The organism is Megasphaera paucivorans (assembly GCF_900103535.1).
In the GTDB taxonomy this organism is placed as follows: Bacteria; Bacillota; Negativicutes; order Veillonellales; family Megasphaeraceae; genus Megasphaera_A; species Megasphaera_A paucivorans.
Genome location: NZ_FNHQ01000002.1, coordinates 57,672 through 115,342 on the forward strand (window position 1 = coordinate 57,672; position 57,671 = coordinate 115,342).

At 39.3% G+C, this 57,671-nt stretch carries 56 protein-coding genes (2 of these 56 cut by a window edge); 41 read left to right on the forward strand and 15 right to left on the reverse strand.

Going from position 1 to position 57,671, the window contains the following annotated elements:
• The 4 genes from BLR11_RS01560 to BLR11_RS01575 all read left to right on the forward strand — a co-directional run.
• Positions 1–290 carry the 3' portion of a sensor histidine kinase gene (locus BLR11_RS01560; protein WP_091647588.1) on the forward strand. 1,483 nt of this gene lie to the left of the window's left edge, so the window shows 290 of its 1,773 coding nt (coding positions 1,484–1,773); the start codon falls outside the window, past its left edge; the stop codon is at positions 288–290.
• Positions 287–1,087: a response regulator gene (locus BLR11_RS01565; RefSeq protein WP_091647590.1), complete on the forward strand. Its 801-nt coding sequence runs from the start codon at positions 287–289 to the stop codon at positions 1,085–1,087. The genes BLR11_RS01560 and BLR11_RS01565 overlap by 4 nt, the downstream gene beginning before the upstream one ends.
• A gap of 226 nt (positions 1,088–1,313) precedes the next feature.
• Positions 1,314–2,567 (forward strand): aminotransferase class I/II-fold pyridoxal phosphate-dependent enzyme, encoded by a 1,254-nt coding sequence (locus BLR11_RS01570; RefSeq protein ID WP_218118686.1) that lies wholly within the window; start codon positions 1,314–1,316, stop codon positions 2,565–2,567.
• Positions 2,568–2,850: 283 nt separating this feature from the next.
• Entirely contained in the window at positions 2,851–3,126 is a 276-nt protein-coding gene (locus BLR11_RS01575) for a hypothetical protein (protein WP_143006387.1), read from the forward strand.
• Between the two features lie 308 nt (positions 3,127–3,434).
• Here the strand turns inward: BLR11_RS01575 and ald are convergent, their stop codons facing one another.
• Complete coding sequence (gene ald, locus BLR11_RS01580) at positions 3,435–4,550, reverse strand: alanine dehydrogenase (protein WP_091647594.1); 1,116 nt, start codon at positions 4,548–4,550, stop codon at positions 3,435–3,437.
• 488 nt (positions 4,551–5,038) lie between these two features.
• Between ald and gnd the strand changes: the two genes are divergently transcribed.
• Positions 5,039–6,451 carry a decarboxylating NADP(+)-dependent phosphogluconate dehydrogenase gene (gnd, locus tag BLR11_RS01585; protein ID WP_091647595.1) on the forward strand — a complete coding sequence of 471 codons (1,413 nt, stop codon included), beginning with the start codon at positions 5,039–5,041 and terminating at the stop codon, positions 6,449–6,451.
• 69 nt (positions 6,452–6,520) lie between these two features.
• Here the strand turns inward: gnd and BLR11_RS01590 are convergent, their stop codons facing one another.
• Positions 6,521–7,384 (reverse strand): MurR/RpiR family transcriptional regulator, encoded by an 864-nt coding sequence (locus BLR11_RS01590; protein ID WP_091647597.1) that lies wholly within the window; start codon positions 7,382–7,384, stop codon positions 6,521–6,523.
• Positions 7,385–7,400: 16 nt separating this feature from the next.
• Positions 7,401–9,041 (reverse strand): dihydroxy-acid dehydratase, encoded by a 1,641-nt coding sequence (gene ilvD / locus BLR11_RS01595; RefSeq protein WP_091647599.1) that lies wholly within the window; start codon positions 9,039–9,041, stop codon positions 7,401–7,403.
• Positions 9,042–9,579: 538 nt separating this feature from the next.
• Here ilvD and BLR11_RS01600 point away from each other — a divergent pair.
• From BLR11_RS01600 to BLR11_RS01620, 5 genes are all read left to right on the forward strand, one after another.
• Positions 9,580–11,130 carry a gluconokinase gene (locus BLR11_RS01600; protein ID WP_091647739.1) on the forward strand — a complete coding sequence of 517 codons (1,551 nt, stop codon included), beginning with the start codon at positions 9,580–9,582 and terminating at the stop codon, positions 11,128–11,130.
• Between the two features lie 53 nt (positions 11,131–11,183).
• The gene (locus tag BLR11_RS01605; protein WP_091647600.1) at positions 11,184–12,500 is read left to right on the forward strand and encodes a gluconate:H+ symporter; all 1,317 of its coding nucleotides are present in this window, start codon (positions 11,184–11,186) and stop codon (positions 12,498–12,500) included.
• Positions 12,501–12,657: 157 nt separating this feature from the next.
• Entirely contained in the window at positions 12,658–14,184 is a 1,527-nt protein-coding gene (locus BLR11_RS01610; RefSeq protein WP_091647740.1) for an FGGY-family carbohydrate kinase, read from the forward strand.
• Between the two features lie 40 nt (positions 14,185–14,224).
• Positions 14,225–15,292, forward strand: coding sequence for a 2-hydroxyacid dehydrogenase (locus BLR11_RS01615; RefSeq protein ID WP_091647602.1), 1,068 nt, complete (start codon positions 14,225–14,227; stop codon positions 15,290–15,292).
• 34 nt (positions 15,293–15,326) lie between these two features.
• Positions 15,327–16,424 (forward strand): zinc-dependent dehydrogenase, encoded by a 1,098-nt coding sequence (locus tag BLR11_RS01620; RefSeq protein ID WP_091647604.1) that lies wholly within the window; start codon positions 15,327–15,329, stop codon positions 16,422–16,424.
• A 115-nt stretch (positions 16,425–16,539) separates the two neighbouring features.
• On the opposite strand, the gene BLR11_RS01625 is transcribed toward BLR11_RS01620, so the two are convergent.
• The gene (locus BLR11_RS01625) at positions 16,540–17,364 is read right to left on the reverse strand and encodes a sugar phosphate isomerase/epimerase family protein (RefSeq protein WP_091647605.1); all 825 of its coding nucleotides are present in this window, start codon (positions 17,362–17,364) and stop codon (positions 16,540–16,542) included.
• Positions 17,365–17,680: 316 nt separating this feature from the next.
• On the opposite strand from BLR11_RS01625, the gene BLR11_RS01630 reads away from it, so the two are divergent.
• Complete coding sequence (locus BLR11_RS01630) at positions 17,681–18,742, forward strand: FAD:protein FMN transferase (protein ID WP_245675047.1); 1,062 nt, start codon at positions 17,681–17,683, stop codon at positions 18,740–18,742.
• Between the two features lie 139 nt (positions 18,743–18,881).
• Here the strand turns inward: BLR11_RS01630 and BLR11_RS01635 are convergent, their stop codons facing one another.
• Positions 18,882–19,385, reverse strand: a complete 504-nt coding sequence (locus BLR11_RS01635) for a hypothetical protein (RefSeq protein ID WP_245675048.1) — start codon at positions 19,383–19,385, stop codon at positions 18,882–18,884.
• A gap of 211 nt (positions 19,386–19,596) precedes the next feature.
• On the opposite strand from BLR11_RS01635, the gene BLR11_RS01640 reads away from it, so the two are divergent.
• The 8 genes from BLR11_RS01640 to BLR11_RS01670 all read left to right on the forward strand — a co-directional run bounded on the left by BLR11_RS01640 (position 19,597) and on the right by BLR11_RS01670 (position 26,079).
• A complete protein-coding gene (locus BLR11_RS01640) occupies positions 19,597–20,010 on the forward strand; it encodes a hypothetical protein (RefSeq protein ID WP_091647607.1) in 414 nt (137 codons plus the stop codon).
• A gap of 36 nt (positions 20,011–20,046) precedes the next feature.
• A complete protein-coding gene (locus tag BLR11_RS01645) occupies positions 20,047–20,715 on the forward strand; it encodes a GntR family transcriptional regulator (protein WP_091647609.1) in 669 nt (222 codons plus the stop codon).
• A 272-nt stretch (positions 20,716–20,987) separates the two neighbouring features.
• Positions 20,988–21,143: a hypothetical protein gene (locus BLR11_RS14075; RefSeq protein WP_176762832.1), complete on the forward strand. Its 156-nt coding sequence runs from the start codon at positions 20,988–20,990 to the stop codon at positions 21,141–21,143.
• Between the two features lie 208 nt (positions 21,144–21,351).
• Complete coding sequence (queC, locus tag BLR11_RS01650) at positions 21,352–22,035, forward strand: 7-cyano-7-deazaguanine synthase QueC (RefSeq protein ID WP_091647611.1); 684 nt, start codon at positions 21,352–21,354, stop codon at positions 22,033–22,035.
• 148 nt (positions 22,036–22,183) lie between these two features.
• A complete protein-coding gene (locus BLR11_RS01655) occupies positions 22,184–23,518 on the forward strand; it encodes an acetyl-CoA hydrolase/transferase family protein (RefSeq protein ID WP_091647613.1) in 1,335 nt (444 codons plus the stop codon).
• 129 nt (positions 23,519–23,647) lie between these two features.
• Entirely contained in the window at positions 23,648–23,890 is a 243-nt protein-coding gene (locus BLR11_RS01660) for a hypothetical protein (protein ID WP_091647615.1), read from the forward strand.
• 138 nt (positions 23,891–24,028) lie between these two features.
• On the forward strand, positions 24,029–24,775 hold the full coding sequence (locus tag BLR11_RS01665; protein ID WP_091647617.1) for a sulfite exporter TauE/SafE family protein: 747 nt from the start codon (positions 24,029–24,031) through the stop codon (positions 24,773–24,775).
• 65 nt (positions 24,776–24,840) lie between these two features.
• Positions 24,841–26,079 (forward strand): [Fe-Fe] hydrogenase large subunit C-terminal domain-containing protein, encoded by a 1,239-nt coding sequence (locus BLR11_RS01670; protein WP_091647619.1) that lies wholly within the window; start codon positions 24,841–24,843, stop codon positions 26,077–26,079.
• A 125-nt stretch (positions 26,080–26,204) separates the two neighbouring features.
• Here BLR11_RS01670 and BLR11_RS01675 read toward each other — a convergent pair whose 3' ends face one another.
• A complete protein-coding gene (locus BLR11_RS01675) occupies positions 26,205–26,543 on the reverse strand; it encodes a winged helix-turn-helix transcriptional regulator (RefSeq protein WP_091647620.1) in 339 nt (112 codons plus the stop codon).
• Positions 26,544–26,664: 121 nt separating this feature from the next.
• On the opposite strand from BLR11_RS01675, the gene BLR11_RS01680 reads away from it, so the two are divergent.
• Entirely contained in the window at positions 26,665–27,639 is a 975-nt protein-coding gene (locus BLR11_RS01680; protein WP_091647622.1) for a DUF2156 domain-containing protein, read from the forward strand.
• Between the two features lie 55 nt (positions 27,640–27,694).
• On the opposite strand, the gene BLR11_RS01685 is transcribed toward BLR11_RS01680, so the two are convergent.
• The 3 genes from BLR11_RS01685 to BLR11_RS01695 all read right to left on the reverse strand — a co-directional run bounded on the left by BLR11_RS01685 (position 27,695) and on the right by BLR11_RS01695 (position 30,726).
• Positions 27,695–28,774 (reverse strand): hypothetical protein, encoded by a 1,080-nt coding sequence (locus BLR11_RS01685; protein ID WP_091647624.1) that lies wholly within the window; start codon positions 28,772–28,774, stop codon positions 27,695–27,697.
• Between the two features lie 109 nt (positions 28,775–28,883).
• Entirely contained in the window at positions 28,884–29,756 is an 873-nt protein-coding gene (locus BLR11_RS01690) for an NYN domain-containing protein (RefSeq protein WP_091647626.1), read from the reverse strand.
• A gap of 103 nt (positions 29,757–29,859) precedes the next feature.
• Positions 29,860–30,726 carry a LysR family transcriptional regulator gene (locus BLR11_RS01695; protein ID WP_091647628.1) on the reverse strand — a complete coding sequence of 289 codons (867 nt, stop codon included), beginning with the start codon at positions 30,724–30,726 and terminating at the stop codon, positions 29,860–29,862.
• A 223-nt stretch (positions 30,727–30,949) separates the two neighbouring features.
• Between BLR11_RS01695 and BLR11_RS14080 the strand changes: the two genes are divergently transcribed.
• From BLR11_RS14080 to BLR11_RS01745, 11 genes are all read left to right on the forward strand, one after another.
• On the forward strand, positions 30,950–31,105 hold the full coding sequence (locus tag BLR11_RS14080) for a hypothetical protein (protein WP_176762833.1): 156 nt from the start codon (positions 30,950–30,952) through the stop codon (positions 31,103–31,105).
• Positions 31,106–31,140: 35 nt separating this feature from the next.
• Entirely contained in the window at positions 31,141–31,899 is a 759-nt protein-coding gene (locus tag BLR11_RS01700; RefSeq protein WP_091647630.1) for a sulfite exporter TauE/SafE family protein, read from the forward strand.
• 152 nt (positions 31,900–32,051) lie between these two features.
• On the forward strand, positions 32,052–32,555 hold the full coding sequence (locus BLR11_RS01705) for a flavin reductase family protein (protein WP_091647632.1): 504 nt from the start codon (positions 32,052–32,054) through the stop codon (positions 32,553–32,555).
• Between the two features lie 103 nt (positions 32,556–32,658).
• Positions 32,659–33,384 carry a FadR/GntR family transcriptional regulator gene (locus BLR11_RS01710; protein WP_091647634.1) on the forward strand — a complete coding sequence of 242 codons (726 nt, stop codon included), beginning with the start codon at positions 32,659–32,661 and terminating at the stop codon, positions 33,382–33,384.
• Positions 33,385–33,611: 227 nt separating this feature from the next.
• Positions 33,612–34,445, forward strand: a complete 834-nt coding sequence (locus tag BLR11_RS01715) for a transketolase (protein ID WP_091647635.1) — start codon at positions 33,612–33,614, stop codon at positions 34,443–34,445.
• Positions 34,445–35,377: a transketolase family protein gene (locus BLR11_RS01720; RefSeq protein WP_091647637.1), complete on the forward strand. Its 933-nt coding sequence runs from the start codon at positions 34,445–34,447 to the stop codon at positions 35,375–35,377. The genes BLR11_RS01715 and BLR11_RS01720 overlap by 1 nt, the downstream gene beginning before the upstream one ends.
• A 28-nt stretch (positions 35,378–35,405) precedes the next feature.
• Positions 35,406–36,743, forward strand: a complete 1,338-nt coding sequence (locus tag BLR11_RS01725) for an MFS transporter (RefSeq protein WP_091647639.1) — start codon at positions 35,406–35,408, stop codon at positions 36,741–36,743.
• Positions 36,744–36,816: 73 nt separating this feature from the next.
• Positions 36,817–37,575 (forward strand): SDR family NAD(P)-dependent oxidoreductase, encoded by a 759-nt coding sequence (locus BLR11_RS01730; protein ID WP_091647641.1) that lies wholly within the window; start codon positions 36,817–36,819, stop codon positions 37,573–37,575.
• Between the two features lie 118 nt (positions 37,576–37,693).
• The gene (locus BLR11_RS01735) at positions 37,694–38,722 is read left to right on the forward strand and encodes a zinc-dependent alcohol dehydrogenase (RefSeq protein WP_091647746.1); all 1,029 of its coding nucleotides are present in this window, start codon (positions 37,694–37,696) and stop codon (positions 38,720–38,722) included.
• A 42-nt stretch (positions 38,723–38,764) separates the two neighbouring features.
• Positions 38,765–39,697, forward strand: a complete 933-nt coding sequence (gene fba / locus BLR11_RS01740; protein ID WP_091647643.1) for a class II fructose-1,6-bisphosphate aldolase — start codon at positions 38,765–38,767, stop codon at positions 39,695–39,697.
• Between the two features lie 20 nt (positions 39,698–39,717).
• A complete protein-coding gene (locus tag BLR11_RS01745) occupies positions 39,718–40,683 on the forward strand; it encodes an ATP-dependent 6-phosphofructokinase (protein ID WP_091647645.1) in 966 nt (321 codons plus the stop codon).
• A gap of 143 nt (positions 40,684–40,826) precedes the next feature.
• Here the strand turns inward: BLR11_RS01745 and BLR11_RS01750 are convergent, their stop codons facing one another.
• Positions 40,827–42,158, reverse strand: coding sequence for an MFS transporter (locus BLR11_RS01750; RefSeq protein WP_091647646.1), 1,332 nt, complete (start codon positions 42,156–42,158; stop codon positions 40,827–40,829).
• 281 nt (positions 42,159–42,439) lie between these two features.
• Between BLR11_RS01750 and BLR11_RS01755 the strand changes: the two genes are divergently transcribed.
• The 5 genes from BLR11_RS01755 to BLR11_RS01775 all read left to right on the forward strand — a co-directional run bounded on the left by BLR11_RS01755 (position 42,440) and on the right by BLR11_RS01775 (position 47,172).
• A complete protein-coding gene (locus tag BLR11_RS01755; RefSeq protein WP_091647648.1) occupies positions 42,440–43,399 on the forward strand; it encodes an L-lactate dehydrogenase in 960 nt (319 codons plus the stop codon).
• A gap of 149 nt (positions 43,400–43,548) precedes the next feature.
• Positions 43,549–44,163: a TetR/AcrR family transcriptional regulator gene (locus BLR11_RS01760; RefSeq protein WP_091647650.1), complete on the forward strand. Its 615-nt coding sequence runs from the start codon at positions 43,549–43,551 to the stop codon at positions 44,161–44,163.
• Entirely contained in the window at positions 44,144–45,127 is a 984-nt protein-coding gene (locus tag BLR11_RS01765) for an HlyD family secretion protein (RefSeq protein ID WP_091647652.1), read from the forward strand. The genes BLR11_RS01760 and BLR11_RS01765 overlap by 20 nt, the downstream gene beginning before the upstream one ends.
• An 18-nt stretch (positions 45,128–45,145) precedes the next feature.
• A complete protein-coding gene (locus BLR11_RS01770) occupies positions 45,146–46,051 on the forward strand; it encodes an ABC transporter ATP-binding protein (protein ID WP_091647654.1) in 906 nt (301 codons plus the stop codon).
• The gene (locus BLR11_RS01775; RefSeq protein ID WP_091647656.1) at positions 46,048–47,172 is read left to right on the forward strand and encodes an ABC transporter permease; all 1,125 of its coding nucleotides are present in this window, start codon (positions 46,048–46,050) and stop codon (positions 47,170–47,172) included. Before BLR11_RS01770 ends, BLR11_RS01775 begins: the two co-directional genes overlap by 4 nt.
• 50 nt (positions 47,173–47,222) lie before the next feature.
• Here the strand turns inward: BLR11_RS01775 and BLR11_RS01780 are convergent, their stop codons facing one another.
• The 3 genes from BLR11_RS01780 to murQ are packed head-to-tail and all read right to left on the reverse strand — an operon-like array spanning position 47,223 to position 50,598.
• Entirely contained in the window at positions 47,223–48,299 is a 1,077-nt protein-coding gene (locus BLR11_RS01780; RefSeq protein WP_091647658.1) for a DUF871 domain-containing protein, read from the reverse strand.
• Between the two features lie 9 nt (positions 48,300–48,308).
• Complete coding sequence (locus BLR11_RS01785; RefSeq protein WP_091647660.1) at positions 48,309–49,688, reverse strand: PTS transporter subunit EIIC; 1,380 nt, start codon at positions 49,686–49,688, stop codon at positions 48,309–48,311.
• A complete protein-coding gene (murQ, locus tag BLR11_RS01790; protein ID WP_091647662.1) occupies positions 49,681–50,598 on the reverse strand; it encodes an N-acetylmuramic acid 6-phosphate etherase in 918 nt (305 codons plus the stop codon). Before murQ ends, BLR11_RS01785 begins: the two co-directional genes overlap by 8 nt.
• A gap of 169 nt (positions 50,599–50,767) precedes the next feature.
• Between murQ and nagA the strand changes: the two genes are divergently transcribed.
• Positions 50,768–51,916: an N-acetylglucosamine-6-phosphate deacetylase gene (gene nagA / locus BLR11_RS01795; protein WP_091647664.1), complete on the forward strand. Its 1,149-nt coding sequence runs from the start codon at positions 50,768–50,770 to the stop codon at positions 51,914–51,916.
• A 124-nt stretch (positions 51,917–52,040) separates the two neighbouring features.
• Here the strand turns inward: nagA and BLR11_RS01800 are convergent, their stop codons facing one another.
• Positions 52,041–52,694, reverse strand: coding sequence for a Crp/Fnr family transcriptional regulator (locus tag BLR11_RS01800; RefSeq protein ID WP_176762834.1), 654 nt, complete (start codon positions 52,692–52,694; stop codon positions 52,041–52,043).
• A 456-nt stretch (positions 52,695–53,150) separates the two neighbouring features.
• Here BLR11_RS01800 and BLR11_RS01805 point away from each other — a divergent pair, with 456 nt between their 5' ends.
• The 4 genes from BLR11_RS01805 to BLR11_RS01820 all read left to right on the forward strand — a co-directional run bounded on the left by BLR11_RS01805 (position 53,151) and on the right by BLR11_RS01820 (position 57,407).
• Positions 53,151–54,035: an NAD(P)-dependent oxidoreductase gene (locus BLR11_RS01805; protein ID WP_091647668.1), complete on the forward strand. Its 885-nt coding sequence runs from the start codon at positions 53,151–53,153 to the stop codon at positions 54,033–54,035.
• Positions 54,036–54,150: 115 nt separating this feature from the next.
• A complete protein-coding gene (locus BLR11_RS01810) occupies positions 54,151–55,284 on the forward strand; it encodes a glycoside hydrolase family 3 protein (RefSeq protein WP_091647669.1) in 1,134 nt (377 codons plus the stop codon).
• Between the two features lie 41 nt (positions 55,285–55,325).
• Positions 55,326–56,096, forward strand: coding sequence for an MBL fold metallo-hydrolase (locus tag BLR11_RS01815; RefSeq protein ID WP_091647670.1), 771 nt, complete (start codon positions 55,326–55,328; stop codon positions 56,094–56,096).
• Between the two features lie 75 nt (positions 56,097–56,171).
• Positions 56,172–57,407, forward strand: coding sequence for an HD-GYP domain-containing protein (locus tag BLR11_RS01820; RefSeq protein WP_091647671.1), 1,236 nt, complete (start codon positions 56,172–56,174; stop codon positions 57,405–57,407).
• Positions 57,408–57,465: 58 nt separating this feature from the next.
• On the opposite strand, the gene BLR11_RS01825 is transcribed toward BLR11_RS01820, so the two are convergent.
• On the reverse strand, positions 57,466–57,671 hold the 3' portion of the coding sequence (locus BLR11_RS01825) for a NifB/NifX family molybdenum-iron cluster-binding protein (RefSeq protein WP_091647672.1). It continues 178 nt past the right edge of the window; the window shows 206 of its 384 coding nt (coding positions 179–384); the start codon falls outside the window, past its right edge — the gene reads right to left on this strand; its stop codon occupies positions 57,466–57,468.

The window sequence follows — 57,671 nt, forward strand, 5'->3', positions numbered from 1 at the left end:
CACTTGTTGAAAATGCTGTTAAGCATGGACTGCGGATTAAATCTCAAGGTGGCACAGTTACGCTGAAAACAGCAGAAAATATGAAAGAAATATGCATCATAATTGAAGATGACGGAGTGGGTTTTGATTGGGAGTCGCTGCAGAAGGATAGTCATGCATCTATTGGGATTATGAATGTCCGCAGCCGCTTGGAATACATGTTAAAAGCTAAAATGACGATTATAAGCGTAATTGGAAAAGGGACAAAGGTTATGATACAAATACCGAAGAAGGGGGATAGTCGGGTATGAACATTATATATGTAGATGATGAAGTTGCTGCTGTTGAAAAATTTGAATATATCATTCATACACTGGATCATGTTACCACCTTGAAAACGTTTACAGAGGCGGCTCCGGCACAAGAATATGCAGAACAGCATACGATAGATATTGCTTTTCTTGATATTGAGATGCCGGGAATACGGGGACTGGAATTGGCGAAAATATTGCGGAAAATCAACAGCAACACAAAAATTGTATTTTTGACGGCATATGATACATTTGCATTAGACGCATTTGATGCGGAAGCGGTTAGCTATATACTCAAGCCATATAATAAAGAATGCATCTGCCAAGCGATAGAAAAAGCGGAACAAATTATATATACACCGACGAAACAGGTATTTATACGAACATTGCCTTTTTTTGATGTATATGTGAATCATAAACTTCTCTATTTTAACAGTGAAAAAGCGAAAGAACTTTTGGCAGTGCTTGTTGATGCGGCTGGCGGCAGTGTAACGACAGAGCAAATTATAGGGCATCTTTGGGCTGATCGTCCATATGATGCGGGAGCACAGGCACTCTGCCGTGTGACATACAAACGATTGAGAGAAATATTGAATATAGCCGGGATTGGCTTTATTTTGGCTTCAGGTACTGCGCAGCGCTTTGTTCATTCTGAATTTTATGAAAGTGATTATAAACGTTTGTTAACGGGGGACGAAGAAGTGATCGCTATCTATGATGGGCGATATATGGCACATTATTATTGGGCAGAAGAAACGAATGCACGCATACAATCATATATTAACAGCTTGAAATAAATAGGAATGACTGGCATAAGTAATGTGGTGCCAGTCATTTTTGTTAGGTATGTTGAAAAAAGAATATATTTTTTTGAAAATATTTGTCTGGAAGTAAAAAGTTACGGAAAAGTTACGGCCTCTATAGTATACTAGTTACACATTACATAAATGTATATTTTAAGATTGCCGTTTTTACTGATGTAATTAAAGCAAATAAACGACTTTGTCATGGGTGGAGGAATCAATGGTAATGAAGCAGCAACCGGATCAATCAAGTAGTTTACAGGATATATGGGGATTTTCTTGTTTTTTGGAGACGCTTTGTAAAGATGGTTTTTATCATGAAGTAACCACAACAACAAAGCCAGTAGGTCCTACAGTTACATATCATGATAAAGAATACATTAATTTTGCTAGTATTAATGTGTTAAATACGCATCAAGAACCTGATGTAATGAAACATTTTTTACAAGCAGCGAAACAATATGGATTGGTTACTGGCGGTTCACGGGTTACTCAAGGAGTCAGCAGTGCGCATAAAGAGATGGAAGAAGAATTAACTCGTATTACGGGAAAAGAACGTTCTATATCCTTTGCCAGCGGGTTATTGGCTAATATTGGCTTTATTAATGCAATGACTTGCAAATTTGATTTTAGTTCTACTTGCGGCATTAACAACAGTGATGCTGTATTCGTTCTTGATAGAGATTGTCACTGGAGTCTATGGAAAGCAGCATCACATTTGGAGTTTGGCAAACAGTTGTTTCCTTTTCGGCATAATGATCCCAAACATTTGGAAATTTTATTAAAACGTTTGTCTAAAACACATAAAAAGATTGTCGTTGTCTTTGAAAGCATTTATTCTGCTGATGGATCCATTGCACCGATGAAAGAACTTTTAGATGCTTGTGAAAAGTATGGAGCGATCAGCTATGTGGATAATGCAAATGGCTTTATGTTTTATGGTCCGGAGCAGCGGTTATTTTCAGAAGAATTCAAACAAATGAACAGAGCTACCTTTGTCATGGTGTCATTTTCTAAAGCAGTAGGTATGGAAGGTGGGGCAATTTCCGGTCCTAAAGATATGATTACCATGTTTGAACTATTATCGGGAACTTCTCTGTTTACCGCAGCTATTCAGCCACCGACTGCCAGTACCATTACCTATATTTTGCATAAACTGGAGAAACATCCGGAAATTATGGATCAATATTTGGAACGTTCGTTGAAACTACGTCAAGTTTTGGAAGAAAAGCATTTTCGTCTCAACGATACACCATCTTACATTATTTCTGTCATTATAGGAAATGACAAAAAAGCAGTTAAGGTATATGAGGCTTGTCTGGAAAATAATATTATGGTCGGTATGTTTCGGTATCCGGCTGTTAAACCGGGACATGCACTGATCCGCATTATGATGAATGCAGGACAGACAGATGAACAGCTTCAATGCCTTATTGCTTTTCTTGAAAAAATGAAAGATACGTATAAATTTTAGGTAGTTCGGCGGACTGCATTTTTACTTTTTTTTTTGTTGCATCTGCTTTTACTATATGATACGGCGCAATCTTTGAGCATCCTCGCTAACAATGATTGTGCCGTATTTTTTACTCACATATAAAAAATACAATGGGTGACTGTACATAACACAAAAGGCTCTCGAATTTCCGAGGGCCTTTTGGTTTCGGTTGTACGCCCGGCATAGGCGCAGTATAATGGGTGAGAGTCGCGAGTGCCGGTTTAATAGTGCCACGCACATAACCTAAGGCAAGGGGGCCATTGTGAGGTGGAATCTGAAGGAAGCCAGTACGAGGAGCACAGAAAACCGAATGGGCTGCCCACAAACGGATAGCGTGGAACGGGAAAGATATGCGGGAGTGCCGAGTACCGGCTCTCCGGATGACAGAGAAAGAAACGGTGCTGGCGATTTTGATGGAACGCATACGGGACAAGGACAACCTAAACCACGCGAACAAACAGGTCAAACGAAACTATGGCGCGCTGGGCATAAACGGAATGACAGTCGAAGCGGCTCAGCCATAGCGGAAGGAACATAAAGAGGAACTCCTGCAACAGTTGCGGAAAGGATGAACCCAGTCCGGTACGACGCAAGAAAATCCCTAAACCAGAAGGCGGCGTACGACAACTGGGTATTCCCATGATCATAGACCGGGTCACAGCAAGCACGTTCCATTACAAAGGAAACGCTCGCATTGGCCGGATAGTATGACTTCTCGAGCCAATACGAGCGATTACGAAAACAGCACTTAAATAATTGAAACGCCGTATACCGAACGGTGTATATGGTGTTGTGAGAGGCCGGCCACCTCAACTAATAGATGCCATCCTGCTCGATTAATTACAATTAATCGAGTATTTCAGATAAAGAGGTGTATGGTAAATTTCGAGCTTGGGCGACTGCTTTGCATGTGATTTTTCCATCGACGGTATTTAAGCCCTGAGCAAGTCCTGAATCCTCCTGCAGTGCTTGTTTCCAGCCTTTGTTGGCAATTTTCAAAGCATAAGGAAGTGTAGAGTTCGCTAAAGCGATAGTCGAAGTCATGGGAACAGCACCTGGGATATTTGCTACTGCATAGTGAATTACGCCATATTTTATATAAACAGGATCTGTATGGGTTGTTACGTGATCAATGGTTTCTACGCCGCCGCCTTGATCAATGGCAACATCAACAATAACGGAACCTTTTTTCATTTCCTTGACCATATATTCTTTTATCACTTTAGGAGCCATTGCTCCCGGAATTAGTACACAACTGATGAGCAAATCTGCTTTTTTTGCCCATACGGCGGCTTCAAAGGAATTAGAAACAATAGTTTCTACACGACCGTTAAACAGATCGTCAATATAAGACAGCCGTTCAGGGTTCATGTCGAGGACCGCGACCTTGGCTCCGAGTCCTACTGCCATTTTTGCGGCATTTAAGCCGACAGTACCGCCACCGATAATAACTACTTGAGCAGGTTCTACACCGGGAACTCCGCCTAAAACCATTCCTTTCCCGCCATATTGTTTTTCTAAATATTGTGCACCGATTTGTACACTCATGCGGCCGGCTACGCGGCTCATAGGAGATAAAAGCGGCAAAGAGTTATTTGCATCCCGTACCGTTTCAAATGCGATTCCTATAACTTGATTGCGAAGCAGTGCAGCCGTTAATTCTGGTTCCGGAGCTAAGTGCAGATATGTAAAGAGAATTTGTCCTTTATGAAACATATCATATTCGGGGAATAACGGTTCTTTTACTTTAATGATCATATCAGCGTTGTCGAAAACTTCTTTTTTAGTTAGTATTTGAGCACCTACCGCATTGTATTCCTCATCACTGAAATTACTTCCTTTACCCGCACCGCTTTCTACTAACACGGTGTGTCCTGCTTCTTTTAAAGCATGACAGCCTGCTGGTGTCAAACCTACTCGAAATTCATGATCTTTGATTTCTTTTACGGTTCCGATAATCATAATACATACCTCCTTAAAATAACTGAGAATACTGAATAATGTATACATTAGTGCATTAAAAATTATCATAATTACATAATTAATAAATAAATTCTAAAATGTAATCTCATGAATTACTTTGGGTAATTTATTAATTTCATTATACTAAGACAACAGATAATTTGCAATATGGGTGTGAATTAAATTTTTAATATAAATATTAAAAAAAATATGTATATATTATTATATTCAATAAAAATTAAATATCAGGGTAAAAAATATAAGACGCGTTCTTGTTTGTATGCTACCGGATGACTTCTGAATTTATAAAAACAAAACTGTTTAATAAATGATACTATGTATCCATGAGTGATAAGTAGATATATACTTGCTTACAGAAAAGTGAATAAGAGAAAAATATATATTCTGCTTGTTTTGCTGTCAAATAGAAATGAATATGGTATGATAAAAGAGTAAAGTTAGTATTTTATAACGTAGGGAGCGTATATATGGAAAGCATAGATATCGGCATTATTGGATTATCAGTTATGGGAAGCAATTTAGCGCTGAATATGGCAGATCATGGATTTTCTGTCGCAGGGTATGATTTTGAATCGTCATTTACGACGCAATTTATTACGGACAAGCCGCATTCAGGAGTGCAGGGATTTTATGATTTGCAGGAGTTTTTACATTCGTTAACGAAACCGCGCCGTGTGTTTCTGATGATCAAAGCAGGAAAACCGGTGGATACAGTCATTGAACAAATCCTTCCTTTTTTGAGTGACGGCGATATTATTATGGATGGCGGCAATTCGTTTTTTAAAGATACACAGCGGCGGTTCACGTATTTATCTGAAAAGGGAATCCATTATTTTGGCATTGGTGTTTCCGGCGGTGAAAAAGGAGCACGCAGTGGACCGGCACTGATGCCTGGCGGTAACATAGATATCTATGAAAATATTCGACCTGTTTTTGAAGCAATTGCCGCTAAAATAGAGGGACAGCCGTGCTGTTTTTTTATTGGAAGCGATGGAGCCGGCCATTACGTAAAAATGGTTCATAACGGTATTGAATATGCGGATATGCAATTGATATCAGAAGCGTATCGCTTGTTGAAATATATAGGCGGATATACAGACCTGGAAATTTCAAAAATTTTTTGCCAGTGGAATCAAGGAGAACTAAATAGTTATTTAGTGGGAATTACTGCAGATATTCTGGCCGAGTGTGATGCTGATGGGACTCCTTTGGTAGAACGAATAGTTGATTGCGCAGGGCAAAAGGGAACCGGCCGTTGGACGAGCATCGAAGCATTAAAGCAAGGCGTCGATGTTTCAATTATTACTACCGCTTGCAATGTACGCGTCTTATCAAATCTGATGATAGATCGCAGCAAAGCGGCTGAACTGATTGGGCATCCAATCCGGGAACATTGTGCAGATACGAATTTTGTGGAACAAGTCCGGAGAAGTTTATATACTGCAAAGATTGTGGCTTATGCACAAGGGTTCTCATTGTATCGTTCGGCATCCATTCATTATGGATGGCATTTGGATTTTTGCAAAATTGCCGCTATTTTTCGTGGCGGGTGTATTATTCGAGCACAATTTCTAAATAGAATCATGACGGCATATGAAAGACATCCCGAGTTGAGCAATCTTTTGTTTGATGAGTTCTTTTATGGAAAAATAAACGAAAATCAAGCAAGTTTGCGTGATATTATCTGTTTAGCAGTACAAAATGGGGTAGCTGTACCTGCTTTTTCCAGTGCATTACAATATGTTGATGGATATTGCGGGGGAACGATAGGTGCTAATCTTATACAAGCTCAAAGAGATTATTTTGGGGCACATACATATCAGCGGGTAGATAAAGAAGGCTCGTTTCATCATGAATGGAAAGAGCATTATAAAAAATAAAATAAAACAGCAGCGGCACGAATGAAGTGCCGCTGCTGTTTTTTATATAAGTGAATAAGGAGATTCTTATTATACGCGCCGCTTTGCTATTTCCAGACGCATTTTGTTCATGTTTTTCGTGAATTTATCGGGATCCTTCATCATTAAGCCGGTATAAATAATATCCATCAGGGCTAAATGAACCAACCGGGAAGCTGTAGCTTCAGAACGATAAGTAACCTCTCTGCCGGCACCGCAGAGAATAATGTCGGCCAATTTGCAAAGCGGGCTTGTCTTATAACTTGTCAGAACAATAATTTTAGCATGATTAGCTTTTGCTAACTTTGCGGCGGTAATGAGATCGAGATTAGAACCGGAATGGGATACGATAATTACCACATCTTCAGGGGTTAACAACGTAGCTGAAGTTACTTGCATATGAAGATCGGAAAAAGCATGGACCGGTTTAGAATAACGCAGGAGATGATTTTCGATATCCTTGGCGACACCTGAAGATACGCCATATCCATATACGTCAATCTTATGTGCGTTATAAATCAAATCAATAGCTTTATTGACCGCTTCAGAATCGAGATCTTTCAAGGTGTCTTGCAAGCTGTTGATCGTATTATAAAATACTTTAGAGGCAATTTCCTGCACTGTATCATAGGTGTTGATATCTTGGCAAACTGATTCCAAAGGTGTAAAAATTTCTGAAGCTAAAGCAATTTTTAAATCCTGCAGGCCATTGAAGCCGGCTTTATGACAAAAACGAGAAACTGTGATTTCTGAACTGGCGGTACTTTCAGCAATTTCTGAAATGCTTTGACGGATAGCTTCATGGGGATTTTCAGAAATATAATCCGCTATTTTTTGCTGAGATTTTGTGAAATAAGGATAGTTGGACAACAGGAGAAGTAAGCAGTTTGCTGGTGGCTGCTTGGAATTTGCCATATGATTACGTCCTTTCTTAGAATTTTTTACGTACAGCGCCTTTTGAAGCGTCTTCTGATATTTCTCTGTACAAATGCAGGAAATTACTATTTACATCTTTGACTACCGGTTGAAATGTCGTACGGCGTTTTGCTGCGGTGTCTTCAGAAACGCACCATTCTAATTTTCGTTTGGGAATATTGATTTTAATGATATCGCCATTTTGAACAAGCCCAATGGGACCGCCTGCATACGCTTCCGGAGATAGATATCCTACAGATATTCCGGCAGAAGCTCCGGAAAAGCGGCCATCTGTAATAATAGCAACGCCGGGAATACCAGCTAAGATTTCTGTGGCGCGGTGCATTTCTCTCATTCCAGGGCCGCCGGAAGGTCCTTCATATCGAATAATAACAGCAGTTCCATCTGGAATTTTATGTGCATAAGCGGCATCAGTACAATCTTCTTCAGAATCAAATACCATGGCGGGTCCTTCAAATATCCATTGATCTTCTGGGATTGCAGAACATTTTACAACACTGCCCTTTGGTGCCAAGTTACCATACAGCACGGCAATACCGCCTTCTCTTTCAAAAGGATTGGTTATAGGCCGTATGATTTCACCATCTGCTGGTTTTGCATCGGCAATATTTTCTCCGATTGTATGGCCATTTACGGTCAAGCAATCTGTATGAAGAATGGACCGCAGCTCATTCATGACCGTTTTTAAACCGCCGACAGTGTCTAAATCACCGGTTGCATATATCTTGCTGTTTGGACAAATTCGTGTATTTAAAGGTGTATTACGGCTGATGCGATCAAAATCGTCAAGAGAAATAGGGATACCGCATTCGGCGGCAATGGCCGGGATATGAAGCGTGCTATTTAGAGAGCCGCCCATAGCTAATGTGACGGTAATAGCGTTTTCAAATGCTTCTTTGGTAAGAATGTCGAGTGGTTTTATATCTTTTTTTACAAGATTTACAATAGTGCGGCCAGCCTCTGTTGTTAATTTCTTTTGTTCGTCACTTAAGGCAAGTACGGTGGAGACATTAGGGAGTGTAAGACCTAATGTCTCAGCTATTTCACACATGGTATTCGCTGTTCCAAAAAATGGGCAGACACCGGCCCCTGTATAATATTCAGCACTCACGTCCAACAGTTTTTGCTCATCAATTTTACCGTGAATAAACTCCTGACGAGCGGCTTTGTTTTCTTTCGGTGTAATGTGATGTTTCATGGGGCCGCCGGTAATCATGATAGTTGGAATGTTTATCCGGGCGGCAGCCATAAGCATGCCGGGGACAATTTTGTCACAAGAGCCTAACATGACCATCCCATCGAAGATGCCATGTCCTTTTACCATGGCTTCAACTGAATCTGCAATAAGTTCGCGACTAGCCAGCGAATACTTCATTCCGGCATGACCTTGAGCGATGCCATCACAAATGGCAATCGTATTGAATTCTAATGGTACGGCGCCGGCGTCGGTGATGGATTGTTTGACTTGGTCAGCGAGAACACGCAGATGTACATGCCCTGTAACAATTTCATTCCAAGAGTTGACGACGGCAATGATCGGTTTGTCGAGTTTTTTTTGATCGACACCGCAAGAACCTAAATGAACTTTAGCAATAGCTTTTTGATAGGTTGGAAATGTACTGAAACGATTTGACATAAAGAAACCTCCTGTTTATGTTAAAAAAATAATAGATACGGCAATTACCGTTTGCGTATCTGAAATGAGTAAACAGAATGATTCATTTTTGCATGGGCTGGATACATTACGATGATTTATTGCTATTATATGATACAAAACTATCTTTTTCAAGAGCTGTATATATTTTTTTGATGTAAAACTATCATTTATATAAAATAGATATTTTAACTAAGAATGTCCATATATGTATACTTTATTTGTGTAGTAAACACATTAAAAATGGCTTTAACTAGCTATTTGCGAAAGATGCAATAAATGGCTGGTTTTTGAATTTACTATGTACAAAAAGAATAGGCATTATTTTTAAATGTTATTTACATATCAAAAAAATGAATGTATAATACGAATAAATGATAAGTAGATATCATTTTTTTACTGCGAAACGGATAGAAGATTCGTCGGCTGGGTGAATCTGGGTAAAAGATGATGATGTATATAATGTTGGGAGAAATAAATTATGGATTTCGGATACAATCCGGAGAAAGAGAGGATTAGAATGGTACAAGACGCCTTATTGCAAGAAGTCTGGATTGGTGTCGATGTGGGAACGACGGGAGTACGTGCTATCGCGTATACTGCAGAGGGAATAAACGTAGCTTCTTCAGAAGCGTTCTATCCGCTGTTGACGCCGCATCCCAATTGGGCAGAAGAAAGTCCTTTGCAAATTTATGAAGCCATAGAAGCTGTTATACGTAAAACAGTGGACGCACTTCATTATAAAAACTGCAAGCTTATTGGTGTGGCATTAAGTACCGTTATGCATAGTTTCGCTGGCTTGGATAAGAATCATGAACCACTTATGGATATGCAGACTTGGGCTGATAGCCGCAGTGCAGATATTGTACGGGAATTAAAAAAAGATGCTGTACGTTGCCGAAAATTTTATGAACGAACCGGCTGTCCGATTCATGCCTGCTATCCTTTGGCAAAAATAGTGTGGCTGAAGCGTAACCAACCGGAAATATTTAAGCGAATGAAATACGTAGGTTCCTTGAAAGATTATATTTTTGAAAAACTGACGGGGCAATGGGTTATCGATCATTCTGCTGCCAGTACCAGCGGCATGTATAATGAGAAAGAAATGGATTGGGATGATGAAATACTGCAATTTGCCGGCGTTTCAAGAGACGCAATGCCGCCGGTTGTTTCTACGACGTATTCATATGCAGTAACCAATGCGGCAGCAAAACGAATGCATCTTCCCCAAGGACTGCCCATTGTTATTGGTGCAACTGACGGAGTTCTTGTAAACGTTGGCATCGGGGCTGTGGAACCAGGACAGCTCAGTGCCACTATTGGTACCAGCGGTGCGCTGCGTATGCTTACGGGTAAGCCGATGATAGACAGTAAGGGAATGCGTACGTGGTGTTATAATTTGGTGGATGATGTCTGGGTTTCCGGAGGTGCCATTAACAATGGCGGAATGATTCTGCGCTGGGTCCGTGACAAAATTTGTCATTACAGCGGCGCACAAATGGAAAATCTTGACGTGGATCCGTATGATTTGATGACAATGAAGGCTTCCCATGTAGCTCCTGGTTCAGATGGACTTATTATGATGCCTGCTTTTACCGGAGAGCGTGCACCATATTGGAATTCCGAATTGCGGGGGATGCTTTTTGGGCTATCTTTAAACCATGGCCGTTCACATATTATTCGTGCCACGATGGAAGGTATTTGTTATAGCCTGAACAGTGTGATGGATGCCTTAAAAGATTTTGGAGATGTTAGAGATATCCGTGTCAGCGGAAGTTTTACAAAGTCAGATTTATGGCTTCAAATCCTTTCTGATATTTTAAATGAACAGCTTATTTTGCCGGATAACAGTGAGGGAGCGGCATTCGGTGCAGCTGTTTTAGGTTTTATTTCCAGCGGCAGGATGAAGAGTATTCGAGATACCAAAGATCTTGTTCATACAAAAAAACTATATGTGCCCAATCCGGAAAATCGGAAAACGTATGAGGAATTGTATGCAATTTTTGGACGATTATATAAGAATCTTCAGCAGGAATTTTCTGATATTACAGCATATCAAAATAACATATAATTAAGGGTTTCCTTATTATTTATTTAATTTTTATTTAAAAGGAGGTTTTTATTATGCCACTAGTCATCTTAGCGGTAGGTATTCTGGTTTTATTTTTCCTCATAGTTAAAGTAAAATTGAACAGTTTTTTGTCTTTGCTTCTCGTAGCCGGTCTTGTTGGATTTGCTGAAGGCTTGCCGATTGGACAAATTGTTCCGGTCATTGAAAAAGGCTTAGGCGGCACACTTGGCGGTCTGGCAATTGTTGTTTCTTTTGGAGCAATACTGGGTAAGCTTATGGCTGAAAGCGGTGGAGCACAACGTATTGCGACGACGCTTATCAAGGTATTTGGCCGCAAAAATATTAAGTGGGCCGTTTGCCTGACTGGATTTATTGTTGGGATTGCTTTGTTCTATGAAATTGGTTTTGTTCTTTTGATCCCCCTTGTTTTTACTATTGCCGCAGCTGCAAAAATCCCCTTGTTGGAAGCAGGTATTCCAATGGCAGCAGCTCTTTCTGTTACACACGGATTTCTTCCGCCCCATCCGGGCCCGACAGCTATTTCTATTATCTATAATGCGGATATTGGATTGACGCTTGTGTATGGTGCAATTATTGCTATTCCGACGGCGATTGTAGCTGGCCCGTTGTTCTATGGTACTGTTAAACATATTAAAACGGAAATTCCGGAAGGGTTATTTGAACCTAAGGTATTTACAGATGAAGAAATGCCTGGTTTCGGTATTAGTGTATTTACCGCATTGGTGCCTGTATTTTTAATGGCAGCAGCCGCTATTGCAAAAATGGAACTTGCAAAAGGAACGCCTGTTTTTGATGTACTTACCTTTTTGGGAACGCCGGACATTGCACTGACGATTTCTATTCTTATTGCATTCTATACATTTGGTATCGGACGCGGAAAATCAGTTGTTGACATCATGAAAGTTGCACAGGATGGCATTGTGGCTATTGCTATGATTCTACTGATTGTCGGCGGCGGCGGTGCCTTGAAGCAAATTTTGATTGATAGCGGTGTTGGCAGCTATATTGGGACATTGGCAGCAGGATCCAATCTTTCTCCGTTATTGTTGGCATGGACTGTTGCTGCTGTTATTCGTGTTGCTTGTGGTTCTGCAACTGTTGCGGCACTTACAGCAGGCGGGATTGCGGCTCCGGTCGTTGCGGTTACCGGGGTTAGTCCGGAATTGATGGTTTTAGCTACAGGAGCAGGTAGTCTTATTATCAGTCCACCGAATGATCCGGGATTTTGGCTTTTTAAAGAATTCTTTGGGCTTACTGTTAAAAATACGGTACGTACTTGGTGTGTATTGGAAACGATTATTTCCGTTATGGGTTTAGCCGGAGTTCTTATTATATCTATGTTTATATAGTGTATTTATGATGCCCGGTGCAGCGCATTTTTTAGAATGCACTGCACCGGAAAATAAATCACTATTATTTTTTTGTGTTTCATGATTGATTTCACAAGAGAAACTTATAGTGAAATTTAATTTTATATCTGAAATGAGAAAGGAGGAATACATGTTTATGGGATATTTATTAGGTATAGATGTAGGTTCTACAAATTATAAGGCAGTAGCCTGCGATTATAACGGACATTTTTTGGCAACAGCTAAACGTCCAGCGGATACGACTTATTTGGAACATGGCTGGGCTCAACTAGATCCACAAAAAATGTGGGAAGGTGTAGCGGCATGTATAAAAGAAGTCAGCCAAGCGCTTCCGGGAGAGATTTGTGACGGAATCGGCATAGCAACTAATGGGGAGGATATGTTCCTGGATGCTAGCGGAGAAGCTGTACATCCGACGATCCGCTGGTTTGATACAAGGACGGATAAAATTGCGAAGGCCTGGAAAAATTTTGGTGTAGAACAAGTATATAAAATTACCGGAATTAATCCTAATCCGGTGGCCGGTATTACTCGTATACAGTGGATAAAAAAACATCATCCTGAGTTATTTGCTAAAATCCACTGCTGGATACAGACACAAGGATTTGTTAGTTTAAAATTAACCGGTATAGCCCGGACAAGCTGGAATAATGCATGCCGGACGATGGCTTTTGATTTGCGTACACGTAATTGGTCTAAGGAAATTTTGGAGGAAGCCGGCATTCCGGAAGATATTCTGGCAGAACCTATACGTCCTGGCGAATTAGTTGGGATGACTACGGAGGATGTTGCTGCTATGATTGGGCTTCCGGCAGGTACTCCGGTATATGCCGGAGGCATTGATTATGCTTGCGGAACCTTTGCTACAGGTATTATAAAATCCGGACAGATGCTGGACTCTACCGGAACTAGTGAGCAATTGGTGTTTATTTCTGATGAACCGCAAAGCAGTCCCAAATATATCAATAAAAATTTTACATCTGTGTCGTATGTTGTTAATGATAAATATTATATGATGGGACAAATTATTTCTTCCGGTGGAATTCTTGAATGGTTTAAGCGGGAATTTGAAGGGGCATCTTTTGATGAACTTGTTGCAGAAGCTTCTCTGCGACCTATAGGTGCTAATGGGTGTATGATGCTGCCGTATTTTTCTGGGAGATACACGTTGGGCAGCGATGCTGCAGCGCGAGGTGCTTTTTTGGGTATTACAACGGCGACGACGCGCGGGGATTTCGTACGTGCGATTTTGGAAGGACTATGCTTTGAAATGTATAGCATTGTTCGCAATGTGCAACGTATTTCTGATAAGGAAATTCAATCTATATATGCAATTGGAGGAGCAGCCAAAAGTGATTTTTGGATGCAATTAAAAGCAGATATTACAGGGATTCGAGTTAAAAGTAAAAGTGTTCCCGAGGCAGCGGCATTGGGAGCAGCTATGTTAGCTGGTATTGGCGCTGGAGTCTACGACAGTCCCGAAGATGCTGTAGAAAAAGTTTCATTTCCTGAAAAAGTATATGAGCCGAATAAAAAACGGCATAAAAAATATATGGATATTTATGAAAGATTGAATCAACAAATGTATCCGGCATTAAAATATTTTAATGATACAGTTACTGAAATGCAGTCTTCTCTTATAGAGTGGGATGATGAAGAATAAAAGACTGCAGTAAGTATTTACAATAAAAGGAGGAATATAAATGAAAACGTTAGTAATTGGGGATCCTTTATTATCTTCAGAAAAATTAAAAATTGCTGTTCATGAAATTATGGGTGAAGAAGTCGAGGTCTGCTGTGTTGACTGGAAACCGGCAAATGATGAAGAATTTTGGTATTTACGCAGTATTGTTGAAAAAAATGGTCCGTCTGTGGGAAAGCCGCCGCAGGAAATTTTTGATTATGTCGGAGAAGTTGATATGATTATTACACAACATACGCCTATCAATGAACAAATTATTGAAGCGGCAAAAAAATGTAAAGTCATTGGAGTATGCCGCGCGGGCGTAGAAAACATTGACGTGACCGCGGCAACAAAACATGGCATTCCCGTTTGCCGTACAATGGGACGTAATGCGAATGCTGTATCTGATTACACCGTGGCTCTTATGATTACGGAAATGCGCAATATAGGACGCGGTCATGCCGCTTTAAAACAGGGCGAGTGGAAAAAGCAGTATTCCAATTATGAATTTGTTGGAGATATGTACGGAAAAACTGTTGGACTAGTCGGTTTTGGATACATTGGGCATTGTGTAGCGAAAAAACTTAAAGGATTCGATGTAAATATTCTTGTTTATGATCCTTTTGTAAAGGCAGAAGAAATTGAAGCACAAGGCTGTAAACTTGTATCTTTGGAAGAACTTTGTGAAAAATCGGATTTTATTAGCATGCACGCTCGTCTTTCTGATGAAACCCGTGGTCTTATTGGGACGGCACAATTTGAGTTGATGAAACCTACGGCGTATATTATCAATACAGCTCGGGCAGGATTGATTGACGAACAAGCATTGATTGCCGCGCTGCAAGATAAAAAAATTGGGGGTGCCGCTATTGATGTATGGTGGGTAGAACCACCGGCTAAAAACCATCCGTTCATGACACTGGATAATGTGACGATTACACCGCATTTGGCGGGTTCAACTAAAGATGCATTTAATCGAACACCCTATCTGCTGTTAGAAGAAATTAAGCGGACGGCTCAAGAAGGTAAGCCACGCTGGATTGTGAATGCTAAAGACGTATCAGTGGAATTAAATACATTGCAATAAAAGTTTATTCAACGTGTAAAAGGAGGATGTTGGGATGAAAGCAGCAGTATATAAAGGAATAGGCAACATGGTAGTTGAAGAGATAGCTAAACCATCTGCCGGTAAAGGCGAATTACTCGTACAAGTTAAGGCGTGTGCTATTTGCGGGGGCGATATCCGAACATTCCGTCATGGACATAATGCAATTAAGCCGCCTATTGTGCTGGGACATGAAATTGCAGGCGTTGTTGTAGAAGCCGGGGAAGATGTAGATCGTTATAAAGTGGGAGATCGGGTCATTGTTGCACCGGGAATTGGCTGCGGCCATTGTGCATTTTGTCTTTCCGGCCGCCAGCATCTTTGTTATACGAGAAAAACAATTGCTCATCATTATAATGGCGGCTTTGCTGAGTATGTTTTAGTTCCGGCTAATGCTGTAGCGGCAGGGAATGTTAATTTTATTCCCAGCGAAGTCGATTATCTTAGTGCATCGTTAGCGGAACCTTTGGCATGTGTCATTAATGGGCAAGAGGCAATACATATACAGCTAGGGGATACCGTAGCGGTTATCGGTGCCGGCCCGATTGGAATTATGCATGCAGAATTAGCAAAGGCACAAGGAGCGGGAAAAATTTTTCTTATTAACCGCAGCAGCAAGCGACTGGAAGCGGCAAGAGAACTTCTTTATGATGCCTATATAGATTCCAGCAAAGACGATGCAGTACAGGTTGTAAAGGACTTAACGGAAGGTATGGGCGCTAATGTCGTTATCGTTACTGCAGGTAGTGCCGCAGCACAAAATATGGGAATCCCAATGGCTAGCAAAGAGGGCAAAGTTTGCCTGTTCGCCGGATTGCCTAAAGACAATCCTATGTTAAATTTTGATGTGAATTTTATTCATTATCGCCAGATTGCTTTGTATGGTACTTTTTCTTCAGCACCACGGCATAATGCGTTGGCCATTGAGATGATACGCAGTGGAAAAATCAATGTGGATCAAGTATTGACACATGTTGTAGCGTTAGAAGATATTTGCTGCGGCATGGAATTGGTTGAAAATCGTGCTGGTTTGCGTGTAGCAGTAGCGCCGAACTTGACGGATATACAAGATGATCTTGCTCGTCATGACAAAATTATTATTGCTAAACCTTAATCGTTACTATAAAAGACAAGGCGCTGTTATGAGAATAACAGCGCCTTGTTTGTATGTGTTAGAACTATAGAATGACAGATAGAGAGTGCGGCATTCAATAGAGGCTGAGATTTGTTTATGTGTCCCAATGTTGTTTAATTATTTTTTGAGCAGCAGTATAACTTGTTTTTGCTGTATATAACAAACCTTTTGACATTATGCGGTCAGAAAGCATTTCAGTAGAAATGACGCGGGGTTGTACTCCTAGCGTTTTTAAGGCATGCAGCATAACTATTGTTTCGTTGCTGCCGCTTCCTGCAGGCAGACGGTCATGGCGGGATTCTTGACGAAGATTTTTATAGGGAAGACGATGAGCATCATCAACTTGGATAGCAACAATGCGATCTGCAGGAATGTTTTCTAAGTTTTCTGGTGACTGATGAGCTCGGGTCCAATGCCAGGCATCGCAAATAATTTTTGCATTTTGACACTCCGATTGCTGAATAACACGCCAAACTGTTTGAAGTGTTGGGAAACTGCTGTAAGGCATGAATTCGATAGCAATATCCAATTCTTCTGCACGTATACATAAATTTTTTAAAGCAGAAATCATTTGTTTTTCAGAAAAAGATTGAAATAAAGTGGCATTAATATGTTTTACTTTAAAAAGACGAGCCATATGAAATAAGAGTTGCTCTTTTTTTTGCTGGTCCGGTGTGCGATCAGAATTGGCTCCCCAGTCAGTCAGTAGTTCAATTTCAGTGACTTTGAGATGATATTTTTTTAACAAAGCAAGTATGTGAGCATCGGTGAAGCCAGCGGCCAAGGCTTCCATATAGTTTTCGACCCGCAGGCCGATTCCTGTAAAGCCGGATTCGGCAGCAATATGAATACGGTCATATAATGAAACCGTAGTTCCTAATGTGTATGAACTGATTGTTAAATTATTTGCAAATTTCATGAAAATCACCTTTTTGATTATTGATGCAAAAATAAAATCAATTATATCATAATACCATTATAATTGTTATTAATAAAAAGACAATGTAATTAAGATTCAATTATTGTTTTTTTATATAGGATCTGTTTATAAAAAACACTATAAAAATTTTATCGGAATTTGATAGTTTTTATATAGACTGTAAGTTGACTTTAATATTATACTAATGGTACCATAAACCAAGATATTTTCTAAATGTAACAGCAATGAATATAGTTTTTATAAAAAGATAAAATTATATTTTGCCTATCATAATCAAAGAAAAGAAGGTACTGTAATGAATCGAAAAATAGTAATATTACCCATTATTATGTGTATATGCGGCGCATTGCTTTTAACAGGATGCAGTGTGTTACCGCAGCAGGAGGAAAAAAAAAGCGGCATAGCTATGGATACCACGGTTTCTTTGTACGCTTCTGGATCAGAGGCTAAAGCGGCTGTAGAGGAAGGATTTCAAAAAATTCACGAGATAGATTTGCTGGCAAATATGATGAATCCTGACAGTGATGTTTCGAAAATTAATAATGCCGCCGGTAAAAGTTTTGTGCAAGTCGATCCCCAAGTTTATGAAATGATAAAATATTCTGTTTTATATTCTCAAAAAACAAATGGTAAATTTGATATTTCTGTTGGACCGATTAGTAATCTTTGGCAGATTGGAACGCCCAATCAGCATATTCCTTCGCCGGAGGATATCAAGAATACATTGCCTAAAGTGAATTATAAAAATATAAAATTGCGCCCTGAAGATCATAGTGTTATGTTGATGCAGCCAGGAATGGCAATTGATTTGGGCAGCGTTGCTAAAGGGTATTGTGTAGATCAGATTGTAAAAATTTATCAAAAGCATCATATAAAAAGTGGATTAATTAATATGGGGTCCAGTTCTATGTATGCCATTGGAATGAATAGCAAAGGAAATCCATGGTCTATTGGCATAAAACATCCTCGGTCTGATACAGAGGGGGAATATTTGGGGATTGAGAAAATTACAGATAAGGCGTTATCAACTGCAGGAGATTATGAAAGATATTTCATACAAGATGGCAAACGCTATCATCTTATCTTTGATCCTCAAACCGGAGTGCCTGCAGAAACGGGTATTATGAGTGATACCATTGTTATTGATGGTTCTGTTGAGCATTGTGGAATGATAACGGATATACTATCTACGGCTATTTTTGTATTAGGACCTAAAGATGGCATAGCGTTTATTAATAGTATTAAAGGGGCTGATTGTGAAATTACAGGAAAGGATGGTTCTATTTATACAACAAAAGGGTTTAAAAATAATTTTTCTGATTTAAATCCGCAATTTCATTTTGCGGAAACAGAGTGAAACTAAAAAATGATTGAAATGACATGCGGATGAACGCATAAGTGATTATACATTAAACGGACCGGGATATATACTTAAGAAATTGTTTCTTAAGTATATATCCCGGTCAATTGTATACGAGTGAATAGTAATAGTATATTTAGAATTTAAAAGTTACTCCGGCTCCCAGGCCATGTTCGGTACTGCCGTTATCAGGAACATAATTGTGGTAATTTACGTTAACGCCGACCCCCATGGCAATACTGAAATTAACGCCGATCTGAGCTTCACCAAAGTTAGAGCCTTTCACATAAGAGGCATAGGGCTGAAATCCCAGAATACTAGGTGCAGATACGGCTAATCCGCCGTACAAGGAATCGGATTGATTATGCATGTGATTGCGATAACCGCCTATGGCTTGAATATTAGATCCGGCGAGATTATATTTAGCATAAAAGTCATTTTGATGACCATTGGTATCGCGATCTAAATATTCATAGCCGATAGTTGTCTTAGGATTGATTTTTCCTTCTATATAGGTTTCCTTTGTTCCGACACTGACCGCAATTCCTCGGTCAGAAGATAATGTTGTTACTGGCGCGGCAAATGCTGTGACTGCGATAAACATAGTAAACATACTACATAATATAATTGATTTTTTCATAATACGCCCTCCTAGTTATTGATTCGGCGATACGTATTGCTTATACTGTCGAATACTAAACTAATATTAGTGTACCTTGTTTCACTGTATTATGCAAGAGTGACAGGTTTCATTGCATTTTTTACGAAATTTAGGTATGATTGTAATTAAAGAGTATGATTATAATTTAAGTTCGAGTTTATATAATATATTATTTTAGGAGGATATGGGCATGGCGATTTTAAGTATTGAACTGGTATCGAAAATTCCAATAACTGTGGATCAAATGCCGGAAGATGAAGTAGAGCAGCATTTAATTATTACGCATAAAGGCGAAGTATCTTTTGATTCTTATACAGCAGATAATAAAAAAGAACCATGCCGGCATTTTATGGTACACATGGATCAGCATGCCATAACGATGGCATTGGTTTATTTGGATTTGTACTTTGAAGAAGAATCGGTGATTTGTCATACGCAAGGAGAAAGAAAGTGGCAGCTTACTATTCGTGAGGATGATGAGTCCTTGAAAACGTTTACAGGATCACTAGGTGAAGATATTTTATTTAATGGACGCAGTATTTCCTATGGCTTGAGAAAATTTATTCCTATTACTGATTTATGGCTTTTTGACGGTAAAAAATGATGAAATATTTTAATGTTTGCAAAGGAGGGATATGAATTGGATTTTGAATTTTCCCCTATTAAGTTTGACAATACCTACAATATCAGAGACTCCGTATATTCCATATTGCGTGGGGCAATTTTAGATGGCAGGCTAAAGGCGGGACAGCATTTAGTAGAACGTGATATAGCAGGGCAGTTGAAAGTAAGCAGAACACCTGTGCGCGAAGCCATTCAAAAACTGGAAAACGAAAAGTTAGTTACCCATGTTCAACGCAAGGGTGTTTTTGTGGCTGGATTTACGAAAGCAGATGCAGAAGAGATTGGTGTTATTCGTATTGCACTAGAGTCATTATGCTGCAGTATTGCTGCTTCTAAAATAACAGAAAAAGAATTAGTGAATTTAGAAAATATTAATCAAAAGATGTTGGAAGAACATTTACAAGGCAACCTTACTAAGGCAGTTCTTCTGAATAAAAAATTTCATGAAAGTATTTATAAGTCCGCCAGAAGTCCTCATCTATATTATTTTGTTAGTACGTTGAGGGATTATATCAGCCCGTTTACTAAATTATCTTATACGAAAGAAGGACGTATTCAAGAAGTTTTTGAAGAACATGCGGATATTATTCAAAAACTTAGACTTCATGATGAACAAGGTGCACATGATGCGGCGAAAAATCATATTGAAAAATCAGGGAAAACCTTTGTAAGAATGGCATATTAAAAAGAAGCATGTAAAATTTTGTGTATACGAAATTTTACATGCTTCTTTTTTTGTTGACATTTGTATTAATATGTGATAAAATTCTATTAAACAAAAGGCTATTATACGATTTCTTGGTATACCAAATACATTTAAAAATATATTATAATATAAGAATATTACTGATGTTTATTGACATATTTTATATATATAAAATACCTATAAATACAATGTCGACGTGATTATAATTAGAAAATAAGTATGTATATTTTATGAGAAAGGTGGACTGAGTTATGATAACGACACAAAAGCAATGCAATGTAACGGAATCATCTAAGAAGCAAGATAGGATGAAACAAGAGTATCCTAAACAATCTGTATGGAAACGTTTAATTCATGATATCTTCCATGCCGAACCTCATAGAAATAATAACGATTCAGATAAATAATGAATTTATTATCTAAAATTAACGAAAGTATATTGTAGAAATAACCTTTCATACCTTTAAAACACTCCAACAGAAACGGGATGCGGGCATATTAGCCTGCATCCCGTTTCTGTCGGAGTGCAGGGAGAAATTGTTCATTGCTGGTAGCTGCATAATAAAAAATGAAGTATAATTCTTAATAGGATATTTTTTACTAGGAGGGACAAAAATGAAAGCAGTTGTACTGTTAAGCGGAGGAATTGATTCGACGACGTGTTTAGCGCTGGCGGTAGAAAAGTATACGAAGAATGAAGTGTTGGCCTTGACTATGCATTATAATCAAAAACATGTTAAGGAAATAGAAGCATCCCATAAAGTGGCATATTATTACGATGTACAACTTCAGGAGAGCGATTTGTCACAAGCGTTTTCTTTAAGTGATTGTCCGTTGTTGCAGCAAAGTCATAAGAAAATTAAACATGAATCGTATGCAGAACAGCTTGAAGAATTGGGTGGGACTGGTACGGTAGATACATATGTTCCTTTTCGCAACGGATTATTTTTATCTTATGCGGCAGCGGCAGCTATTAGTGTTGGTGCGAATGTTATTTATTATGGCGCACATGCGGATGATGCGGCAGGACGAGCGTATCCGGATTGTACTCCTGCGTTTGAAACAGCGATGAATACTGCTATTTATGAAGGATCGGGGCATACTTGTTGTTTAGAGGCACCGCTGCTTAATTTTACAAAAACAGAAGTTGTCCGGATGGGGCTGCGTCTTCATGCACCCTACGAATTGACATGGAGCTGTTATGAAGGAGGTACTCGTCCTTGCGGTGTATGTGGTACTTGTATTGACCGAGCAAAGGCTTTTGCTGAGAATGGGATACCGGATCCGGCATTAAAGTAAAATGTGAAATAGAGTGTGTTAATTGACATCGGTTCGTATTCAACACTGATGAATGTAAATGGGGCTTTTATGAATGTTTTTGTAATTATTTAGTATGCGCCTCAGGTGTCAGTGGAATAACGGGATTCATTTGTTAGGAGGAATCAACGTGAATGTTTTGAAGGAATATCAACAAAAACTTCAGACACCAGAAGACGCAGTGAAAATCGTAAAAAATGGCGATTGGGTTGATTATAGCCAAACTTGTTCTTTTCCGACGGCCCTAGATGCAGCGCTCGCTGCCCGTCATACTGAATTAAGAGACGTGAAAATTCGTAATGCCATCAGTATGCGGCCGGTACAGACCGTTGAACAGGATCCTCAGGGGGCAGCGTTTACTTACAATGCATGGCATTGTTCGGGAATTGATAGAAAATATATTGACGAAGGACGGGCATACCATATTCCGATGCTTTTCCGGGATTGCGGATCATATTATCAAAAAGGATTTGCTCCGGTCAATGTGGCAATGATATCTGTAACTCCTATGGATAGGCAGGGAAATTTTAATTTTGGATTAACGAATTGCTGCCAGCAAGCTATTTTGGAAGCGGCAGATCGGATTATTCTTGAAGTGAATTCCCAGATGCCGTATATCTGTGGCATGGAGGCAGATCATATCCATATTTCTGATGTGGACGCAGTAGTGGAAGGCCATGCAGAAATTCCTACGGTCAGCAGTCCCAGTGCAACGGTTATAGATAAACAAATTGCCAATCTGATTTTTCCATATTTACATGACGGAATCACGCTGCAATTGGGAATTGGCGGGATGCCCAATGCTTTGGGAACGCTCATTGCCGCATCAGATTTAAAAGATATAGGAATGCATACGGAATTGATGAGCGATGGATATCTTACTTTATATAAGTCTGGAAAAATTACTAATAGGAAAAAAGAACTGCAGAGAAGAAAGGGGGTATTTTCTATTTGCAATGGCTCGCGGGAATTGTATGACTTTCTGGATCATAATCAAGATATTATTTCTGCACCTATGAGTTATGTCAATAACCCCTATACTATTTCACAGTTTTCTGATTTTGTGTCGATTAATAGCTGTATAGCAATGGACTTATACGGCCAGGTTTGTTCGGAATCAGCAGGTACACGGCAAATTAGTGGCACTGGCGGACAGCTGGATTTTGTTACAGGAGCATATCGAGCAGAACACGGAATGGCTTTTTTAGCGATGGCATCTACTTTTACAGATAAAAAAGGAATTAAACATTCTCGTATTTTGCCTAAATTTACGCAAGGTGATATCATTACAACGCCCAGAACGCAGGCACCCTATATGGTTACTGAATATGGCGCGGCCAACCTTTCAGGATTAACAACATGGCAGCGCGCAGAAGCGATTATTAATATAGCGCATCCTGATTTTCGTGAAGACTTGATCAAAGCAGCGGAACAGCAAAAAATTTGGCGTCGATCTAATACATAGTATTAATTCTATATAGAATATAAAATTTTTTAACCTTTGCTTGGAATCTGAGCAAAGGTTAATTTTAAATTTTATTATAATGTGTGTTAAAATATAGAAAAATACAAAAATATCGTGGGAGGCACTATAATGGATGAAAAACAAGTATGTGAATTTTGCGGTAAAAAAATTCCTAAAAATCAAAAACCGTTATATCAAAAAAATAAAAAAACGGGAGAACAAAAGATTATGTGTCAACATTGTTTTGCCAGTGTTAATAATATGGAATATAGTGAATTTCAAAAACGTAAAAAACGCTTTACTATGGGAATATATGGATTAATAATTTGTCTTGTCGCCATGTTGATTTTGTTATATCACGTAATGGTCTGATGAAACTATCAGCGGCAATCAAAGAAGATAAAGTTGCTATTTGTTCTGAATTTTCCTATATTACTTAATAGACATAGTTGTTATGTTATTATATACTGAAAACATAATATATTAGAATGACATAAGGATGGAATTTGAATGGAATATGTATCTGCTTTACTGCAGCCGGAAAATCTACAGCCGTTATTTGTCGTTTTTTTTGCAGCTTTTGTGCAGGCTATTACCGGCTTTGGATTGGTTATACTGGCGGCGCCGATGCTGATGCTTTTTTTTGCAGCCAAAGAAACTATACTTATTACGCTTCTTGTTGCTATATGTTCTAATACACTGCAAACGGGATTAGTATACAAAGATGCGGATGTTAGACTTGTACGACATCTGGTCATGGGGGCTGTGGCAGGATTACCGGTAGGGTTGTTTTTTTATCATGGGGTTTCCAACGCTATGCTGAAAATCTTGATCAGTTTAGCTATCTTGGCATTTCTGGTTATTTCTCATTTTTTACGATTGCATTTTCAGAAAACGAAAAAAAAATCACTTATGACAGGTGTATTATCCGGATTTTTTTATACAACGACAGGGATGGGGGGAATACCTCTCATATTGTATACGACACATATGAATATGACTCCTAAAATGATGAGGGGAACATCTATATTATATTTTTTCTTTGGGAATATATTTTCATTTTTAGCTTTTTATTTGAGTGGAACTGATTTTTTTTATGCGGGACAACATGTATTGTATCTTTTGCCGGGGTTATTTATGGGACTGGGATTGGGGCATATTATTTTTCCGCATGTTCCCGTTGTTATTTTTCGCAGACTGGTATTTGTTTTATTGTATATTGCCTGTTTTTACTCTATTTATGCAGCATTATCATGATAGGTGGATAATGTTTTGAAGGTCTGGAGTTCGCGGATCGTGTACAATGGAAAGGAAGGGATTATATGAGTTCGCTAGATGAGTTATACAAAAAAATGCTGCAAAATGCTGTAACTGGTGAAGACTATACTGTTCCAGAAGATGCTGATGAGGATCAGTTAGATTGCCTTCTTCATCCGGAGGCCCATCCTTTAGTATGGAGGACGGAATCTTGTGACTGTGCCAAAAATGGAAAAAGTTCATGCATGTCAGTTTGTGAGTTTGGAGCTATTACATCTGATCCCGAAAAGGGAATTTCTATTGATGATAAACAATGCGTAGGCTGCCAGGCGTGTATTGATGAATGTAAGCTTCATAATCTTACTCCCAGCAAGGATATTATGCCGGTAGTGGAAACGCTGCATACATATCAAGGTCCGGTGTATGCATTGATAGCACCGGCGTTTTCAGGACAGTTTGGTGATGATATTACTTCAGGGAAACTGCGTACCGCCTTGAAACAGTTGGGATTTGCAGGCATGATTGAAGTGGCCATCTTTGCAGATATATTGACGTTAAAAGAGGCGTTGGAGTTTGATAAAAATATTAATAGTGAAGCAGACTTTCAGCTTACAAGTTGCTGCTGTCCTATGTGGATTGCTATGATAAAAAAACTCTATCATCAATTACTTCCTAATGTTCCCGGAGCCGTATCGCCGATGATTGCCGGCGGACGAACCATAAAGGCGCTTCATCCTCAGGCTAAGACTGTTTTTATCGGACCTTGTCTGGCAAAAAAGGCTGAACGGCGTGAGCCGGATATTGCTGATGCAATTGATTATGTTCTGACATATCAAGAGTTAAGGGATTTGCTGGAAGCTTCTGATATTGATCTTGCATCTTTGGCAGAAGATGATCGCCAGCATGCTTCTCGTGCGGGCATTAGTTATGCATATGCCGGTGGTGTTAGTGAGGCAGTGCAAAAAACGGTGGAAAAATTGAATCCCAATCGGCCTATTTCGATTCATACGCGAAAAGCAGATGGGGTTCCTGGATGTAAAGCGTTAATAAATGATATATTGGAAGGGCACCGCGAAGGGAATTTTTTTGAAGGGATGGGGTGCGTTGGTGGTTGTGTTGGCGGACCCCGGGCAATTATCGATAAAGAAAAAGGGAAAAGTCATGTACAATCATATGGTGCAGCTGCCAAGTATGATACGCCTATGGAAAATCCTTATGTTATTGAATTATTAAAACGGTTAGGGTTTGATACAATTGAAGATTTTTTAGAAAAAAGTGATATGTATAATCGGGAATTTAAATGATATAGAAAAATCGATCGGAAGCGGCACATAATTACTGGTATAGTATCATGTTGCTGCCGGCTGCAGAAAAATAATAAAAAGCTGTTCAAAAGGTAAAGAGATACGTTCTTTTGAACAGCTTTTTATTATTTGGGTAATTTATTTTTTGTGCCCCATTCACAAAGTGTTTCTAAAATAGGAATCAATGTTTTACCTCGTTCAGTAAGTGAATATTCAACTTTTGGCGGGATTTGAGGATATTCTTTGCGGTTTACTAGTTTGTCAGCTTCTAAATCTTTGAGCGTAGAACTGAGAGTTTTATAAGAAATGACGCCAATATACTTTTTCATTTCATTGAAGCGGACAACGCCAAATTCCGCTAATGTATATAAAATAGACATTTTATACTTGCCGCTGATTAATGATAAAGTATAACTAAATCCTGTATTGCCCCAATTTTCTTGGGATATGCAATTTTTATTCATTTTACACTTTCCTCCTGGTAAGTATCATACTTAAATGTGCGTACTTGAATTATTTATTATTCTAGATACAATAATAATGTACAAAATAAGGAAAGTCAAGAGATTGATAGGAGGAGTTATTATGTTTTCAAATGCTTTGCGTCAGCAGCGTACAGCAGACTACGATACAGCGTTTACGTGTGATCCGAAATTGCAATTGCATTTTCGTAAGCTTCAATTATTTGATAAAGAATGGATAGATACTTTATTAAAGGCAGAAGACAGTCTGAGTTCTGTTGGTTGTTTTGGAACGTTGTATTTATGGGGGAATTTTTATGGATTAGAAATTGCTAAAATGGGCAGTCGTCTCATTTCCAGATATACGTCAGAAAAGGAAATTACATTTGGCTATCCGATGGGAAGCGGCAATTTGCAGGGAGCCATTTTAGCGATGTGGCAATCTGCAAAAAAAACAGAAATTTCTTTTGTCATGCGGGGGGTTACAGAACAACAAGTTGAACAATTGAAGCAGATATTTCCCGACCGGTTTTCTATTGCCGAGACAAGAGATACAGCAGATTATATTTATGAAGCACAAGCGCTGGCTCAATTAGCAGGTAATAAACTTCACGGCAAACGCAATCATTGTAATCAATTTATGAAGCGATATCCGGATTGGAGATTTGAAATATTGACGGCCGACCATGTTCAGGATTGTTTATCCTTGCTGGAACAGTGGGAAACAACTCGGCAGACAGTAACGACGAGCGAACAGACTGCTGAACCGGAAGCTATTAAGAAATCTTTTGCAGCTTATGATGAATTAAATCTGGACGGAGGTATTTTATTTGTTGGGAATCAGCCGGTAGCTTTTACCATGGGCGAAAAAGTAGGACGACAGGGATTTGATGTGCGTTTTGAAAAAGCAGAAACAGCATATGATGGCAGCTACACGATGATTAACCGGGAATTTGTACGATTTTTGTTAGAAAAATACAAGGATTTGGTATATATCAACAGAGAAGAAGATTTGGGGCTGGAAAATTTGCGTAAAGCAAAACTTTCATATAAGCCGGCATTACTGCTTAAAAAGTATGATGTATATTGGAAAGAATAAATGAGTATTAAAATAAGAGGGGGTCATGGTGCCTCCTCTTATTTTAATACTCATTTTATTTTTTTTCGATCATTTGGAATGGGGCATAACCGCTGGCTGTTGTACTGCTCCCGTCGGCAATGGTAACAGGGACAAATCCGTTGTCTAATGGTTTCCCGGTAACCTTAACGGCAGTCCGGGACGAAAAGATGATAACTTTTCCTTCTTTTACCATTGTGCGCAGTGTATCCTGCATTTTTTCTTTTGATGTAATATGTATGCTGTTTAAGTCTTTTGCATCAAGAATGATATATGTCCCGCTTTCCATATAGTATGTTTGGTTGGTGTCATATACAGGGGGCGCAGCTTGTTCAACGATACTTGATGCAGGCGCATTGATTAATTCATTTTGCATGAACATATAATATCCCATGCTGATAGCAGAAACGATTAGAAAAACACCAAGACCTATATACGGATTACGGAAAATATACGGATTGCGGGGTGTTTGAGCTGAATTTTTTTCCAGATAAAAGCCACGATGGGGTTTCTTGGCAGGCATATCTGATACTAAACCCAGTATGATGGCTAAGGGGATGCCGTAATCATTGACAGGATATGCTGACTGAATCCAGTCCACTGCACATACACAGGCCATGGCCCGGCTTAGGCAGCTGTCTAAATCTACATTAATATCCATTTTATGTGTAATTGATAATAAAGAATCATTTCCCAGATTTGGCAAATAAGTACGTGCTAAAATGGATAAGTCACGAACGAAGAAGTCATTGTCGGCAAAAGTTTTTCCGGATTGTTCATAACTGGCTTTTATGGACAGGAATAAAGGTTCTGATTTATATGCCGATAAGGTAGGATGTCTAAGTAAAGGGCGAATATCACGATCCCATACGACATCAAAGGTATCACTGTCCTGAACCATTACTGCCGTTACTTTGCGGGAAGCGCTGAAATCGTCTGTGGGAGGCTTAGCATAATAATAAATGCCTCGGACATTACCGCCGCTGATCCATGCAACAGCGATACAGCAAATGCTGTTGAGATTTTCGTTAGCTAAGTCAACCGACAAAGCGATGGTTGTATTGGGTTTTAAATTATTCAAGGTGTCTAAGGTTTCTCTGACCGCATTATTGACCATAATGGTATATTTCCTTTCGTGAGATTAATATTTAATTATATTTTACAATAAGAATGACAGATATGCAAAACCGGATAGGGAAAAGCCTATCCGGTATGTAACTATAGTGTTATTTATTTCGGTTATTGCGGCGGTGTATCATGTGAGAGCGCTGTCGCGGCAAGGGCTTTAATCTAAAATAATTGTGTTTGACAGTTTCGTTTTTAGTGTCAGTAATTGTATTGACTTCAAACATTTTTAACGATTCGATAAAAGGAACAAATTTTTTATAACCAAAATTACGGACATCAAAATCGGAAAACTGTTTATTCAGCAAATTTCCTAAAGTTCCGGAAAAAATCCACCCATTATCATCAGAGTTTTCTTCTGTTAATTTAATTAATGCTTGTTTTATGGTTTTGATATCTTTTCCGGAGGTCGTGTCTGGGGAAAACTCGTTTATAATATCGTCAGTATGGGAGGGAACGCTTTTATCCATATGGGATATACAAGTTTTAGGGGCAAGTGCGGTGTGTTCTTCTTCCTCCACCGTCGTTTCTTGGGTTTGTGTAAGCAATACATCCAGATAAAGAAATTTATTGCATGCAGAAATAAAAGAACGAGGAGTTTTGCTTTCTCCCATGCCGATTACGTATTTTTGCGATTCCCTTAACCGAGATGCCAGACGGGTAAAATCACTGTCTGAGGAGACGATGCAAAATCCATCCAAGTTGTTTTGATACAATAAATCCATGGCATCAATAATTAATGCCGAATCGGAAGAGTTTTTCTTTGTCGTATTACTGTATTGCTGGATAGGTTGAATGGCATTATCCAAAATTGTATTTTTCCATGAAGCCATCTGTGATGTGGTCCAATTGCCGTAGATTCGTTTGTAAATTACGTCGCCAATACCGTTAGCTTCTGATAAAATTATATCAATGTAAGCTCCAGATATGTTTTCTGCATCAATTAGTACGGCTAGTTTCATTTCATTATCCATATTAAAAATCCTCCCGAATATCTTTATTTTATCATTACCTATAGGATAAAGCAAAAAATGCTGATTATACGTAATCAAATATATAAAAATACAAAGAAAACAGTTATATGTTTTCTTTTTTTTCTCTATCAAGCAGATAGCTGCAAAATGTTTTTACAACGTTGTTATCTTTACATTGTTCATTGAGATACAGCCAAGTATGCCGTATGAGCGGCTGGTTATTTCTATCACATAGATTTTTGCTCCAAAGCGTTGGGATTGCTCCGGAAGGAGCTAGCAGAGTATAGCCTAATCCACTGCAGACCATTTGCATACATAAATCAAGGCTATTGACCTCGATACGAGTATGGGGCAATTGATTAAAGTTGCTGGTCCACCAATCATGAAGCGACGATTGCAGCGGTCGGTCTGCCTGGCGGTAAATCATAGGAATTTGCGGGAGTTTTTTCAAATCAATAGGAGTAGCATTAATGATACAGTAGGGATCTCTGCGCAATAAAAATTTAGGTCCAGACCAAGGATAGTCTCCGCGGATAATTCCCATTTGAATGGTACCGCCGCAAAGTTTATCATAAATATTTTGGCTTAGATCGGTGTGCAGACGGACATTGACAACAGAGTGATCGTGACAAAAATCGTTTAGTATATCACCTAGTTTATACTTTGCATAAATACTAGCACAACCGATATTTAATGTTCCCATAATATCCGTTGTTTTTGGCTGAATAGCATGTTTTATTTGACGAAAGTCCTGTAAATAACGCCTGGAAAATTGGCATAAAAGCTCTCCTTCCGGTGTAAAACTAATGCCGCGTACACTGCGAATGACAATGTTACAGCCCATTTCTTTTTCTATTTGTTTGATTTTTGCACTTATTGTAGGTTGAGTAAAAAATAATCGTTTGGCTGTTTTTGTAATGCTTCGTTCTTCGTGAAGCATGTTGAGTAATTCCCAATCTTTTTCGTTCATAAAATAATACCCTTCTGTGCGAGATAATTACTTTTATTATAACATATAAATAGTTCTAACACTTAAATTTAAAGCATATAGGTATCCTCTATGGCTAAAAATAAAAAAATTTAGTTTTTCAATGATAAGCAAGAAGTCTATAATAAAAGAAAAGAAGAATTTTAAAAGAAAGACTCTTGTGTAACTTAAACATATATAGGGAATCAGAGAGGAGGCAGATAGTATGATGAGTAAGTGGATGCGCATGCAAAAAAAAACAGGAAATAAACAAAATACGGATACGTCCTTATTTTGTTTATTAATTCGAGATACGTATGAAATTCTATGTAATTTACAGAGGCAGATGGCAGCAGAAGGAAATACGTGGATGCTTGGCTGATAATTTACCATTACTGTATGAAAGGAAGTTTTGTCATGGAAATATTATTGATCTTATTTATTATGGGATGTTTTTTGGGATTTGTCGGCGCCGGAGGAGCCGGGGTGGTTATTGCGATTCTTACTGTAGTTTTTGGTATACCTATTCATGTGTCTTTAGGCACCTCTCTCAGTGCCATGGCATTTACTACATTGTCTGGTGCCTATAGTCATTACAGAGAAGGCAATGTGGTATTAAAAAGTGGAATAGCCGTCGGTTTTTTTGGAGCATTTGGTGCTTTTGCCGGAGCTAAAATATCAGCGGCAATTCCAGGGGCGCAGATGCATTTTCTAACAGGAGCAATATTATACATTACTGCTGTTTTAGTATATTTAAAAGTATTTTATCCCCATAGTGGTATTTTTTCCCTTATTAGTCCGCATACACTGACCCGGGGGAAAAAGTTTTGGTTGATGGCAGGTATTGCCGGGATTTTTAACGGTGTTTTGTCAGGAACATTTGGTATTGGAGCAACTCCTTTTATTCAATTGACATTGATGATTTTTTTTGGACTATCTATGATTGAAGCGGTGGGAACGACTATGTTGGTCATTTTGCCTATTGCGGTTATGGGAGGATTTGGATATATGACTTCTGGATTATTGGATTTTAATTTATTTGTTAAAGTAGTAATCGGTCTTATGGCTGGCGCCTATATTGGAGCAAAATTTACCAGACGGGCCAATCCTATGCTGCTTAAAATAGCGATGGTCGCAGTTCCCATATTTGGGGGTACTATGTTGATATTTGGTTAAGATATAAGCGGTTTTGACAATATCATACAAATTATTACTATACTTTTCATAAAATTTTATTTGTGAAAATTCACACATTGTCTAAACAGGGAAAAATATAGTATAATAATATAAACGAATAATTGAAGATACATAGGGAGGAGAGATTTTTCATGGCCTTACAAAAAGTGGATTTGAATGTGCTTACACCAGAAGTATTTTCTGTATTTGGTACACAAAATGCACTTCTTACGGCAGGGGACAAGAGTAACAGCAATACGATGACCATTGGCTGGTGCGGATTAGGACGCATGTGGAACTTGCCATCATGCAATGTTTATGTGCGACAGTCTCGTTATACCTTTAACTTTATAGAAAAATATCAGTATTTTACAATTAGTGTATTACCCAGAGAACTGCATGATAAGGTGACGTACTGTGGTATTCATAGCGGACGCGACGTGGATAAGTTTCAACAATGCGGATTAACACTTCAATATGGAATCGAAAATGCACCATTCATTGCTGAAGCAGAATGGGGAATTGTATGCAAAAAATTATATGCTCAAGATTTAAAACCTGAATCTGTCATAGATGAACGAGTTTTTAAGTCGTATGCAGCAGAAGGCTGGCATCGTATGTATATTGGAGAAGTTCTGGAATTATATATGAAATAATATCAGGTACATATGTTAAGCGAAAAGTGTATCATATGGTATTGTTTTTATGTATACAATACACTGTAAAATTAAAGCGGCATTGCCTAAGGAGATTATCATTATGGGGGAACTAACACAGAAATATTTGAAGCCTATAAAAACTAAATCGGTCGTACAGCAGGTGGTTGATCGTTTGACGCAGGCATTAATCAATAAAGAATTACGACCAGGAGATAAGATCCCGACGGAGCAGGAATTAGCCGCGACTTTTGGTGCAGCCAGAAATTCTGTACGGGAGGCGATTAAAATTCTTGTCTCCTTTGGTGTGTTGGAAATTCGCAGACCAGAGGGAACTTTTGTGACGAACGGATTTACGGATGCGATGATTAATCCATTATTATATGGGATTATTCTGGATGATGTAGGGTCTATGGATTCTTTAATGGAATTGCGGGAATGGAATGATTTTGGTATGCTGCGATTAGCAATAGATAAAGCGACACCCTCTGATATTGAACTACTGGAAAAATGTTTAGTAAATTTAAAAAAACAATTTGAAGACAATAATTTTGAAGGTATATTTTTAGCGGATGATGAATTTCATGAAACATTAGCTCTTATTACGCATAACTCATTATTCGGGAAAATATGTCATATAACCAGATTATTAACAACGTCATTACGGTATAAAACGATTACGCATATGCTGCGTTCTGAGAAAAGTGCAGAAGAATTATATAAAACGCATGTCGAGGTACTTAACGTCATTAAGAATAAGGATATCCAGAATGCGGAACATATTATCAGACAGAGTTATTTCTATGACGAAGGAGCATTAGACGGATAAGCCGTTTAAATAGCTTAACTACTAAAGTGCGGAAGTTTTTTCGCGCTTTTTTTTTGCATATAAACAGTCAATATAGATGCTTATTTATCATAAATGAATTTATAAAAACTCATTGACAGGCGCATTTCTGGATGATATGATTGCAGTGTATTAAACATCCTACGTTGAGCATTGAACATATAGAGGATGCTTTTATCGGCAATTAATTTAATATGAGGTGATTATTCATGAAAAACACAAGTGTCAAAGAGTTGCAGCAAATTGCTAATGAGTTACGCAAAAAAGCTGTTACGATGATTTATGAAGCACAGTCAGGCCATCCTGGCGGCTCATTATCTGTAGCAGATTATGTTGCAGCTTGTTATTTTAGGGAAATGAACATTGATCCCCAAAATCCGCAGTGGGTGGATCGTGATCGTTTTGTATTATCCAAAGGACATGTCTGTCCTATTCAGTATGCTGCATTAGGTACGCTGGGCTATTTCCCGGAAGCAGATTTACATACTCTTCGGCAGGAAGGTTCTAAACTGCAAGGGCATCCGGATATGAAAAAATGTCCCGGCATCGATATTTCTACAGGATCATTGGGACAAGGCTTGGCTTGTGCTGTAGGAATGGCTATTGCTGCCAAAAATGAAGACAAGGACTATCGGGTTTTTGTAGCAGTAGGGGATGGAGAATGCCAGGAAGGTGAAATTTGGGAAGCCTGCCAGACGGCACATAAATATGAATTAGATAATTTGATTGTGTTTGTTGATAATAATAATCTTCAGATTGATGGAACGACGGACGAAGTTATGCCTAATATTGATCTTGGCAAAAAATTTGGAGCTTTTGGTTTTGATGTATATGAAATCGATGGCAATGATATGGAACAAATTGTGCATACGCTAGACATGATTCGCATGCGTAAAAATAAAAAGCCGCATTGCATATTTGCGCATACCGTTAAAGGGAAGGGTGTTTCATTCATGGAAAACAGCTGCAGCTGGCATGGAATAGCACCGAATGATAAGGAATATAAACAAGCAATAGCAGAACTAGAAGGAGGCGTGCAGTAATGGCTGATATAATAAAAAAAGCAACTAGGGAAGGTTTTGGAGAAGAAATAGTTGCATTGGGTGAAAAAAATAAAAATATTTATATCGTAGATGTAGATATTGCAAAATCTTGCAAATCTACGGCATTTGGCAATGCATATCCCAAACAGCACGTTAACGTTGGAATAGCGGAACAGAATGCGGCGGGTATCGCTGCCGGACTTGCAACGACCGGTAAAATTCCGTTTGTTGTAACATATGCTGTATTCGGTTCTTTACGAATGTGTGAAATGATACGGCAGGAAATCTGTTATCCGAACTTAAATGTTAAAATTGCTTGTTCGCATGGCGGGGTGACGCCGGCAAATGATGGGGCCAGCCATCAGGCCATTGAAGATATGGGCGTACTGCGGACTATTCCTAATATGACGATTGTGATGCCGGCTGATTATATTTCAGCTAAAAAATTAACGGCAGCAGTTGCTGAAAAGCATGGTCCATGTTATATTCGCTTTACCCGTGATGCGATTCCGGTTATTTATGAAGAAGATACCGTATTTGAAATCGGCAAAGCCCATTTAGTCAAAGATGGACAAGATGTGGCAATTATTGCAAATGGGGATACGGTACGATTGGCAATTACTGCAGCAGAAGAACTTGCAAAAGAAGGCATAACGGCAAAAGTCCTTGACATGCATACGATAAAACCTCTTGATGTGGATGCTGTAAAAGATTGTATCGAACATATCGGGAAAATTATTACTGTGGAAGATCATAATATTTTGAATGGATTAGGCAGTGCAGTTTGTGAAGTTGTGGCCGAAATGGGTAAGGGAAAGGTGAAAAGAATCGGTATTCGCGATCAATTTGGAGAATCTGCACCCTATGAACGGCTTTTGGCTAAAAATGGAATAACGGTTGAAGATATTGTGGCGACTGCCAAGAAATTATAATCTGTGTTGATTTTAAAAGGAGAAAATTATGGATACTACTGCTATCGAAAGCCGTACCGTACAAAAGGTAACAAAACGACTCATTCCTTTTCTGTTTTTATGTTTTGCTATTTCTATACTTGACCGTGTAAATATTGGTTTTGCGGCATTACAGATGAATTCGGATTTAGGTTTTTCCAGTGCTGTTTTTGGATTTGGTGCCGGTATCTTTTTCTTTGGATATTTTCTGTTGGAAGTGCCAGGCGGAGCTCTTATGACAAAATTTGGAGCTCGGCGCTGGATTTCCCGCATTATGGTTTCTTGGGGGATTGTATCTTGCTTGACGGCGTTTGTCACTACCGATATTCAATTCTATTGTGTCCGTTTTGCTTTGGGGGTTTGTGAAGCTAGTTTCTTTCCCTGTATGGCTTGGTATTTAAGCAATTGGTATCAGACTAAACATCACGCTAAGGCAATTGCTGGTTTCATGATTGCGATTCCCAGTGCCAGTGCTTTTGGATCTCCTATTTCCACATATTTGCTGCAAATTAATTTATTTGGACTTCACGGCTGGCAGTCTCTGTTTATTTTAGAAGCGATTCCTTCCTTCATTTTAGGTATTATCGTTTACTTCTATTTGACAGATACGATTGAAGAAGCGCATTGGCTCGATTCAGATGAAAAAGAATGGCTCTTGAATGTTGTCATGGAAGAACAAAAAGTAAAAGCTGCCAAGAAACATGTATCTTTCTTGTCTGCTTTGAAAGAACGGGATGTATTGATTTTAGCAGGCGGGTATTTTGCCTGGATTTGTGGATATTATGGTATTGTCATGTTCTTGCCGACTTTGGTTAAAGGAATGTCCGGTTCTTTGAGTACGACTGCGATTGGTTGGATTATTGGAGCAATGTATTTATTTGCGGCAATTGTTATGTATCTTAATGGATTGCATTCAGATAAAACAAATGAACGTCGGTATCATGTTGCTGTCTGCTTGGTAGTTTCAGCAATCGGCATGGTGGGAAGTGTATATGCAGCACAGTCTGATGTCGTTTTAGGATTGATCGTGTATGCGATTGCTTTAGCGGGTGCCTATGGAGCGTATTCCCCTTTCTGGGCAATTCCACCGGCATATTTATCAGGAACAGCAGCAGCTGCGGGAATAGCGCTTATTAACAGTGTGGGCAATTTGGGCGGGTTTGTAGGCCCGTATGTAATGGGATATATTAGTACGACTACAGGTTCTTTTAATGCCGGTATCTTATTTTTAGCAGCATGTATGATAGCAAGTGCTTTTATTGTTACAGTTTGTGTAAAACAGACCGGTAAAGCCTTAAGTCATGACGAAATAAAAAATGGGCAGCAAACGTCAACGGTTTCTCATTAAAAATTAGTTAATGGAAAAGCATGTAAGGTGAATAAATTTAGCTGATTATATATAGTATTAGGAGGTCTTTACAATGTTGGATTTTGATGATCAAGTTATTATTGTTACAGGGGCAGGTTCGCCCAAGGGAATCGGCCGCGTTATCGCTAAGACATTTGCGAAACAAGGAGGCATGGTAATTATTGCCGACATTAATAAAGCAGGTGTTGATGAAACTGTTAAAATTATTAAGGATGAAGGCGGAAAAGCAGAAGGAATTTTGTTGGATGTAACGAGCAAAGAATCGATAGATAATATGGTTAAGCATGTTATAGATACATATGGACGATTAGATGTACTTATTAATAATGCCGGCATATCTCAAAAGGTTACAGTGGAGGATATGACGCTGGATGACATTAAACGTGTTTTCAATGTTAATATGTTTGGTCTTTTCTTATGTACACAGGCTTGTATGAAACCAATGGTAAAAGCAGGATATGGACGTATCGTAAATCTTTCTTCTGTTTCGGCCAAGCGCGGCGGCGGCATTTTTGGCGGAGCACATTATTCAGCATCTAAAGCGGCTGTGTTGGCTTTCTCTAAAAACCTGTCCCGTGAAATTTGCCAACATGGAGTTACTATAAATAGTGTTTGCCCCGGTCTTATTAATACTGAGATTTGGAAATCTCTGCCACAAGAACAAGCGCAGAAGATTATTGATGGCATCCCGGTAGGCCGTCCTGGGGAAACACAGGAAGTTGCCGATACAATTGTATTTTTAGCGTCCAAAGAAGCTTCCTATATCACCGGCGAAGAAATTGATATTAACGGTGGGCAGCATATGGATTAATTACGGCAGGGTGTAATGTAAGCTGTTATCAGGAATTGCTCTTAAGGAATTTGCTCTTGGGCAGTTCCTGATGACATTTTTTTTTGTAGAAATTTTATTAGAAAACGAGGGATACAGTATGCGAGCAGGATATATAGAAAAACCGTTAACCGCAATGTTTAGAAATGATATGCCGGAACCGCAGATTACTACAGGAAATATGGTAAAGATTCAAGTAAAAGCAACGGGAATTTGTGGATCGGAAGTCCATGCATATCATGGCCGACATGCCTGGCGAGTACCGCCTCTTGTGTCAGGTCATGAATTTGCCGGTATTATTTGTGAGGTAGGGAATGATGTAACGACATATAAAGTAGGGGATCGAGTGACGGCAGAACCGCAATATGGCTGTGGTCATTGTGATTTGTGCGAATCGGGAAATTATAATTTATGTGCAGATAAAAAAATTCTCGGAGCTACGTATTGGAGCGGATCTTTTGGAGAATATGTTGTTGTTCCGGAACAGTGTGTTATACCGCTGGCTTCTAATGTGAGTTTTGAACAAGGGGCTTTGATAGAACCGTTAGCCGTAGGAATGCATGCAGTACGAACTCATGAGGTCGGAAGAGATAGTACCATTGCTGTCATTGGCTGCGGCACGATTGGCTTGGGGGTCATTTTAAGCGCAGGGTGTTATGCTCCTGAAAAAATTATAGGTATCGATGTAGTTGATTTTAATCTTGAAAAAGCGAAGGAAATGGGTGCGGATATAACACTTAACAGTATGCATGATGCTGTAACTGAAGAAGTAATGAAATTAACAAAAGGAAAAGGCGTTGATATTACATTCCTTGCTTTCGGCAATAAAGCTTGTATGAGACAGGCAGCTGAAATAACAAAAAATGGCGGGATTATTTCTGAAATTGCAGTTATGGATAATGAAGTGCAGGCACCTTTTGGCCTTATTCAAGTAAAAGAACTGCATGTTGCCGGTTCCAATATGTACACCCGAAAAGATTTTAAAGCGGTTATCAATGGTATTTCCAATGGCAAGATTAAACTGGATGGCTTTGTCTCTAAGCGTTTTCCTATTGAGAAAATGAAAGAAGCGATGGAGTATGCAGATAAAAGACTGGAACCCCAGGTCAAAGTTATATTGGAATTTTAAAATAAATGGGTAAAAGATAGTATCCTATAGGAGGAATACAATATGCCATTAGTCACGACAACGGAAATGTTTACGAAAGCGTATGAAGGTAAATATGCGGTGGGGGCTTTTAACGTTAATAATATGGAAATAATACAAGGTATTATTGAGGCAGCTCGGGAAGAGCAAGCTCCGGTTATTTTACAGGTATCTGCCGGAGCTCGTAATTATGCCAAACATATTTATCTTACTAAATTGGTGGAGGGGGCCGTTGCCGATGCACCGGATGTACCCATTGCTTTGCACTTGGACCATGGGGATAGCTTTGAACTTTGTAAGGCGTGTGTAGACGGAGGATTTACATCTGTTATGATTGATGGTTCCCAATATACTTTTGAAGAAAATATTGCATTAACTCAAAAAGTGGCAGCATATGCTCATGCGAAGGGGGCGGTTGTTGAAGCAGAACTAGGGACGTTGGCTGGTATAGAGGATGATGTCAATGTAGCTGCTGAAAATGCGTCCTTTACCGATCCGGCACAGGCAGTGGAATTTGTGGAACGTACAGGGATAGATTCATTAGCTATTGCCATAGGAACCAGTCATGGAGCTTATAAATTCAAAGGCACCCCGCAACTTGATTTCCAGCGGTTGGAAAAAATATCGCAGCTTTTATCGGGATTTCCGCTTGTTCTTCACGGAGCATCGACGGTTATTCCTGAATTTGTAGAGAAATGCAATTTATATGGAGGAAAAATTCCCGGGGCGCAGGGCGTACCGGAGGAAATGTTGTTAAAAGCAGGTAAAATGGGAGTGTGTAAGATTAACGTTGATACGGATTTGCGGTTAGCCATGACCGCTTCTATTCGAGAAACATTGGCTGAAAATCCCGCTGCTTTTGATCCACGTAGTTATCTGGGAGCTGGACGTGATGCGATACGGACTATGGTGGCACATAAAATGAGAAATATGCTGAACTGTTCTCATAGGATATAAAAGAAAGGAAGTTATATGTTATGATACATAAAATCGGGGTATTGACCAGCGGTGGTGATTCTCCCGGCATGAATGCGGTAATTCGCGGGGTTACTCGATATGCACTTTACAAAGGTATTGCGGTAGAAGGTATATTGCGTGGGTATGAGGGATTACTTCGTGAAGAAAGTATACCGTTGGACCGACGTTCTGTCGGTGAAATTATTCATCGCGGCGGGACTATGCTAAAAACAGCACGTTCAGAAGAATTTAAACAGGTTAGTGCACAGCATCGGGGAATACAATATTTGCGTTCTAAAGGGGTAGATGGATTAGTCGTTATCGGTGGAGATGGCTCTATGAAAGGAGCCGAATGTTTGGGGAAGCTTGGGATGCCTACCATTACCATTCCGGGGACAATTGATAATGATATGGCTGGAACCGAATATACAATTGGGTTTGATACAGCCGTGAATACTGTTCTTGATGCAGTTAATCGCATTCGGGATACAGCATTTTCCCATGATCGGGTAGCTATTGTTGAAGTAATGGGACGACAAGCTGGATTTATTGCATTGCACGCAGGCATTGCCTGTGGGGCTGAAATTGTACTTGTTCCTGAAAAAAATATTACATTGCCGGAAATAAAAAAACGATTAGTCGCATCGCATCAGCAAGGAAAAACAAGCAGTATTATTATTGTAGCCGAGGGGGCTATGACGGGAGAGGAAGTATACCAATACATTAAAGAAAATACTGCGAATATGAATCCCAGTCTTACAGTACTAGGATATATTCAGCGCGGAGGAGCCCCGACAGCACGCGATGTGATGATGGCAAGTGTTTTTTCAGAAAAGGCAATAGATTCCCTTATTCATGGAGTCGAAAACGCTATTATTGGACTTGTGCACTGTGAAGTAGTCGCTACTCCTTATGAAGCAGCACAGCAGTATAAATTCGCTATTAATAATGATATGTATAATCTGGTACATGCGTTAGGACAGTAAATTTGCTATGGATTTCTTGTATGCAAAATATTTTTTATATTACAATACGAATACGGCACTATCCTTTCCAATGAGTAGGATAGTGCCGTTTATATTTGCAGTAAACTGCATACAAGTATATTGTTTTTCAAACAATTGATAGTTTAGTCTGCCTCTTTTTCAGATATAGCAGCTATTGATTTGATGCGGTGAATATCTCCTACAATAAAAATAAAAGAAAATACGCCGATAGCAGCAACACAGCTGATAAAAATCATAGCACCTACAAAGGATCCGGTTGATTGAACGATAATGCCGATAACAATAGGGGTAATAATACCGGCCATATTGCCGATAAAGTTAAAGACGCCGCCTGCAACTCCTACTGAATCAGCAGGAGCAATATCACCGACAGTACTCCATACAATAGCGGCCATGCCTTGTCCAAAAAAGGCAATAGCCATAATAACAATAACGGTATCCAAGGAATCTGCGTAATTGGCCGCCATAATAGTCATAGAACAAATAAGACCGCAGATAATAGGAGTTTTTCGTGCCTTAGAAAGACTCGCTCCGTGTTTGAGCATGGAGTCTGACCAAAAGCCGCCAAGAAGCACTCCGAAAAGAGCACCTATATAAGGGATGACAGCATAAAAACCAGCTTTTAACATAGGCATTTGTTTCGCGACAACCAAATAGGTCGGAAACCATGTTAAAAAGAAATACATAGTACTGGTATTAGCAAACTGTCCTAAATATACGCCGAGAAGCTGGCGATGCTTAAATAAATCAATGAGCTGTGCCCACGTGATTTTTGATGTTTTTGGTGCAGCGTCTGCCAAACCGCCGCCTTCACGAATATACGTTAATTCAGCTTCATTTACATCAGTACATTCATTGGGTTCGCGATATAATAGATACCAGAAGACACTGGCAATAATGCCGATAATACCAGTAACATAAAAAATGTAATGCCAGGTATACGTATTTAAAATCCAAAATAACACCGGTGTTAAAAATGCCAGCCCAATAAATTCTCCTGCTGTATATATTGCAGTTGCCATAGCACGTTCCTGATTGGGGAACCAACTGGCCACAACACGGCTATTGGTTGGAAAGGCGGGAGCCTCAGCAGCCCCGATTGCTAGACGAATTCCAAACAAGGAGGCAAAGCTGCGGCCAAAGCCCATGGTTATAGTAAATAACGACCATAGAAAAAGTGATATCGTATAGGCGATATGGGAGCCGAAACGCTCTATAAATAATCCTCCGGGGATTTGCATAAATCCATATGCCCAGGCAAATGCTGAAAATAATAAGCCCATTGTGGTAGCACTGAAGCCTAGTTCGGCACTCATGCTTGGTGCGGCGACAGCCATGTTTGTCCTATCCAGATAATTGATAGCGGTAAGAATAAACAAAAGCATCAGCATAAACCATCGTTTTTTAGTCCGCTTTTGTGGGTTGGATATAGAACTTTGATTTACTGATCTCATGGTAATTCCTCCTCTGATATATGCCACTCCGTTGGGACACTATATTATGTTCAATAATTCACATACTAAAATAACGAAACATAATTACTATTTCATTGTACCCTATACAATCATTTTCAACAATAATATTTTTTGAATAGAATTGATAACATTTTTATTATTGATTAAAAATAAAATGTGCTAAGTGTCAGATATTATTTTGTTTCTTGCTATTTTTTTAAGTGACAGGTATAGTAATAAGTGTAAATGAACTAGTGTGTATATCAGAGGAGGAATTTTCCATGTTACAGACGCGTAAAGTTGTTATTGTTGGGGCAGGGCATGTCGGATCTCATGTCGCATTGGCTTTAATTCAGTCGGGAGAAGCAGACGATATTGTTTTGATTGATATTGATAAGCAAAAAGCAGCAGCTCAGGCTTTGGATCTTGATGATGGAATCAGTGGTGCGTTGTGTGGTAAATATGCGGATATTCGTGCGGGAGAATACGAAGAGCTCAATGATGCTGATATTTTGGTAATGGCGTTTGGCCGCAGCCGCCGGCCGGGTGAAACTCGGCTGGATATGTTTGATGATTCCATTAAAATGGCAGATGAAGTTATTTCACATCTTAAACAAGTTGATTTTAAAGGTATTATGGTCAGCATTTCCAATCCGGCCGATATTATCTGTGAATATATTCGTCGTCAAATGAAATGGGAAAGTCATCGTTGTTTTTGTACGGGAACGAGTTTGGAAACATACCGTTTATTGCGGGTAATTTCTCATGCTACGGGATACAGTCGTCGTTCCATTCAGGGATTCTGCATGGGAGAACATGGCAATTCCAGTTTTATTGTGTGGTCCCGAATTTTTATTAACGGTAAATGTTTTTTGGATTTGCTTAAAGAAAAGAAAGAGTTGGCGCATATTTGCTTGGATGATTTACAGGTGCAGGTTAAACGAGCGGGTGATATTGAAATTGATGGTAAAGGATGTACAGAATTTGGTATCGCCAATGCGGCACATATGATTATAAGCGCTATTTTTCATGATCAAAAATTGGTATGGCCTTGTTCGACTGTTTTGAATGGTGAATACGGACAACAGAATGTGGCGGCGGGTGTTCCTTGCGTTATTGGCAAAAATGGTATTGAAGAGATATTAGAGATACCAATTGACGGACAGGAGCAACAAAACTTTAATGCTTCTTGTGATATTTTACGTGGCTTTTTGGAACGAGCAGAAAATTTAAAAAAATAACGATAGCATATAATACAGGATCCACTCAAAGGGGACGATGTCTGTCCAATTTGGGTGGATTTTTGTATTTTATTGACAAACATTTAAAAACATTTTACAATAAAATCAAACGATTGATTTAAAATAAAAGTAATGGAGGAAGTTAAACAATGGATAAGGATGCAAAGAATCGTCTTATTGAAGCGGCTATGCCTTTATTTCCAGCGAAAGGCTATGCGGGTGTATCTATACGGGAAATTGCGGAGGCTGCACATGTAAATAGTGCCGCAATTTCATATTACTTTGGCGGAAAAGAAGGGCTTTATGAGGCAGTATTAGATGTTTTGTTTTCACAAATTGACGATGCTATTCACACGGTTGATGTTTTACAGGAGGAGCCGCAGGAATTTATTCAGCGCTTTGCAATGATGGTGTTAAATATTCATATGCATAATCCTTATATCATGCTTTATTTATATCAGGAATTAAGCCATCCGTCTCCTTATTTGGAACAAATTATTCAAAAACATATTCGCAAAGCTTTTAACACGATATATATAGCGATATCTAAAGGTATTTCGGCCGGCATTTTTAAGAAAGATATAAATATTGAACATGCAGTTATGTCATTAGCAGGAATTATTAATTTTTATTTTTTCATGACACCGGTTAGAAAAATTGTATTAAAAAATTATGCTGATAATGAAAAAGAGTATGTACAGCAAGCTATTTCTATTTTTTTAAATGGAATTAGGAGGAATTGTGATGAAAAAAAACATACCTAAAAAAATAGTTATCGGAATCTTTCTTGTATTGGTATTGATTGGAACTGCCATGTATAAGTTGTATAATCCTTCACGACAGGAAATTACAGCTACGGGAACAATTGAGGTTACGAAGGCTGATATCATGCCAAAAGTCAGCGGGTATATCAGAGGCATATCTTTTGATGTAGGCAGTTCTTTGAAACAAGGTCAAGTTGTAGTGCAGATTGATCGGCCAGATATAAAAGCACAATTGTTGAGAGATGAGGCGGCATTGGATAAAGCTAAAGCACAATTACAGGATTTGGAAAATGGTCCTCGTCCGCAGGAATTGGCAGATGCGTCCGCTAACGTTCAATCCGCACAAGCTGTATATGAAAAAACGCAAAGTGATTATCAAAGATATATGGTTTTATATCAGCAGGAGGCTATTTCCGTGCAGCAGCTGGATGCTTCTAAATCAGCGGCTGATGTTGCGTATCGCACACTGCAATCCGCACAGGCTAAGCTAAGCCTGCTGCAAGAGGGAAATCGAACAGAAGTAATAGCGGCACAACGGCGCGAAGTAGAAAGAACGGGCGCAATTCTTGAAGCAACCCGGACGCAGGAGGCTGATACAACCATATATTGTCCGGCAGATGGGTTGGTACTAACAAAAAATTTTGAAAATGGAGAATATGTCGGAGTGGGCTCTCCTATTGCCACTATCGGGGAAATGGGAGATTGCTGGGTAAAGGTATATGTAGCTTCAGAACAGCTGGGACGTATTAAGACCGGACAAATTGTTGCTGTCCGTGTCGATTCATTTCCCAACCGTGTTTTTCAAGGAAAAATTAAAGAAATCAGTCAAAATGCAGAATATACACCCCGCCAAAGCATTACGCAGCGGGAACGGGCAAATATGGTGTTTGCGGTTAAAGTAAAGTTGGATAATTCAGAAAACATTTTTAAACCGGGAATGCCTGCGGATGTTGTTATTGGGTGAATCGGGGGAGATGATAAAATGTATGCTGTAGAGGCGGTTGGATTGACACGGCGTTTTGGATCACTAACAGCTGTTGATCATGTTGATCTTGCAATAAAACCAGGTACTATCTATGGATTTCTTGGTTCTAACGGTTCAGGAAAATCAACAATGATACGTATGTTATGCGGGGTTTTAACTCCTGATGAAGGGAAAGGATCTATCTTGGGTCACGATATTGTGATGGAACAAGATAAAATAAGGGCTCAAATGGGATATATGTCACAAAAATTCAGCCTGTATCCGGATTTAACTGTGTATGAAAATTTATCTTTTTATGCGGGAATGTACAGCTTAAAAGGAAATGAAAAAAAGGAGCGGATAGAAGCTATGCTGGATATGGCGGACCTATCTAAGCGAAAGCGAGAATTAGCAGGGAATCTGTCAGGCGGATGGCGTCAAAGACTGGCATTAGGGTGTGCGATTCTTCATCGCCCCAAGGTTCTTTTTCTAGATGAACCTACAGGCGGTGTGGATCCCATGGCTCGGCGCTTATTTTGGGATATTGTTTGTGAATTGGCGGCTGCCGGTACAACTATCATGGTAACGACACACTTGATGGATGAAGCAGAACGCTGTGATAAAGTAGGATTTCTTTTTGATGGTAAATTAATCGTGGATGATACGATTGCAAATTTAAAAAGTACATTGCCAGGAATCCTGCTGGAAATAAAATCAGATGAACCCTTGAAATTGAAAAAAATCATAGAAAAAGATAGAAAGCCATATATAGATATGTACCCGTTCGGAGTAGCATTGCATATACTAGCAGATAGAAATCAATTAGAAGAATTTACCGTTTTTTCTCCACAAATTATCCGTCCAACATTGGAAGATGTATTTGTATATTATCTACGGAAATTTCGTGGGGAGGTATCCGGATGATTCGCTTAAAAGCATTGCTGGTCAAAGAATTTTTGCAAATGAAACGCGATAAAGCAGTTATTGCCATGATGCTTTTTTTGCCAGTGGTACAACTGCTGTTGTTTGGATTTGCTATTAATACCGATGTTAAGCATTTGCCAACCATTGTGTATGATCAATGTCTGCAGCAGGATAGCCGTGACCTACTGGATTCTTTTACTGCCAGCGGCTATTTTGATATCAAAGATATTGCGGGTAATTTTGAAGAAGTGGATGAGGCTGTTGATGCCGGACGAGAAAAAGTCGGTATCATTATTCCCCCTGACTTTGCCAGTAATATAAAGCATGGACGGAGCGCTGAAGTGCAGGTTATTGTAGATGCATCGGACTCTATGACTGCCTCTTCGGCCATTAATGCGGCACAAATTATTGGTCAGCTAAAATCGCAGGAACTTATGGGAAAAAAATATCGGCAATTAACTGGAGAAAAATATATTACACCGTATGATATACGTATCAGGCCTTGGTATAATTCAGATTTTGTAACTGCATATTATATGGTTCCCGGTATTTTGGGAATTGTCCTAACCATGACAATGGTTATGATAACATCTATGGCAATTGTACGGGAACGGGAAACGGGAACGTTGGAACAGCTTTTGGTAACACCGATGAAGTCATATGAACTTATGCTGGGGAAAATTATTCCATATATTTTTGTTGGATATATTCAAGCTGCGGTGGCACTATCCGCCGGCATCCTCGTCTTCGATTTACCGGTGCGGGGAAGCTTAAGTTTATTGTTTTTATTAACAACGCCTTTTATAGTAGCCTCTTTGGCCTTAGGAATTTTGATATCAACAATAGCTAAAACACAAATGCAAGCGATGCAAATGTCCTTCTTTGTTTTACTGCCTAGCGTGCTTTTATCAGGATTTATGTTTCCGCGTGAAGCGATGCCGACTCTCTTTTATTATTTAGGGGATATACTGCCCGCTACTTTTTATATGGAAATCATGCGGGGCATTATTCTTAAAGGAATAGGCATACAATATTTATGGACACAGGCAGCCGCGCTGGGAGTATTTATTATTGGGGTATTTACGATAAGTCTTGTAAAATTTTCTAAAAAAATTACATAAATGAGCTATGCCAATGACAGGTTCCGGTGAATTTATATTGACATATTTGGTTATCGTATAAATTCGAAACGGAATTGTCGTCCCGGTGTGATGTATTTGATGAGAAAGAGTTCATTCGGTATGATTCGGGCGGCAATATTGGTTCGTTCATTGGAAGGTTGTTCCGTTGTAATAATTTGTACTTCTCCCATGTAGCGCTTATAGTCTTTATTGTCTATGGTAATGTCTCCCAAACGTTTGTCGAGAATGGTTGTAGCATCTGGCTGGATAGTATGACCATGTAATAAATTACGGCTTTCTTGTGCACGTACAGCGTCGCGAGAGGGATCTTGGCGAGCGGTAAAGGAGTGGGAGAGAAAATCACGAACAAAGGGATCATGACTTAATAAACGGGCTTTTAGAACCACTACATTTTTTTGTGTTTGTGTAAGAGCAGATAGTTCTTCGTCCGTAGGATAAGAATCACCAATAAAAATAGAGTCTGTGTCTAATGCTGTTAAATGACGAGCTGCTAAGCTGACGCTTATGTTCCGATGTGCTTCCAGTGTGGGCAGCCCTTCATAAAGAGGACCACGGCGTCCGCTGCTGCAGCTGGGAATAAAAGCACCTACAGAAATTCCTTTTTCCCGGAGATAGTTGTTTTGACTGCAGAAATAGCGCTCACTTAGTCCTGTATAGGGCCTGGGATAAAAATTATGCAGGGCATCCATATGGGAAAAATCAGCGTTCGCGGCTTGAAGAGCGGTAAGAGTATCATGAGTAAGTGTAGAAGCATTAAGCTGAACCTGCATGATAGTACTGAATAATGCAATTTTATCAATACTAAAGCCGTAATCACAGCGAATAGTCGTAATACCTATTTTTTGTAATTCAATGGGGTCTAATTTTTTCAGGCCGAGAAGCGTACAAGCCTGGGGGGAAACATCACATACCACATCTAATTGAAGTATGTGAGCTTGCAGTAATAGGTCCCGCAATTCTTTTTTGAACAATGTTTGATTTGTTTCAGGAATGTGCAATGATGTAAAGATACGATTGATTCCATAGTTTTTTGCTTTTTTTAATAACTCCATATTTTGTTCCAGTGTGTTGTCTAACCCCGGATATAATGAAATGCCTGTTTGCATACGAACCTCCTATTTATTTTGAAGATCATCAAAGCCAATGATCCATGTGGCGATGAAACCGGTAATATAAGCTGTGACTAAGCCTAATAAATAGATAGGGATATTATCTGCAGCGGCAGCTAGGGGCAAGCCGGAAATTCCCAATGTTGCCGAACCTACCATATAGGCAGCCTGAATAGCACCGCCGCAAGCACCGCCGATACAAGCACCAATAAAAGGTTTTCCTAAAGGTAGTGTTACTCCATAAATGAGCGGTTCACCAATACCCATGAGACCCACTGGAAGGGAAGAAATAATCGTCTTTTTTAAACGATGATTTTTTGTTTTGATATATACGGCAATAGCGGCACCTACCTGACCGCCGCCAGACATGGCCAAGATGGGCAAGAGAATAGTTACCCCATAGCGAGATAACAATTCTGCATGAATAGGAGTTAATCCTTGATGAATACCAAGCATAACCATTGGTAAAAAAGTTCCGCCTAAAATAAAACCAGTTAGGGCACCCCCTCTGCCGATGGATTCTGTAGCGGCAAAGCCAATTATTTCTGAAAGATACCCCCCGATAGGCTGACAGATAAATAAAGCGATGAAAGTGGAAATAAGTACGACGATAAGGGGGGTTAGAAAGAGGTCGAACATTTCGGGGATAATTTTATGAAGGTGCTTTTCTAAAACAGAAGCAAAAAGTACGACGAGTAAGACGGCGATAATACCGCCTCTTCCCGGCACAAGAAAGCTGCCGAACACACTGATATGGGTTAAACCTGGATGGGTGATAATGGCGGCCATAACACCGCCTAGCATGGGAGAACCGCCAAATTCTTTGGCAGCACTAATGCCGACGAACAAGTTTAGGCCCCAAAAGGCGGCATTGCCGGCAATTCCTAAAATTTGTATTATTGGCAGTGCAGCTAATAAAGGATTTAATTTTATACAGATATTTAACAGTCCTGTAATTAAGCCGCAAGCGATAAAAGCGGGAATAATAGGAATAAAAATATTAGATATTTTTTTTAGTATTAACTTTCCGGGAGTTGCATTTTTCTGTCGAATTGTATCATGGAGAGCTTTACCGTCGCCGATTTGGGCATTTTGTGCCAGCTGGAAAAATGTGTTTTCTTGCTCTCCCGTGGTATCGACTGGTTCTAATAAATTTTTGAATTCGGTGGTAACATTTGTGGCTTTTCCCGGACCTAAAATGATTTGCCATTCATCATTTATTTTGTTGACGCCGATAACGCCGGGGAGATTAAGAAAATCTTCTTTGACAAAATGTTCTTCTTGTACATGTAACCGCAGCCGTGTCATACAGTTTTGAACACGGATAATATTATTTGCAGGGCCGGTAATAGAAAAAATGGCTTGTGCTAATTCTTTATTAGTCATGATGCAACCTCTTTTTCTTTTGTAAAGCCAGATAAACATACCCGTTGCAAGCTGTTAATAAAGAGGAAGCCTCTTGTTTAGAGATATCCAGCGCGGCCGCAATAATTGCTTCTTTCGTATTATTGTTGGTTTTCGATAGTGCTGCAATCGCTGTTTCACGGTTGCAGCCGGCAGCTTTCATGACAATACGCAGGGCTCGTTCTTTTAATTTTTCATTAGAAGATTTGACATCTACCATCAGGTTGCCATATACCTTTCCTAATTTGATCATGATTCCGGTTGAGAGCATATTGAGGATCATTTTTTGCGCCGTGCCGGCCTTCATGCGGGTGGATCCAGTTATTACTTCAGGCCCGACGAGTGCGCATAAATCAATTTGTGCATAATGAGAGATACTTGAGTTCGGGGAACAATCAATAGAAATTGTAACAGCGCCGATAGAAGAGGCATAGGCTAATCCCCCTAATACATACGGGGTTCTGCCGGAGGCGGATAGGCCGATGACAACATCACTGTTCGTTAGATTGTTGGCTTTTAAATCAAATTCGCCCAACTCTTTTGCATCTTCGGAACCTTCTTTAGCTCGAAACATGGCATTGTATCCGCCGGCGATCAAACCTTGTATTGTTTGTGGGTCTGTTCCATAAGTAGGCGGGCATTCTACGGCATCCAAGATCCCCAAGCGTCCGGAAGTCCCGGCGCCTATGTAGAACAGACGGCCTCCTGCGCGAAGTGCAGGAGCAGTAAGATCAATAGCCGCGGCTATCTGAGGAAGAATGCATTCAATTGCCTGAGCAACTTTTTTATCTTCATTATTTATGATACGTGTCATTTCTAGTGTTGAGACAGTATCAATTTGTTCACTAGCAGGGTTTGATTTTTCTGTATAGAGTTTTTCTAATTCGATCATACGAAGACCCTTTCTGAATACTATAATATACTTTATTATAATGCTAAAACTACGGGGAAAGCAAAATATAAATAGTGATAAATTTTATAAGGAGACTGCATCCAAGGAAAAATATTGATATTCTATGATATACTAAAAGAAATATACATAGCAGTGGAGATGAAAGAATATGAAGGCGATTATTAATGGAATTATTATTTTGCCGCATGAACTGGCAACAGGTCAGGTACTCTTGTATGATGAAAAAATAAAAGGAATCATACCGAGGAATGAATGGCATGCCGGTCATTGTACAGATATTATAAATGCACAGGGGGGATTTGTATCGGCGGGATTTATTAATGAACATTTGCATGGCTGCGGTGGTTATGATGTAATGGATGATACAGATGAAGCCTTGGAAACGATAAGCGAATTATTACCGCGGACAGGTGTTACGGCATTTGTTCCTACTACAATGACCTATGATCGGCCGCGGGTCGAACGGATTTTAACGCGTATTAAACATTCACAAGGGAAAATCCAAGGAGCACATATTTTAGGAGCGCATATGGAAGGGCCGTTTATTAATGCTGAGTATAAAGGTGCGCAGGATGGAAAAAATATCGCAGCACCTGATTTTTCATGGCTGGAAGGGTATAGAGAATGTATTAAAATTATTACCTTGGCACCGGAAATGTGTTCCAATCATCAATTTTTAGACAAATGTGAAAAAAATAATATCTTGATATCTATCGGGCACAGTGCCGCTTCTTATGAGGACGTTCTGTCTGTTATGAGACATACTGCTGCTTGTCATATAACGCATCTATTCAATGCTATGCCGACAATGCATCACCGTGCGCCTGGAATTATCGGAGCGGCTTTTACAGAAGATAAAATTCGTTGTGAACTCATTTGCGATAATCTCCATGTACACCCGGCAATGCAGAAACTTGTATACAAAGTGAAGGGACGTGATGGAATTATTCTTATTACAGATTCCATGAGAGCTTGTCTTTTAGGTGATGGGAAGTCGGAGCTCGGGGGACAGGATGTATTTGTTGAAAAGGGACAGGCACGTTTGGCAGATGGAGCATTGGCTGGCAGTGTGTTGACTATGGATAAAGCTGTGATGAATTTTTTAAGTAACACAGGTGCTTCTTTACCAGATACGATTGCAATGGTCACCATTAATCCAGCGAAAGATCTAGGGGTCTATGATCATATGGGATCGCTGGAAGCAGGTAAGAATGCTGATGTTACAATTTTTGATGAAAATGGTAACATACAATATACTGTTATTAGCGGAAATACACTATTTAGCAGCATGCAGTAACTGTGAAATATAGTCCGATACAGATAGTAATGAGATACAACGAACGCCTCCTATTTTATATGGAGGCGTTCGCTGTATCTAAAGGAGATGTTGTCATTAAAAATTTAATGATAACCTAAGGAGGTTAGTAAAATTCTTTTCCTTCAAATATCTCTCGTAATTTTTGACGGTCTAATACTCGAATATGTTTATATTCTTGAATGATCATATCTTTTTCCACTAAATTGTTCATGACCCGGGTTGCCGTTACCCTGCTCATGCCGGTAACAGCAGCGATTTGTTCATGTGTTAAATTTACTTTATCATCATTTTCATCGGTTATAGAATACAAAAGACATGCTATTTTTTCTTCATTTTTTATGAATTGAGCATAAAAGATCCAGCTGTGCAGCAATGTTATTTTTTTCATAAAAAAAGATAGTAATTCGTGCATGCTTTCATCATCATTCATACATGCTCGAAGTAATGTTTTGGCATCTAACCGATAAGTATGTAGTTTTGTCATGGCCCCTGCACAAACGATACGGATAGGCGGTGTTGCAAATATTTCTTCGCCGGCTAAGTTATTATTGGAGAAATAGCATAATGTACGTTCACTGCCATCCGGATAGGGAAGGAATGCGCGCAGGCGGCCGTCAATAATATAATATAAATAATCAGCAGGGTCATTTTTCATAAATAAAATTTCCCCAGATTGAAAAGTCTTTTTTTGACCGTATTCTTTGAATATTTCGGGAATACACAGCAGGTTTGGCTGGAATAAATCATTGGTAGTCATGTTGGTACCTTCTCTCCTTAGATAATAGTATACGGGTGTTCTTGATGAAATTATAACATAAAATAATGACATTGTAATAGATTATACAGAAGTATTTTTTACAAAATAGTATAATAGAGATGAAAATTTATCATAATAATTACCGATGAATTATTTGCGGAGGGTAACTGATTGTAAAGGGTGTTGAAGGAGGGGGATTTACAACCGTTAGATTTTTATAAATGATTGCAAGGGAGTTCCTATGATTGGAACTATAATTCAAGAGTACGGTTTTCATATGAAGAATCTGCTGGAGAGATTTGCGCATGTATGTCTTATAACAAGAAAGTTTTTTATTATGCAGATGCTGCTAATACATCAAAAATTCACTCAATAACATGAGAAATTGATGTGACAGAGCAGTCAAATTAAGATTATAGTTGTTTGTTTATATTATTATAAAAGGAGTTGTTCAAAATGAAAATTGGCTTTTTAGGATTAGGTGTTATGGGTCTTCCCATGGCAAAAAATGTGATTAAAAAATCAGGTTGTGAATTGTATGGATTTGATGTTGTCCAAGAAAAACTGGATGAATTAGAGGCAGCGGGCGGACATGCTATTAGCGATCAGACAGAGATTTACAAAAATTGCGATGTAATCATGCAGATGCTGCCAACACATCCTATTATTATCAATTCTATTGAAAAAGCGATTGCATATGGCAAGCCGGGCAACATTATTATTGATTTATCTTCGACAGCACCGAATATTATTATTGATATGTACCAAAAGGTTAAAGCTGCGGGAATGTCACTGCTGGATTCTCCTGTAAGCGGGGGAAATCCGAAGGCGATTGATGGTACGCTGGCAATTATGACAGGCGGAGATAAAGATATTTATGATCGGGTAGAACCTCTTTTGCAATGTATGGGAATTCCTGTGTATACGGGAGGTACAGGTAGCGGAGATGTTACCAAACTGGTCAATAATACGATTGCCGGAGCCTATATGGTTGCTGTTGCTGAAGGCTATGCATTTGCGGCTAAAGCGGGTATTGACTTACAGACAACGTTTGAAGCAACAAGGTATGGATTTGCCGGTGGACCCGCCTATGAAAATAAAGTTCCTAAAATGCTTGCCCGTGATTATGAACCAGGTGCGCGGATTGCAGTTCATCGCAAAGATATCATTAATGCAAAGCATTATGCTCATCATCTGGATATTGATTTGCCAATGACGGATGTTGTGCTTATGGTGATGGATTGGATGAATGATAATGGATATATCAATGAAGATCAGGCAGCGATGGTCAAGTATTTTGAAGAAAAAATGAATGTTAAAGTAGGGAAAGAAAATAAATAAATATGTTTCCCCGTAAAGGGTCGCATTTCCGCGCGGCCCTTTTTTGCCGAAAAGAAAAAATTTAGTATAATGAATGTAAAGTATATAATTGTATCTGGCGGGAGGGGATTTATATATGAAAATGAATAAAGTTATTGCAAGTATAGTAATGATAAGCATGACGGTCTGCTTCAGCGGCTGTAAACAAGAAGTAAAAAATGAGGCGCAGCCAGCGGTGCAGCATCACACGATAAATGAACAAGCAAAACAGATAGTAGCACGTATGAGCGACACTCAAAAAATAGGGCAGTTAATGATGATCGGTATTACTGGCCCGGTGGTAGATATAAAAACAGATCGTGCACTAGCTAAATATAAATTTGGCAATGTTATTTTATTTGATCGAAATATGCAAAATCAAAATCAGGTAAAAAAACTTACGGCAGATTTGCAAGAAAAAATCAGCATAAATAGTGGGATTTTTCCATTTATTGCGCTTGATCAAGAGGGTGGGGCTGTACTGCGGATGCGCAGTCATTTTCCGGAAGTTCCTAGTGAGCAAGAATTAGGTCGAAAAAAACCTTCAGAAACAAAAATATGGGCAGAAACTACGGGTAAAGAATTGAAAGAAATGGGTATAAATATCAATTTTTCTCCTGTTGTGGATTTAGGATTATCTCATGGACGGTCTTATAGTGATGATCCGGGTGTGGTCTCAACTTATGCAGAACAAGCTTGTACCGGGTACAAAGATGCAGGTATTTTGTGCGTTCTTAAACATTTTCCCGGTATCGGCAAGGCAGAAATAGATCCTCATATGGATGGGGCAAGTGTAGCTGTTGGACGAGAGCAATTGGAACAGGAAGATTTAAAACCTTTTCGGGATTTGATACAGCGTATAGATAATAAAAATATGTTTGTCATGGTTTCCAATGTGACTTTTCCGGCATTGGATACGCACTATCCGGCATGTGTGTCAGAAAAAATAATGACGGATATATTACGTAATCAGTACGGATATAAAGGTCTTATTTTAACGGATGATATGGAAATGGGAGCGATGTCTAAACACTATACTTTTTCTCAAATGGGAGTCATGGCGGTTAAAGCCGGTGCAGATATTATTTTAGTTTGTCATGATTATGAGCATGAACAGGAAGTATATAAGGGATTGCTGAAGGCTTATCGCAGCGGAGAATTGTCCCGGGATAAAATAGATAAGAAGGTATTACGGATTGTAGAAATGAAATTAGCGTATAATGGCAAATAAATTAAATTAATTATATATAATAACAAAAGGCGGGAAAAATAATGAAGGTTACACTTATAGGCAATGCCGGGGTATGGCTGAGGGATACGGGATTATCTATAGTAATTGACGGGTTATACGGGAAAAATGAATTTTTCAGTGACCCGCTGCATGAGATGGATGCAGCAGCAGAAGGAACTGCATCTATGTTCCGGCATATTCGAACATTGGCATTTACTCATCGACATGAAGATCATTTTAATGCTGCTTATGTTAATACCTATCTTATGCATAATACCGTGCAAAATGTATATATTCCTAAGATAACGGAGCCACCCAATCAATATGAAGATGTGGGCGTTGTAGTGCCCGGCAGATCGGGGGCCAGAATTTTTTCTATAGGAGAACGTGATGAAGAAATATACTATGATAGGATTTCTGACGACAGCTGGATTATATTTTTTAAAACAATCCATATGGGAGGATCGCAGTATAATGCACGGCATTATGGAATTATTATTATATCATCAGGGTATAGTTATCTTTTTATGGCAGATACGGATTGGACATATGCGGTCAAAAATGTGGTACAATTATTGAAAGATACAACGTTAAAAGCTGCGTTTGTCAATCCATTATCTTATATGGACGCCCGTGGAAAAGAATGGCTGTCTTATCTTCATGTGCCTAATGTGGTTATATATCATGTACCGTATGAAGAATCAGATAAAAGCGGCATGCGGAAACTGGTGCAGCGAGAATTGACTTCTCCTGTTTCCCGTTCGTGGAGGCTGCAGGCACTTACAGAAAAAATGCAGACTATCATTATATAAACTAATATCATGCGGCGGCATGTCGGTGTCCTGGATATAGAAAATAAGCAGCGCTGGTTCGTAAAGGAGGGTATTATGGATTTCTTTATTAGCCCTATTCAATTACTGCAAAGTATATCATTAGCCTTAGAATTATCAGCAGGTGGATTATCCAGTCATCAATGGAGAGTTGCTATGATAGCGGATCATGTAGCCGATAAACTGGATTTAACACGCGAAGAGAGGCAAACGCTGGTACATGTTTCACTTATTCATGATATTGGAGCAGCTGCCAGCTGGGAAAAAGTTGCAGGACTTCGAGTGGGGAAAAGTGCGGATTTATATGCGCATGCGTATGCTGGATATACGTTGTTGAAGGATTCTGCAGCATTTCATGATATGGCTCCGTATATCCGATATCATCATGACCGCTGGGATGGGAATAATATATCTGGATTGTCGGGAAAACAAATTCCGTTGTTGAGTCGGATCATTTGTCTTTCCGATAATGTGGCCATACAAATTGATGCACAACGATTTATTTTTGATCAGGTTCCGGGTATTTTGGAAAACATACGTGAAGGGAGCGGAACATATTTTCAGCCTGAGTTAGTTGATGTATTTCTCCGGATAGCTCAATCAGAAGGATTTTGGCTTGATTTGATCAATGCCTATGCATTTCCTGAATTTTTTAAGCGTGTTGGCCGATATGGAGATATTTGTTATTCCTTAGAGGATGTCATGGATATAGCGGAAATATTGGCAACTGTTGTCGATTGGAATGACCCATTTACCGGTGGTCATTCCCGCAGGGTTGCAGTTATTTCCGAATATTTGGCAAGCCAAAAAGGATTTTGTTCGGATGAAGTGAAGTTGATGCGCATTGCGGGATTGCTCCATGATATAGGAAAGTTAGCGGTTTCCCGCACTATTTTGGAAAAGCCCGACAAGTTGAATAGTTCAGAATTTTATATTATTAAACAACATCCGTATTATACGTATCACATTCTTCATAACATTGAAGGCCTTCAGGATGTTGCAGTATGGGCGGCATATCATCATGAAACATTAGATGGAAAGGGCTATCCATTCAGAATCAAAGGGGAGTCACTGTCTTTAGGATCCCGTATTGTTGCGGTGGCGGATATTTTCACAGCACTTACGGAAAAACGTCCGTATCATGCCACGATGGAGCGGGATGCAGTGCGCCAAATAATGCAGGGAATGGCGCAGCATGGTAAAATTGATGGTTCATTGGTAGCAGTGTTATTCCATGATCCTGAAAAAATTAATTATTTGATTGCTCACGTTTTTGCGATACAAAAAAAATAGAAGCACATAAAGAAAGCTATATCCCATTTGGGATATAGCTTTCTTTATGTGCTGAGTCTTATTGATGATGACCGCAGTGATGAGGGTGGTCACCCTGCTGGTCGTGATCGTGATGACTGCAGCGAGCATCCGGATCATACGATAACGAATCTTTTAATAGTGCGTTTACTGCGTCATCGGCAGAACCCGTAACGCCGCCATACCAAGTAATATCGGCAGCGGTGAGGGCTTGCTGAGCACCGCCGCCAATGCCGCCGCAAATAA

Excerpts from the sequence above, each read along its gene's own strand:
- BLR11_RS01565 (WP_091647590.1), top strand. The coding sequence starts at position 287 with ATGAACATTATATATGTAGATGATGAAGTTGCTGCTGTTGAAAAATTT.
- BLR11_RS01570 (WP_218118686.1), top strand. The coding sequence starts at position 1,314 with ATGGTAATGAAGCAGCAACCGGATCAATCAAGTAGTTTACAGGATATA.
- ald (WP_091647594.1), bottom strand. The coding sequence starts at position 4,550 with ATGATTATCGGAACCGTAAAAGAAATCAAAGATCATGAATTTCGAGTA.
- gnd (WP_091647595.1), top strand. The coding sequence starts at position 5,039 with ATGGAAAGCATAGATATCGGCATTATTGGATTATCAGTTATGGGAAGC.
- BLR11_RS01590 (WP_091647597.1), bottom strand. The coding sequence starts at position 7,384 with ATGGCAAATTCCAAGCAGCCACCAGCAAACTGCTTACTTCTCCTGTTG.
- ilvD (WP_091647599.1), bottom strand. The coding sequence starts at position 9,041 with ATGTCAAATCGTTTCAGTACATTTCCAACCTATCAAAAAGCTATTGCT.
- BLR11_RS01600 (WP_091647739.1), top strand. The coding sequence starts at position 9,580 with ATGGTACAAGACGCCTTATTGCAAGAAGTCTGGATTGGTGTCGATGTG.
- BLR11_RS01605 (WP_091647600.1), top strand. The coding sequence starts at position 11,184 with ATGCCACTAGTCATCTTAGCGGTAGGTATTCTGGTTTTATTTTTCCTC.
- BLR11_RS01610 (WP_091647740.1), top strand. The coding sequence starts at position 12,658 with ATGGGATATTTATTAGGTATAGATGTAGGTTCTACAAATTATAAGGCA.
- BLR11_RS01615 (WP_091647602.1), top strand. The coding sequence starts at position 14,225 with ATGAAAACGTTAGTAATTGGGGATCCTTTATTATCTTCAGAAAAATTA.
- BLR11_RS01620 (WP_091647604.1), top strand. The coding sequence starts at position 15,327 with ATGAAAGCAGCAGTATATAAAGGAATAGGCAACATGGTAGTTGAAGAG.
- BLR11_RS01625 (WP_091647605.1), bottom strand. The coding sequence starts at position 17,364 with ATGAAATTTGCAAATAATTTAACAATCAGTTCATACACATTAGGAACT.
- BLR11_RS01630 (WP_245675047.1), top strand. The coding sequence starts at position 17,681 with ATGAATCGAAAAATAGTAATATTACCCATTATTATGTGTATATGCGGC.
- BLR11_RS01635 (WP_245675048.1), bottom strand. The coding sequence starts at position 19,385 with ATGAAAAAATCAATTATATTATGTAGTATGTTTACTATGTTTATCGCA.
- BLR11_RS01640 (WP_091647607.1), top strand. The coding sequence starts at position 19,597 with ATGGCGATTTTAAGTATTGAACTGGTATCGAAAATTCCAATAACTGTG.
- BLR11_RS14075 (WP_176762832.1), top strand. The coding sequence starts at position 20,988 with ATGATAACGACACAAAAGCAATGCAATGTAACGGAATCATCTAAGAAG.
- queC (WP_091647611.1), top strand. The coding sequence starts at position 21,352 with ATGAAAGCAGTTGTACTGTTAAGCGGAGGAATTGATTCGACGACGTGT.
- BLR11_RS01660 (WP_091647615.1), top strand. The coding sequence starts at position 23,648 with ATGGATGAAAAACAAGTATGTGAATTTTGCGGTAAAAAAATTCCTAAA.
- BLR11_RS01665 (WP_091647617.1), top strand. The coding sequence starts at position 24,029 with ATGGAATATGTATCTGCTTTACTGCAGCCGGAAAATCTACAGCCGTTA.
- BLR11_RS01670 (WP_091647619.1), top strand. The coding sequence starts at position 24,841 with ATGAGTTCGCTAGATGAGTTATACAAAAAAATGCTGCAAAATGCTGTA.
- BLR11_RS01675 (WP_091647620.1), bottom strand. The coding sequence starts at position 26,543 with ATGAATAAAAATTGCATATCCCAAGAAAATTGGGGCAATACAGGATTT.
- BLR11_RS01680 (WP_091647622.1), top strand. The coding sequence starts at position 26,665 with ATGTTTTCAAATGCTTTGCGTCAGCAGCGTACAGCAGACTACGATACA.
- BLR11_RS01685 (WP_091647624.1), bottom strand. The coding sequence starts at position 28,774 with ATGGTCAATAATGCGGTCAGAGAAACCTTAGACACCTTGAATAATTTA.
- BLR11_RS01690 (WP_091647626.1), bottom strand. The coding sequence starts at position 29,756 with ATGGATAATGAAATGAAACTAGCCGTACTAATTGATGCAGAAAACATA.
- BLR11_RS01695 (WP_091647628.1), bottom strand. The coding sequence starts at position 30,726 with ATGAACGAAAAAGATTGGGAATTACTCAACATGCTTCACGAAGAACGA.
- BLR11_RS14080 (WP_176762833.1), top strand. The coding sequence starts at position 30,950 with ATGATGAGTAAGTGGATGCGCATGCAAAAAAAAACAGGAAATAAACAA.
- BLR11_RS01700 (WP_091647630.1), top strand. The coding sequence starts at position 31,141 with ATGGAAATATTATTGATCTTATTTATTATGGGATGTTTTTTGGGATTT.
- BLR11_RS01705 (WP_091647632.1), top strand. The coding sequence starts at position 32,052 with ATGGCCTTACAAAAAGTGGATTTGAATGTGCTTACACCAGAAGTATTT.
- BLR11_RS01710 (WP_091647634.1), top strand. The coding sequence starts at position 32,659 with ATGGGGGAACTAACACAGAAATATTTGAAGCCTATAAAAACTAAATCG.
- BLR11_RS01715 (WP_091647635.1), top strand. The coding sequence starts at position 33,612 with ATGAAAAACACAAGTGTCAAAGAGTTGCAGCAAATTGCTAATGAGTTA.
- BLR11_RS01720 (WP_091647637.1), top strand. The coding sequence starts at position 34,445 with ATGGCTGATATAATAAAAAAAGCAACTAGGGAAGGTTTTGGAGAAGAA.
- BLR11_RS01725 (WP_091647639.1), top strand. The coding sequence starts at position 35,406 with ATGGATACTACTGCTATCGAAAGCCGTACCGTACAAAAGGTAACAAAA.
- BLR11_RS01730 (WP_091647641.1), top strand. The coding sequence starts at position 36,817 with ATGTTGGATTTTGATGATCAAGTTATTATTGTTACAGGGGCAGGTTCG.
- BLR11_RS01735 (WP_091647746.1), top strand. The coding sequence starts at position 37,694 with ATGCGAGCAGGATATATAGAAAAACCGTTAACCGCAATGTTTAGAAAT.
- fba (WP_091647643.1), top strand. The coding sequence starts at position 38,765 with ATGCCATTAGTCACGACAACGGAAATGTTTACGAAAGCGTATGAAGGT.
- BLR11_RS01745 (WP_091647645.1), top strand. The coding sequence starts at position 39,718 with ATGATACATAAAATCGGGGTATTGACCAGCGGTGGTGATTCTCCCGGC.
- BLR11_RS01750 (WP_091647646.1), bottom strand. The coding sequence starts at position 42,158 with ATGAGATCAGTAAATCAAAGTTCTATATCCAACCCACAAAAGCGGACT.
- BLR11_RS01755 (WP_091647648.1), top strand. The coding sequence starts at position 42,440 with ATGTTACAGACGCGTAAAGTTGTTATTGTTGGGGCAGGGCATGTCGGA.
- BLR11_RS01760 (WP_091647650.1), top strand. The coding sequence starts at position 43,549 with ATGGATAAGGATGCAAAGAATCGTCTTATTGAAGCGGCTATGCCTTTA.
- BLR11_RS01765 (WP_091647652.1), top strand. The coding sequence starts at position 44,144 with ATGAAAAAAAACATACCTAAAAAAATAGTTATCGGAATCTTTCTTGTA.
- BLR11_RS01770 (WP_091647654.1), top strand. The coding sequence starts at position 45,146 with ATGTATGCTGTAGAGGCGGTTGGATTGACACGGCGTTTTGGATCACTA.
- BLR11_RS01775 (WP_091647656.1), top strand. The coding sequence starts at position 46,048 with ATGATTCGCTTAAAAGCATTGCTGGTCAAAGAATTTTTGCAAATGAAA.
- BLR11_RS01780 (WP_091647658.1), bottom strand. The coding sequence starts at position 48,299 with ATGCAAACAGGCATTTCATTATATCCGGGGTTAGACAACACACTGGAA.
- BLR11_RS01785 (WP_091647660.1), bottom strand. The coding sequence starts at position 49,688 with ATGACTAATAAAGAATTAGCACAAGCCATTTTTTCTATTACCGGCCCT.
- murQ (WP_091647662.1), bottom strand. The coding sequence starts at position 50,598 with ATGATCGAATTAGAAAAACTCTATACAGAAAAATCAAACCCTGCTAGT.
- nagA (WP_091647664.1), top strand. The coding sequence starts at position 50,768 with ATGAAGGCGATTATTAATGGAATTATTATTTTGCCGCATGAACTGGCA.
- BLR11_RS01800 (WP_176762834.1), bottom strand. The coding sequence starts at position 52,694 with ATGACTACCAATGATTTATTCCAGCCAAACCTGCTGTGTATTCCCGAA.
- BLR11_RS01805 (WP_091647668.1), top strand. The coding sequence starts at position 53,151 with ATGAAAATTGGCTTTTTAGGATTAGGTGTTATGGGTCTTCCCATGGCA.
- BLR11_RS01810 (WP_091647669.1), top strand. The coding sequence starts at position 54,151 with ATGAAAATGAATAAAGTTATTGCAAGTATAGTAATGATAAGCATGACG.
- BLR11_RS01815 (WP_091647670.1), top strand. The coding sequence starts at position 55,326 with ATGAAGGTTACACTTATAGGCAATGCCGGGGTATGGCTGAGGGATACG.
- BLR11_RS01820 (WP_091647671.1), top strand. The coding sequence starts at position 56,172 with ATGGATTTCTTTATTAGCCCTATTCAATTACTGCAAAGTATATCATTA.